The following is a 45520-nucleotide window of genomic DNA, read 5'->3' on the forward strand; positions in this document are numbered from 1 at the left end:
TTTCTGCCTTTCCGACGGTGCTTCTGGCCTCGCTGATGCTGCGGCTGTCGCTGAACGTCACCTCGACCAAGCTGATCGTCGGCCAAGGTCATACCGGCACCGGCGCGGCGGGCGAGGTGATCGAAGGCTTTGCCAATTTCATCATGGGTGGCTCGGTGATGATCGGGCTGGTCGTCTTTACGGTTATCTTGATCGTCAACTTCATCGTGATCACCAAAGGCGCGGGCCGGATGGCCGAAGTGGGCGCGCGCTTTGCCCTGGACGCGATGCCGGGCAAACAGCTTGCCATCGACAGCGATATGAATGCGGGCGCCATCGATCATGCCGAGGCCCGGGCGCGGCGCGAAAAGGAACAGGCGGAAACGACCTTCTTCGGCTCACTCGATGGTGCATCGAAGTTTGTTAAGGGCGATGCCATTGCCGGACTTTTGATCACGCTTCTGAACCTGATCGTCGGGCTGATCATCGGTTCTGTCGTGCATGGAATGCCACTTGATCGCGCCTTGGAAACCTATGCGATCCTGACCGTTGGCGACGGCCTTGTAAGCCAGATCCCCGCCGTGATCATTTCCATCGGGTCGGCGATCTTGCTGTCGCGCGGTGGGGCGAAAGGCTCCACCGATGCGGCGCTGTTTGAGCAGCTTTCGCGCTATCCCTCGGCGCTGATGACCGTTGGCATCTTGATGGCGCTTTTCGCGCTGGTGCCGGGCCTGCCCTTCCTGCCCTTCATGTTCGGCGCCAGCGTCTTGATTGGCACATCCATCATGGTGCAGCGAAGCACCGCCAAGAAGGCCGCACGCGAGGCGATGAAAATGCCCGCCCCGGCCGAGGAAAAGAAAAAGAAATCGATCGGCGATGTGCTGGATATCGACGATATCCATGTCGAGTTTTCGCCCGACCTTGTGGCGATGGCGCTTGATCCGGCGACCGGGCTGGATGCGCGCATTTCCAACATGCGCAACCATGTGGCGGCAAGCTACGGGCTGATTTTGCCCGAAATCCGCCTGACCGATGATTCCACGCTGGAGCCGGGGTGCTACCGCATCCGCATTCAGGGTGTGGAACAGGCCAAAGACCGGCTGTTCCCCGAACAGGTGCTGGCGCTGATTTCGGACAACCGCGATTTCCTGCCCGAAGGCAAAGATGTGCGCGAACCGGTCTATGGCGCGCCCGCGCGCTGGCTTCCCGCTTCGCAACAAGAAGATGCCGCGCTGGCGGGATCGACCGTGGTCAGCCCGACCGAGGTTCTGGCCACCCACCTTTTGGAGGTGATCAAACGCAACTTTGGCCGCTTGATGACCCTACGCGCGCTGCGCCGCCTGCTGGAAGAGGTGTGCAACCTGTCCGATCCGGTGCGCGCCGATGCCAACCGGCGCCTGCTGGACGAATTGATCCCCGACAAAGTGCCGACCGATCTGTTGCTGGCGGTGCTGCGGCTGCTACTAGAGGAGCGGGTGTCGATCCGCAACCTGATGGTGATTGTCGAGGCGATTGCCGAGGTGCGCGGCATGAACTCGCCCGAAGCGATCTGCGAACATGTGCGCCAACGTCTCGGCTTCCAACTGGTCGCCGAATTCCGCCGCGAAGATGGCACCTTGCCGCTTTTGCAACTGGCACCGGAATGGGAAGATACTTTCTCTTCCTATCAGATCGCGGGCGAGCGCGGCCAAACCGATGTTGCCCTGCCGCCCGATAAGTTCAACCGGCTGGCCAATAACGTGGCCGAACGGGTGGCCCGCGCCGGGGAATCGGGGATTTTCCCCGCCATCGTTACCTCGACCCGGCGGCGGCGGTTCCTCAAGACCGTGCTGGGGGCCAAGGGGATCGCGGCGCCGGTGCTCAGCTTTGAAGAAATCGGGCTGGATGCGAAACCCTCGATGGTGGGGGTGGTGCCCGCATGAACCCGCTTTATGCAGAGCTGCTTCAATCGGTTCAGGGGCTTCTCTGGACCGGTTTCATCGTTTTCCTGCGTGTTGGCGGGGCGATGCTGGTGCTGCCTGCCTTTGGTGAAATGCTGGTGCCGGTGCGGGTGAAACTGGTGCTGACGCTGGCCTTCACGCTGATCGTTCTGCCCGGCGCAATGCCCTATATCACCCGCCCCGAGCCGGGCCTGCCCACCCCGGTCTGGCTGTTTGCCGAAACCTTGATCGGCTTGGCAATTGGCATGTCGATGCGGCTGTTCGTTTTGTGCCTGCAAATCGCTGGCATGATGGCGGCGCAGTCTGTTTCTTTGTCACAACTGTTCGGCGGCACAACCGGTGAGCCGCAGCCGGCGGTGGGTCAGCTTTTGGTGCTGGCCGGGCTCGCTGTGGCGGTGAATATGGGTCTGCATATCCGCGTGACCGAGATTTTCATCGGCTCTTATCAAGCTTTTCCACCCGGTGTCTTTCCCGATGCCAATCTGATCCGACAATGGGAGCTTAGTGGCGTCGCCCGGGCCTTTTCTTTGGGCTTTTCGATTGCCGCGCCTTTGGTGATTGGCGGGCTGATCTATAACATCGCGCTGGGGGCTATCAACAAAGCCATGCCGCAATTGATGGTGGCCTTTGTCGGTGCCCCCGCGCTGACGCTTGGCGGGCTTGCGCTTTTGATGATCGCCATGCCCAGCGGGCTGATTGTGTGGCATGATGCCTTTGTCACCTTCCTGTCCAACCCGTTTGAGGTGCGCCTATGAGCGAAGACAGCGACGAATCAAAGGAATTCGACCCAACACCCCACAAGATCGAAGAAGCCCGACGAAAGGGTGACATCGTCAAATCGACCGAGGTCACGGTGGCTGCGGTCTATGCGGGGTTTGTGGTCACCGCGCTGGCCTTTGGGGTCTATTCGCTCACGAGCTTCGGCACTTGGGCCAGTGTCTTGCTAGATCAGGCAGACACGATTTCAGCGCAAATCCTGGGCGGCGGACCCACGGTCGCGGGCGGGATTTTCTTTCAATTGCTGCTATCGGTCGGACCTTGGGTCGTTTTGCCGGCTGCAGCGGTGATTGTTGCGCTGGTGGCGCAGCGCGCGATCGTTGTGGCACCCGACAAACTGATGCCGAAACTCAACCGCATCGACCCGATCCACAACGCCAAGCAGAAATTCGGCCGCTCAGGCCTGTTCGAATTTGCCAAAAGCTTCGTCAAGCTTTTGATCATCTCGGTCATTCTGGGCTATTTCATGCTGCGCGAATTACCGATCATGCTGATGACGCAGCAATTCGAAGCCCCGCTTGTTGCCGGGGAATTCTTGCAGATGATCGTCGAATTTCTGCTGCTGATGCTGCTTTTGGCGGGCGTGATCGGCGCCATCGACTACCTGTGGCAACGCGCCGAATTCATGCGCCGCAACCGGATGAGCCGCAAAGAACTCACCGATGAGATGAAGCAATCCGAAGGGGACCCTCATATCAAGGCGCAGCGTCGGCAAAAGGCCATTGAAATTGCCACCAGCCAGATGGTGTCCGACGCTGCGAACGCCGATGTCGTGATCGTCAACCCGACCCACTATGCGGTCGCGCTGAAATGGGAACGTGGCGCGAAACGCGCGCCGGTCTGCGTGGCCAAGGGTGTCGATGAAATTGCTGCGCGTATCCGCGAAGTGGCCGCTGAAAACGCGGTGCCGATCCATTCGGACCCGCCAACGGCGCGCGCACTGCATGCCAGCGTTGAAGTGGGCGAGGAAATCCGGCCCGAGCATTACCGCCCGGTTGCCGCCGCAATCCGCTTTGCCGAAAACATGCGCCGCCGCGCCAAGGAAAGAGGGGGCCGTAGATGAGCCACAAACGGCTGACCGCGCTGACCGATCTGGCATCGATGGTCCGCGACCGCGAAATGGCAGAATTGGCCAAGCTGACCCATGCGCGCCAGCGGCTTGAAGCCGAACGCACGCGGCTGGGCGAACAGGCCAAAGCCGCGCGGCTGGAAGGTCAGGAAAACTTGATGCTGGCGCGATCGGCCGAGCAGTTTAGCGCCTGGAGCCGCGGACGCGAGAAACAGATCACCGATCTGATCGCGGAAATGCAGGCCCCGATTGATGCGCAAAAGGCTCGTACCGCCAAAGCGGTGGGCCGACATGACAACCTTGGCAAGATTGCCAGCACGCTGAAAGCCGCGGCGGTGAAGAAGGCCAATAACAAAATATGACTATTATTGGCCATTTATACACTAAATAAAGTGTTTTATCCCGCTTGGCTTAGTGCCTGGCAAAGCCGATCCAGATCATCCAGCGTGCTATAGGCGATGCTAACCCGTCCGCCTTCTTGCCCGTCATGATCAATGCTGACTTTCATGCCAAGGGTCGCGGAAAGATCCGCCTCCAGCGCGCGAGTGTCGGCATCTTTTTCCGCGCCCCCTGCCCCGGGCCTGCGCGCACCGCCTTTTTGGCCGACGGGGCCAGTGCCCTTGACCAGCTTTTCAACCTCGCGCACCGACAGGCCCCGGTCGATCACCTCGCGTGCCAAGCGCACCGGATCATCGGCCGTGATCAGCGCGCGGGCATGCCCGGCGCTCAGCTTGCCTTCGCGCAACGCGCCCTGCACCTCTTCGGGTAGGGTCAGCAAACGCAGCAAGTTCGCAATATGGCTACGGCTTTTCGACAGCGCCTCGGCCACCTTTTCTTGCGTATGGCCAAAGCGATCCATCAATTGACGATAGCCCATCGCCTCTTCCAACGGGTTCAGATCGGCCCGCTGGATGTTTTCGATGATTGCGACTTCCAGCACCTCGGTATCGGTGAACTCCCGAACGATCACCGGAAGTTCGTGCAATTTTGCCAATTGCGCGGCGCGCCAGCGGCGTTCCCCCGCCACAATCTCGTAATGATCGGCTTTCTGGGTGTGCCGGCGCACAATCAGCGGCTGGATCACGCCCTTTTCCGCGATCGAGGCGCGCAATTCCTCCAGTGCCTCTTCGGAAAAGCTGCGCCGCGGCTGGTCCGGATTGGGCACAATATGTTCGATCGGGATCAGCATATCGCGCCGCACTGGCGTATCGTCGGTGTCCTCGACCGCCGATTGCACATCTGCCATCAGGGCCGAGAGTCCACGCCCCAGCCCACGCCGTTCTGGCTTTTTGCTCATCCTGCCACCTTTGTTTTTGTGCCCATATGCCGCGCCAACAATTCCCGCGCCAGATGACGATAGGCCACCGCCCCTTTGGACGAACCGTCATAGCTTAGCACCGGCAACGCAAAGGAAGGCGCCTCGGAAATCCGCACATTGCGCGGGATCATCGTGCGGAACACCAATTCGCCCAGCGTCGCCCGCGCATCCGATTCCACCTGCTGCGACAGGTTATTGCGCACATCATACATAGTCAGCACGATGCCCTCGATCCGCAGATCCTTGTTCGCATTCTGGCGCACTTCGCGGATCGTCAGCATCAATTGCGACAAACCTTCCAGCGCGAAAAACTCTGCCTGCAAGGGCACCAACACCGATTGCGCCGCGACCATCGCATTTACCGTTAGCAAGTTCAGCGACGGCGGGCAGTCGATCAAAACATAATCGAAGCCCCAAGCATCGATATCGACCTGCCGCAGCGCGTCATACAGCAGGTAGCTGCGCTTTTCCGCCGACACCAGCTCCATATCCGCAGAGGAAAGATCGGTCGTCGCCGGTGAAATCCAAAGCCCGTCAAAATCGGTTTTGCGGATCACATCCGACAGCGGCGCCTCGCCGAAGATCAGATCATAAGTCGAATAGCGCCGTGCATTGGTTTCCACGCCCAAACCGGTGGAGGCATTGCCCTGCGGGTCCAGATCGACCAGCAGGATGCGCTGGCCCTGTTCGGCCAAGGCCGCAGCAAGGTTGATGGTGGTCGTCGTTTTTCCGACCCCGCCCTTTTGGTTTGCGACTGCGATGATTCTCGGCCCCGGCGGCCGCGTCGGATCAGACACGTTCCAAACCCCTGATTTTCAAGACAACCGCCTGCGGATCGGTGAGGCTTGTCCGCGGCTCACAGCTAAAGGACCATGAAGCCTGCGCCAAAGCAACCTCCTCTTTCCAGCGCTCCCCTTTTGGAAACAGCGCTGTGCCATCGGGGCCTAGATGTTGCGCGGCAAACTCCAAAAGTTTCGGCAAAGCGGCCAGCGCGCGCGCCGAAACCACATCGGCCTGGAGGGGCGTGACCTTTTCGATCCGCTCGGCCTTCACCTTTAGACCCAAGCCGAGTTCACGCGCCGCATTGATTAAAAATGCCGATTTGCGCTTATCGCTTTCGACCAAGGTCAGCGCCATCTCGGGCCATTTTTCTTTGGCCAGAATACCGATCACAAGACCCGGAAAACCGCCGCCACTGCCCAGATCGGCCCAGCTTACCGGCGGAGCGTCGATACATTGAAAAATCTGCGCCGAATCGAGGAAATGGCGTCCCCAGACATCGTAGAGCGTTTGCGCCGACACAAGGTTGATCGCCGGATTCCATTTTTTTAACAGCGTTTCCAGCGTGCGAAGCCGCTCCAATGTTTCACGTGAAACATCGATCTGCGCGGTGAAGCGTTCCGCCCCACTCATTTCGCCGCTGCCCGCTTTTGTTGCCGCAGATGCGCCAAGATCAACGCCAAGGCCGCCGGCGTCGCGCCATCGACGCGCCCGGCTTGCGCCAAGGTTTGCGGCCGCGCCCGGGTGAATTTTCCGCGGAGTTCTTTTGACAGCCCCGGAAGCGCATCATAATCGAAATCGGTCGGAATCTCCCAATGCTCGTCGCGGCGCATCGCTTCGACATCTTGTCGCTGCCGTTCGATGTAATTCGCGTAAAGCGCATCACGCGAAAGCTGTTCGGCCACCGCTGTCGGAACCGCCGCCAATTCCGGCATCACCGCCGCCAAGGTTGCAAAATCAATCTCGGGGAAAGACAGCAATTCGAAGGCCGAACGCTTGGTGCCATCTTGGTTCACCCGCAGACCACGTTCTTTGGCTTGCTTTGGCGTCAACACCAAAGATTGCAAAACATCTCGCCCGGCGCAAAGCGCCTCCATCTTCGCCTCAAAGGCCGTGCGACGCGCCTGCCCGACGCAGCCCGCGGCAATCCCCAGCGGCGTCAGCCGTTGATCGGCATTATCCGCGCGCAAAGCCAAACGGAATTCAGCGCGCGAGGTGAACATACGATAGGGTTCCGAAACACCGCGTGTCACCAGATCGTCGATCATCACGCCGATATAGCTATCGGTCCGACTAAAAATAACCGGATCACGCCCCAAAACTTGGTTGGCCGCATTCAGCCCAGCCACCAAGCCTTGTGCTGCTGCCTCCTCATAGCCCGTTGTGCCATTGATCTGCCCGGCAAGGAACAGACCCGGCTGCGCCTGCACCTCTAACCGCGGCGTCAACGCGCGCGGATCGACGAAATCATATTCGATCGCGTAGCCGGGCTGCAGGATTTGCACCGCCTCTAACCCGCGAATCGACCGGACATAGGCTTCCTGCACCTCTTGCGGCAAGGAGGTGGAGATCCCGTTTGGATAGACGGTGTGATCGTCCAGCCCTTCGGGTTCCAAAAACACCTGATGTGCGGTCTTCTCTGCGAAACGCACCACCTTATCTTCGATTGAGGGGCAGTATCGAGGCCCGACCCCTTCGATATGGCCGCCATACATCGCAGAGCGTTGCAGGTTGGCCCGAATCACCTCATGCGTCGCTTCATTGGTATGGGTAATGCCACAGGCGATCTGGCGCACAAAGGGCGCATGATTGAGGAAACTGAACAAAGCCGGATCGTCATCCCCCGGCTGCATCTCCAAAATATCCCAGTTGATCGTGCGGCCATCCAAACGCGGCGGGGTGCCGGTTTTCAGACGCGCGATCCGAGGTTCCAGATCGCGCAACCGCTGCGCCAACCGGATCGAGGGGGCATCGCCCACCCGCCCCCCTTCGGAGCGCTGGTCACCAATATGCATAATGCCGTTGAGAAATGTCCCGGTGGTCAGGATGACGGCACCGGCCATCACCTCGGCCCCGTCTCCTAAAACGACCCCAGCGATCTTGCCATTGTCCAAGCGCAGATCCGTGACCTCGCCCTCGATCACGGTCAAATTGCCTTGGGCCTCGGTCAGCGATGCCATCGCCTCCCGGTAAAGCTTGCGGTCGGCTTGCGCGCGCGGCCCCTGCACCGCCGGACCTTTGCGGCGATTAAGCAGCCGAAACTGAATCCCCGCGCGATCGGCCGCCTGCCCCATTACACCATCCAGCGCATCGATTTCGCGCACAAGATGGCCTTTGCCCAAACCGCCAATCGCCGGATTGCATGACATCACGCCCAGATCGGTGCGGCGCATTGTGATCAACGCCGTTTTTGCCCCGACACGGGCGCTGGCATGCGCCGCCTCGGTGCCCGCATGGCCACCTCCGACCACGATCACATCAAAATGTTTCACGTGAAACACTCCTCACTTGCCGATGCAGAAGCTCGAGAAAATCTCATCGAGCAACGCCTCGACATCGACCCGACCCAGCAAAGATTCCAGCGCCCGCGCTGCGTCGCGCAGATGTTCCGCCGCCAATTCCAGCCGGTCGGCCCCAAGCGCCACCTCGGCTTGTGCCGCATCTAGCGCATTTTGGGCGCGGAGCAAACAATGGCGATGCCGTTCGCGCGTCATCACCCCCGCGCCTGCCGCGTGATCGGCGAGCCGTGCGGTCAGAAGGCGCACCAGCTCGTCCAGCCCTGCCCCGGTTTTGCCGGAGACGCAAAGCCCCTGCCCCGTGGCCAAATCGGCCTTGCCCTGCACAATCAGGTCTTCGGGCTTTGGCACCAGCAAAGGCACATCATCGCCATCAAGCAAAAACACGCGCAGATCCGCGGCTTCGGCCCGCTGCAGCGCACGTTCCACGCCAATCGCTTCGACACGATCTTCGGTTTCGCGCAGACCAGCGGTGTCCAAAAGCGTCACCGCCAGACCGGCAAGATCCATCCGCACTTCGATCACATCGCGGGTGGTGCCGGCAATTTCTGAGGTGATGGCCGCATCGCGCCCTGCCAATGCATTCAAAAGCGTGGATTTTCCCGCGTTCGGGCGGCCGACAATGGCGACCTCAAACCCTTCGCGCACGCGTTCCGAAGCCGAAATCCGCCCCACTTCGCGCGCCAAATCGCGCTGCACCTCGGCCAAAAGCGCGCCAACTTCGGGCCCGACATCCTCGGGCACTTCTTCATCGGCAAAATCGATCGTCGCTTCCAAAAGCGCGGCAGCCCGGACCAGCTTAGCCCGCCAGCCTTCGACCAATTGACCAACCCCGCCCGATAGAACCGCCAAGGCTTGCTTACGCTGCGCCTCGGTCTCGGCCTCGATCAAATCCGAAAGCCCTTCCACTTGTGACAGATCCAGGCGCCCGTTTTCCATCGCGCGGCGGGTAAATTCGCCCGGCTCGGCCAAACGCAGCCCCGGTTGTGCGGCCAATGCCTGCAAAACCGCCTGCACCGTGGCCATCGCCCCATGCACCTGCAATTCGGCGCAATCTTCCCCGGTGAAACTGGCGCCTTTTTCAAAGCACAATACCAAAGCCTCGTCGAGAAAATCACCCGCGTAACTTAGCCGTCGCAGCCCAGCTTGACGCGGCGCGGGCAAACGCCCCGCCAAAGCGGAAACGGCCTCCCAGGCTTGGGGCCCGGAAAGCCGAATAACTGCCACGCCCGCTTTGCCGCGGCCGCTGGCCTGTGCGAAGATCGTCTCCATCGAAAACCCTTTGGGTGCCAGAACGCGGCCCTTGATACCCTAGCCGTTCATCGAATCGAAGAATTCGCCGTTGGTTTTCGTCTGCTTGAGCTTGGAAATCAGGAATTCGATCGCATCTGTGGTGCCCATCGGGTTCAGGATGCGGCGCAGCAGATAGGTTTTTTGCAGGTCTTTTTGTGCCACCAGCAAATCTTCTTTCCGGGTGCCGGATTTGAGAATATCCATCGACGGGAAAACGCGTTTGTCGGCCACTTTGCGGTCCAGCACGATCTCGCTGTTGCCGGTGCCTTTGAATTCCTCAAAGATCACCTCGTCCATCCGCGAACCGGTGTCGATCAGCGCGGTGGCGATGATGGTGAGCGAGCCGCCCTCTTCGATATTCCGCGCCGCGCCAAAGAAACGCTTGGGCCGTTGCAAAGCGTTGGCATCCACACCGCCGGTCAGAACTTTGCCCGAACTGGGCACAACAGTGTTGTAAGCGCGTCCAAGTCTTGTGATCGAGTCAAGCAAGATCACAACATCTCGTTTATGTTCAACCAGACGCTTGGCCTTTTCGATCACCATCTCGGCCACGGCAACGTGGCGGGTGGCCGGTTCGTCGAAGGTCGAGGAAATCACCTCCCCTTTCACCGAGCGCTGCATATCGGTCACCTCTTCGGGGCGTTCGTCGATCAGCAGAACGATCAGATAGCATTCGGGATGGTTCGTCTCGATGCTATGCGCGATATTTTGCAACAGAACGGTTTTCCCGGTGCGCGGCGGCGCCACGATCAGCGACCGCTGCCCCTTCCCGATCGGCGCAACCAGATCGATGATCCGGGCGGAGCGATCCTTGATGGTGGGATCTTCGATCTCCATTTTCAGCCGCTCATCGGGGTAAAGCGGGGTCAGGTTGTCAAAGCTGACCTTGTGACGCGCGCGCTCGGGCTCTTCGAAGTTGATTTTTTCAACGGCGGTCAGCGCGAAATACCGCTCGTTCTCGCCGGGCGCACGGATGATCCCCCAAACGGTATCGCCGGTGCGCAGGCTGTATTGGCGGATCATATCGGGCGAAACATAGATATCATCCGGGCCCGGCAGATAGTTCGCCTCGGGCGAGCGCAGAAAACCAAACCCGTCTTGCAAAACCTCCAGAACGCCATCGCCGCCGATTTCAACGCCATCCTCGGCATGCTCTTTCAGGATCGAGAACATCATCTCGCCCTTGCGCATGGTGGAGGCGTTCTCAATCTCCCATTCCTCGGCCATCGCCAAAAGGTCTTTGGGGCTTTTCGCCTTGAGATCGGAAAGGTTCAAACGTTCGGTCATCTCGCATCCATCCGCGAAAGGCGCCACAGCCCCGAGGGCGCGGCGCAGCATGGGTCATATCTGGGCAAAACCGGTCGGCCGGACGGCCGGGGCTGTGGCGCGGATACGCCCAAAAGGCTCACGAGTCAATGAAACAACGCAGATCGCGCCGACAGATCAGAACTTCAAGATCACGGCAAGGACGATCAGCACCATCAACAGCGTCGGAATTTCGTTCATCATCCGCCATTGGCGGCCCGCCAGATTGTTGGTGCCATCGATGAATTTGAAACGGGCCTTCGCAAGGTAAAGATGGAAAATCGTCATCGCGATGATCCCAAACCCTTTCGCATAGGGCCAGATCGAATCCCACCAGACGATGCCCGGCGTGAACACAAGGCACAGCCCAAAGAACCAGGTCGAAATCGCCGCCGGATGCATGATCGCCTTCATCAGCAAGCGTTCTTGATGCTGAAACAGCAGATCCATGTCGCTGCCGCGGGTCACGCCCTGCTTCTTTAGCCCTTCAACGTGATAGACGTAGAGCCGCGGCAGGTAGAACAGACCTGCCATCCACGCCAGAACCGACATCACATGCAACGACTTGTTCCAAAGATACATGTTGGAAAGGTAGTCGAGCACCAAATCAAGAATATCGGTCACATGGGCCTCCTGTTGTCTGCCCTTCTTCTTTAAGAGAAAATATTAAGAAAAGAAAAGATGATGATTATGATTGCCCTGTGGATAGTGTGGATTATGCCGTTTTCCCCAACTTACAGGTCTTGGGTATAGTCGCCGGTATGTCACGCTGAAATTCTGTGGAAAATCTAATTTTTTCAATTTTTTTCAGTAATTTGTGCTCTTGAACACTGTGGAGGAAAACAGGGGAAGATCGATCTCGGGCCTGTGGGCTGCGGCGCTTTCCCACACCGGCGGGTTTGGGGTCTCCACATGTTAAGAAACCATTTACTTTTCTTGACAAACCCCCGTCAGACCGGGGAGGAAATACCGCCAACACCCCTGCCCACATGCCTGCCCCCGGGCTTTTCCCATCGGTTGTCCACATGCCCCCCGCCCTTGTTCTTGCCTCCGCTTCCGAGATCCGCGCCAATCTGTTGCGTGCCGCGGGTCTTGAGGTGGCTGCCACCGCCGCGCGCATTGACGAAGAGACGATCAAGGCCGCGCTGTTGCTGGATGGGGCCACGCCACGCGATATTGCGGATGCTTTGGCCGAGGCAAAGGCGGCGAAAATCGCGCGTCGCGTGCCCGAAGCGTTGGTTTTGGGTGCCGATCAGGTGTTGGAGTTGAAGGGAGAAATCTTCTCCAAACCCGAAACGCCGCAAGAGGCGGCCGATCATTTGCGCCGCCTTTCGGGGCAAACGCATAAATTGCTGTCGGCTTTGGTGGTCATGCGCGGAACCGAACCACTTTGGCGCCATGTGGCCGAGGTGCGGCTGCGCATGCATCCGCTGACCGAGCCCTTCATCGAAGACTACGTTGCGCGCAATTGGCACAGCATTCGCCACGCTGTGGGCTGCTACAAGCTTGAAGAGGAAGGCGTTCGGCTTTTCTCCTCTGTCGAAGGCGATTACTTTGCCGTTCTGGGCCTGCCCCTGCTTGAATTCCTCAATTGGCTGCGTGCCCGCGGAGAGCTGACCACATGACCGATCATGCGAAAATTCCTCTGGCCGGCGTGATTGGCCATCCGATCGCGCATACCCGTTCGCCCGCATTGCATGGACATTGGCTGAAAACCTATGGGATCAAGGGGCATTACGTGCCCATGGATATTGCCCCCGAGGATTTGGAGCCCACCTTGCGCGCCCTGCCCAAGGCGGGGTTTGTCGGCTGCAATGTCACGATCCCGCATAAGGAAAAGGTTCTGGCGCTGGCCGATGTGATTTCGGATCGCGCGGCGTTGATCGGCGCGGCCAATACGCTGGTATTCCACCCCGATGGCCGCATCTTTGCCGACAATACCGATGGCTATGGGTTCATTGCCAATCTTAAAGATGGCGCGCCAGATTGGCAGGGTGATCAAGGTCCCGCGGCGGTGATCGGCGCAGGTGGCGCGGCACGCGCGATTGTGGCCGCGTTGGTCGAAACCGGCTGTCCCGAAGTGCGGATCGCCAACCGCACAAGACTGCGGGCGGAAAAGCTGCGCGCCGAATTTGGTGCCCGGATCGTGGTCTATGATTGGGCGCAGGCGGCCAATATGATGGATGGCGCGGCGACATTGGTGAACACCTCTTCGCTGGGTATGACCGGCATGCCGGACTTTCGGGTGCCGCTTGATGCGCTGCCGCAAAGCGCGGTGGTGACAGATATCGTCTATACACCGCTTGAAACCCGGCTGCTGAAAGAGGCAGCGCAACATGGCTGCGTTACCGTTGATGGGTTTGGCATGTTGCTGCATCAGGCGGTGCCGGGGTTCGAACGCTGGTTCGGCCACCGCCCCGAAGTGACCGCTGAATTGCGCGAAAAGGTGCTTTGCGCATGACCCACCCCTTTCGCCTCGGCCTGACGGGTTCGATCGGCATGGGGAAATCCACCACCGCGCGGCTTTTTGCCGAAGCGGGCATTCCGGTTTGGGATGCCGATGCAACAGTGCATGCGCTTTATACGCGCGGCGGCGCCGCTGTTGCGCCGATTGCTGCGGCTTTCCCGCAAGCGGTGGTCGATGGCGCTGTCAGCCGCGACGCCCTGAAAGAGGCGGTTTCGGCCCGAAAAGAGGCTCTGTTTGAGCTGGAAACGATCGTTCACCCGCTGGTTCAGGCGGCGCGCCACGCGTTTTTGGCACAGCATGCAAACGCCGATCTGGTCTTGCTCGACATCCCGCTTTTGTTTGAGACCGGCGCTCAGAAAGAGTGCGATGCCGTGCTGGTGGTCACGGCCGATCCTCAGGTGCAACGCGCCCGCGTTCTGGCCCGTGAACAGATGACCGAGGCACAGCTTGATCTGATTTTGTCGCGCCAGATGCCCGATGCGGAAAAACGCGCCCGCGCGGATTATCTCATCGAAACCCGCAGCCTTGATCAAACCCGTGCGGCTGTGCGAGACCTGATTGAAACCATCAGGGCAGCTCATGCGTGAAATCGTTCTAGACACCGAAACCACCGGTTTTGAACCGGCAGAGGGTGATCGTATCGTCGAGATCGGCGCGGTCGAGCTATACAACCACGTTCCGACGGGGCGCACCTATCACCAATATATCAATCCCGAACGCGCGATGCCGCAAGAAGCTTTTGCCGTGCACGGGCTGGGCGATGATTTCCTGCGCGACAAGCCTAGGTTCATTGAGGTGGGGCAAGCTTTTCTGGATTTTGTAGGCGATGATTCGATCCTTGTGATCCACAATGCCGCCTTTGACATGAAATTCCTCAATGCGGAGCTGGGCTGGGCGAAGATGCCGCTTATCCCGATGGAACGCTCGCTTGATACGGTGGCGATGGCGCGGCGCAAGTTTCCGGGCTCGCCCGCCAGCCTTGATGCGCTTTGCCGCCGGTTCAACATCGACAATTCGGCCCGCACCTTGCACGGCGCATTGCTTGACGCCGAAATTCTGGCTGAGGTCTATCTGGAGCTGATCGGCGGTCGCCAGCCCGGTTTTGGCCTCAATATCGCGGAAAACCGCTCCGATAATGCCGATGATCCGGGCGATTGGCGGCCCCGTCCGCGCCCCGTGCCGCTGCCGTCACGGATCACCGAAGAAGAGGCCGCCGCGCATGAAGCCTTTGTCGCGAAACTGGGCGAAGGAGCGATTTGGGCCCGGTAACAGGGGTCTCGGCAGACACAAAAGTTTCACAATTGTCGCGCTTGCGGCAATTTTCCCATTTAACCCCGGGCGCGCAGACCTTACATGCGTTTGCGTTCTCGGTTTTGGGGGAGGGGCCCATGCTGGACTTCACGGCGATCCGCGCAACCTTGGCCGAGGCATATGACCTTGCGCCATCGCTTACGCTGGCACAGGAAATGGCCGATATTCATGCGCGCATGGATCGGGTCGTGCCTTTGCCCGATTTCGCGCTCTACGCGCCCTATATCCGTGCGATCAATCGCCTGAAGGCCGATAAGAACGCGGTGATCTTGGCGCATAACTATATGACGCCGGAAATCTATCACGGGGTTGCCGATGTGGTGGGCGACAGCCTGCAATTGGCGATCGAGGCGACCAAGGTCGAGGCCGAAACCATCGTGCAATGCGGCGTGCATTTCATGGCTGAAACCTCAAAAATCCTGAACCCGTCCAAACGCGTTCTGATCCCCGATGTAACGGCGGGCTGTTCTTTGGCTGAAAGCATCACCGCCGAAGGCATTGCAGAGATGCGGGCCAAATATCCCGGCGCGCCGGTGGTCAGCTATGTCAACACCACGGCCGAGGTGAAAGCCGCATCGGACATTTGCTGCACCTCGTCCAATGCGGCGCAGATCGTGGCGGCTTTGCCCGAAGACACGATCATCATGACGCCGGATCAATATCTAGCGCAGAACGTCGCGCGTGACGTGCCGCAAAAGAACGTGGTTTGGTGGGCGGGCTCGTGCATTGTGCATGAACAATATACCGCCGAAGATCTGCGCGGTTTTCGCGCGGGCCACCCCGAAACGCGGATCATCGCGCATCCCGAATGCCCGCCCTCGGTCGTGGCCGAGGCGGATTATTCCGGCTCCACCTCCGGCATCATCGATTATGTCGCGCGCGAAAAGCCCAAGCAGGCGATGCTGGTCACGGAATGCTCGATGGCCTCGAACATTTCCGACGCTTATCCCGAGGTGGAGTTCATGGGGCCGTGCAACATGTGCCCCTATATGAAGAAAATCACGCTCGAAAAGATCCTGTGGTCGCTGCATGCGGGCGAAGAAGAGGTGGTGGTCGATCCGGCTATCGCCGACAAAGCCCGCGTCGCTGTCGAACGGATGATCGAGCTGTCGCGGGTCGCGGCGAAGTGAGCCATCCCATCATCGACACCCGGCGCGTTGTCATCGTGGGCGCGGGGCTGGGCGCGCTTTATGCGGCGCTGAAACTGGCGCCGCATCCGGTTTTGGTGATTTCACCCGAAACTTTGGGGGAGGGGGCTTCTTCTGCCTGGGCGCAAGGCGGCGTGGCCGCAGCGATGGCCGCGCCCGATAGCCCACAATCCCATGCGACAGATACCGAAATCGCCGGCGCTGGCACGGTGGATGCGGCGATTGCGCGGCTGGTGACCGAAGATGCCAAAAGCCGCATACATGACCTGACAACGCTGGGCACGCCCTTTGATCGTGACGGGCAGGGCGGTTACGTCATGTCGCGCGAGGCGGCGCATTCGGTCGCCCGCGTGGTGCGGGTGAAGGGTGATCAAGCCGGGCGCGAAATCATGGAAACCCTGATTGCCGAGGCGCGGCGCTGCCCCTCGGTTCAGGTGGCCGAAGGGGTTTTGGCCTCGGGGCTTGCGGTCGAAGCGGGGGCTGTGACGGGCGTTTGGATCGAACGTGCGGGCGCGCCTTCGGGGCGGGTGCTGATCAGGACCCCGGCGGTCTTGCTGGCGGGCGGTGGCTCGGGCGGGCTGTTTGCAGTGACCACGAACCCGCCGCGCATTCGGGGGCAGGTCATTGGCATGGCGGCGCGGGCAGGGGCCCGGATTGCCGATGCGGAATTCGTGCAATTCCACCCGACCGCGATTGCCACGGGCGAAGATCCCGCGCCGCTCGCAACCGAGGCTTTGCGCGGCGAAGGCGCGGTGCTTTTGAACAACCGGGGTGAGCGGTTCATGCAGGCCATTCACCCCGATGCCGAGCTTGCGCCGCGCGATATCGTGGCCCGCGCGGTTTACACAGAACGCCAAGCGGGCCGGGAGCCGGTTTTGGACACGCGCGACGTGTTGGGCGATGCCCTGACAGAGCGTTTCCCGGCGGTGGCCGAAGCTTGCCTTCAGGCTGGAATAGACCCTGTTTTGCAGCCAATCCCGGTCGCGGCGGCGGCGCATTATCATATGGGGGGCGTGGCGGTCGATGAAACCGGCCGTGCCTCGCTGGAGCGTCTTTGGGTCTGTGGCGAGGCCTCTGCCACCGGGTTACACGGGGCGAACCGTCTTGCCTCCAACGGGCTTTTGGAGGCGCTGGTTTTCGCGCGCATCTGCGCCGACGGCATTGCGGATTTGGTCAAAGACCCCGTTCCAGCCGCCGAAGTGGTTCTGTCCTTCCCCGAAGGCGGCCAAGAGGTGGATGAGGATGCCGTGCAGCGCCTCCGTCAAGCGATGACGAATGGCTGCGGCGTGGTGCGAAGCGCAAAAGGTCTGACCGAAACGTTGCGGATCATCGCCGACATCGAAGCGCAAGCCGGTTGCGAAACTCTGCGCAACATGACCGCGACCGCCACGTTGATTGCCGCTGCCGCATTGGAACGGACCGAAAGCCGGGGTGGCCATTTCCGATCCGATTTCCCCAAAACAGACCCTATTCAGGCCAAAAGGCGGTTTTTGACGCTGACCGAGGCCGTGACCATTCGCACCCGCGCATTGGAGACAAAATGACCCCCTTGCCCGATTTCCTGCTGGAACCCGTTGTCCGCGCCGCCCTGACCGAAGACCTATCGCCGATGGGCGATGTGACCACCCGCGCGGTGGTTCCTGCCGATAAAACCTGTGTTGCGCGGCTAAATGCCCGCGAAGAGGGGGTTGTATCGGGAATGCAGGTGGCGGCGCTTGCCTTTCGCTTGGTGGATGCGGGGCTGTCTGTGCAAATCCATTGTGCCGATGGCCATGCCTGCAGCAAAGGACAGGCTTTGATGACCATCACCGGCTCTGCCGCTTCGATCTTGATGGGGGAGCGGGTGGCGCTGAACTTTGCCGGGCGGATGACCGGGATTGCAAGCCTGACGGCGGCCTTTGTGGCGCAAACGCAGGGCACCCAAACCCGCATTACCTGCACCCGCAAAACCACACCGGGGCTGCGCGTGGTGGAAAAGCTGGCCGTGACGCATGGCGGGGGCCACAATCACCGCTTTGGGCTGTCGGATGCGATCTTGATAAAGGATAACCACATTGCCGCGGCGGGTGGCATTCAGGCGGTGCTAGAGGCCGCGAAGGCCGCGCGCAGCCATATGATGCGCGTGGAGCTAGAGGTCGATACGCTCGATCAGTTGGAAGAGGCGCTGGCCGTGGGCGGGGCCGATGTGATCTTGCTAGATAACATGGACAGCCCGACGCTGCGCCAAGCGGTGGCGCTGGCGGCCGGGCGCGTGGTGCTCGAAGCCTCGGGCAATATGCGGCTCGACCGCATTGCTGAAGTGGCCGCGACCGGGGTGGATTACATCTCTTCGGGGGCGCTGACGCATTCGGCGCGCACCTTTGATCTGGGGCTCGATTTCTAAGCTAGATGAGTTTCCGCGCGCGCAGCGCCGCCATGACGACCTTGCCATAATCGGCGGTGGCATGGTTCGGGTCATCTTTCACGAAGCGCGACGGGAAACCGGGCTCAGCCTCATCGGCGAACAGCTCCACCATTGGGTCAAACACCGTCAGGCCGCCTTTGCGCATCAGCTGGATCAAGATTTCCCGCGCTTTGTGACCATTGACATCAATGCCAATCGGCGGCGGGGGGATGACCAGCACAGCGGCTTCGCGCGCCATGCGTTTCAGCACGCGAATATGCTGGGTCCGGTGATGCTGGACATAGGCCGTCAAAAACGCCTCAGAGGCCACAAGCCCCTCATCGGGAAGGGGCGCATCGTCGCTTACCACCTGATGCCCGGTCCAGCGCAGCCCGCGCACCAGCATGCCCAGATGAAAGCCAATCGTGGTGATCACCGGCACCCCCAACGTCAGGATATTGGTGACCCCTTGCCGTTCGCGAATGCCTTCGATCGCCCGCCGCCCCATGGGCGAGTTTTTCGGCACGATCCCGTCGGCATTGAAGCCGAATTTTCCATCGTGCCAGCCCGCACCGCCACAGCGGAACACCTCGTTGGCGATGCCCAGCTCATTCGCCCCGTCTTCCAGCGCAATCGTGTGGCTGTCGCCGATCAGCAAAACCTCAGGCTTCATTGAACCGCTCCAGGATCATTTCCTCGCAGACAAGCTCTTCTTGCGCTGATTGCTTGTCTGCCGCTTCGCGCGCGGCGCTGTCGGATATGGTGCGCCCATGCGCGGGCAGGCTGAGGTTCAGGCCTTTGAAGAAATGGCCCATCACCAGGTCAACGCCTTGTGGGGCGATGCCGCGCATATTGGGCTCAAAGAAAGCGCCGCGCGTCGGCGGCGTGGCGATAATTTCATAAGAGGGGAAGTAGTCCACCGCCGCATGAGACCGCGCAACATCGCCCGCCACGGCCCGCAGCACCGATTTGGAATACTGCGTCGCCACAAGCACATGATCGCCCGAGGCCGTGGCCACCAGCGGCACCGGCGACACGGTCAGCAGAACCTTCAAATTCGGGTTCAATTGCCACATCAGTTCCAGCGCCAATTCCAGATCGCGCAGGATCTCGGGATAGGTGTAATTCTTGAACACATGCACTTCGGGATCGAAACTGCCGACCCCTGTGCCCGGACAGATCGAATAGCTTTGCCCCGTGCGGGCATTCATCCAGCCTTCGGTCAGGCCAAGGGTAAAGACAAAGACGTCTGCCTCGGTGATGCAGCGTTTAAAGGCGCGTGCGGTCGCGCCAACCGAGGCGCGCGCCTCGGTTTCGCTGACAAAGCCGGTGGGTTCGATCTTCGGGCGCAGCATGTCATGCACGCGGTCTTTTGGGTCGGTCCAAAGCTCCACGCTTTCGGGGCCGGTTTGGCCGCTGGCAAGCCGCGCCCAGATCAGCAATTGCGCGGCGGTGTAAATATTGCCGGTGCGTGCCGAGAAGATCCCGTAATTGAAACTGCGCGCAATCTCGGCCGGGGTGCGCCCGGGGGCCGGTTCGGCATCAAGCCAGTTCATCTTGCGTGCCAAAAGAGCGCGGCTAATGTGCTGGGCAAAGCACGAGCCGAAAGTGGCGAAAATCGCATCTTTGGGCAAAGCCCAAGCGGAATTCCAAAGATCTGAATAGCCAAACAGCCCCGGCTCGGCCACAGCCGTGCGCCAAAACCCGCGCGGGTCGATATGTTTGTAAGGATTGTCGCCGCTTTTCATCTGCTGCCCGATTTGCTGCGTTGCGATAGCGAAAGCATCGCAGGCGCATGCGCGGCTGGCAACAAGTATATCGCTTTAATCCTTTGAGTTTAGCGCCCCATATGCGGTGTGAACAGATCAAACACCCGCTCGTAGACCGCGCGTTTGAAGGGCACGATTTTCTCAATCAGTTCGCCCGGTTCCATCCATTGCCAGACGGAAAATTCCGGGTGTTCGGTCGCGATATTCACATCCGCATCGGTGCCCAGAAAGCGCAACAGAAACCACTTCTGTTTTTGGCCGCGATATTTGCCGCCCCAAATATTGCCGATCAGTTCCTCGGGCAGGTCATAGGTGACCCAATCCTCGGTCTTGGCGATCTTTTCCACCAGATCGGGGCGCACGCCGGTTTCTTCGTGCAATTCGCGCAGCGCGGCTTCCTTGGGGCTTTCGCCCGCATCAATGCCCCCTTGCGGCATCTGCCACGCATGGCCGGGGTTGTCGATGCGCTGGCCTGCAAAAACAAGCCCTTGGGCATTCATCAAGACGATGCCCACATTTTTGCGATAGGGCAGGGCAGAGGCGTCCTTGGCAGACATGGGTCCAACACTCCTGAAAAGGGGGCCTGCGCGGCCCCCTGATATTATTCTTGCGGCGCGTCGGCACTGGTATCCGCTGCAACCGGGGTCAGCGTGGCCCCGGCCACGGCCAGCCCTTTGATGATGTCGATCGCATAGGCCATCTGGAAATCTTCCAGCCGCAGTTTCGCAGCCTCTTCGGCCTCGATCCGCTCTTCCTCGGCTTGCTTCTTTTCATCCTCGGTCATCGAGTCATTGGCGAGCACGCCGCGCAGATCCGCTTCGGACCGGATGCGCTGTGCCTCGGTCTTTTCATCCTCGGTCTCGGGCTGGGCGGGCGGTTGCGGCACCACGATATCGGGGGCAATGCCCAAAGCCTGAATCGACCGGCCCGAAGGCGTGTAATAGCGCGAGGTGGTCAGCCGCATCGCACCCTCGTTTTGCACCGGGATCACGGTCTGGACCGAGCCTTTGCCAAAGCTTTTCGTGCCCACGACAATTGCGCGATGATGATCTTGCAGCGCGCCGGTGACGATTTCCGAGGCCGAGGCGGAGCCGCCGTTGATCAAGACAACAATCGGCTTCCCTTCGGCCAGATCGCCCGGCGTGGCGTTGAACCGTTCGCTGTCTTCGGGGTTGCGGCCCCGGGTCGAGACGATCTCGCCTTTGTCGAGGAAGGCATCCGAGACGGCAATCGCTTGCGTCAGCAAGCCGCCGGGGTTGTTGCGCAAATCCAGAACCACGCCATTGATCTTGTCGATCCCGCCCGCTTCCTCGACCAGCTTGGTCAGGCTGTCTTCAAGGTTGGGGAAGGTCTGATCGTTGAAGGTGGTGATCCGCAAGATCGCTGTATCGGATTCAAGCCGCCCCTTGACCGCCGTCAGTTTGATCGTGTCGCGCGTCATCGTCACGTCGAAGGGCTCGTTGATCCCCTCGCGCACGACGGAAATGGTGATTTCGCTGCCGACCGGGCCGCGCATCTTGTCGACGGCTTGATCCAGCGTCAGCCCCATCAGGCTTTCGCCATTGACCTGGGTGATGAAATCGCCCGATTGCATGCCTGCGGCGGCGGCGGGGGTGCCATCCATCGGCGCGACCACTTTGACCACGCCGTTTTCTTGCGTGACCTCGATGCCAAGGCCGCCGAAAGAGCCGCGTGTTTGCACCTTCATGTCGGCATATTCATCGGCGGGCATAAAGCTTGAATGCGGGTCCAGCGACGACAGCATGCCGTTGATCGCGGCTTCGATCAGTTTCTTTTCATCGACCTTTTCGACGTAATCGCCGCGAATGCGCTCGAACACATCCCCAAACAGGTCCAATTGCTGATAGACCGTACCGGCCCCTTGCGTCTCTTGCGCCAGAAGCGGAGCCACCTGTGCCGAGAACAGAGTTCCCGCGACGGTGCCGCCCAGCGCGGCCATGACGAACTTGTTCATTCTCAACCTTTGTTCCGGCTTTTCGTCTGGGCAAACCACGGTGCGGGGTCGACCGGTTCCTTGCCCTGTCTCAACTCGATATAAAGCGTTTCCGTGCGCCCAGCGCCACTCCCCATCTGTGCATTGCGCACGAAATCTTCGCCAAATTCCTGCGCTGCGGGTTCTTGCCCGCCCATCAGGCCCACTGGCGCGCCAGCGGCCAGCACATCGCCGGTTTCACCATAGACGGCACCAAGCCCGGCCAGAACCAGCAAATACCCCTCGGAGGGCTCAAGGATCATCACATTTCCGTAGTCCAAAAGCGGGCCGCGATAGCGCACCGTCGCGGGCCAAGGCGTGGTCACCAGCGCTGCGGGCGCCGCGGCAATGACCAAACCGGGGCGGCGGATCCCGGCGGCATCGGCTTCATCAAAGGCGCGCAGCACGGTGCCCAGAACCGGCAGCGGCAGGCGGCCCTTGGCGCCTTCAAAATCCTCCATTGGGGGGCCGATGTCACTGTCCAGATCCACGATCCCAGAGGCAAAGCCCTCTAGCGTATCCACGCTTTCAACAAGCTGTCGCAGCTCTTCGGGTTCTTCCAGGTAGAGGGTCGGCAGGCCCTTGCGCTCCGAGATGGCCTTTGACAGCGCGGTGCGCGCCGCCTGCACAGACCCAAGGCCGGTTTGCAGCACCTTGGCGGCATTGGCCTGCACCGCGCGCAGGGCATCGATTTCGGCCAGATCGGCGCGCAAAAGCTCGGCTTGAGCTTGCAGCGCAGGTGTCACCGCGCCCAAAACCATCCCCGACCGCGCCGAGCCCAAGGGGCCAGAGGGATGTAGTAGCAACAGCGGACCTTCGGATTGGCTCATCGTGCTCATCACACCCAACAGGCGGCCAATATCTTCGCGCTTGGCGTTGAAGGTCGCGCGGATTTCGCTTTCGCGGATCGCGGCACGGCGCAGCCCGTCGCGCAACGCACCAAGCCCGGTTTCATAGGCGCTGATCGTTTGGGTCAGCGCCGCAACCCGGTCGCTGCGCGATTGCGCGGCCTCCAGCGCGGAAATCGCCCCGCGCAGGTCATCGGCGGCCTGTTGCGCCACATCGGCTGCGGGGCTGGCAAATGCCGCCCCGACCGAGAGCATCCAAAAGACCGCCGCCGCCCGGATCATGCGGTGATCAGGCTTTCGCCGGTCATTTCGTCGGGCACAGGCAGTTGCATCAGCTGCAACAGCGTCGGGGCCAGATCGGCCAGCCGCCCCGCGCGCAATTTTGCCCCTTCGGGCCCGCCCACCAGCGCCACCGGCACAAGGTTGGTGGTATGCGCCGTGTGCGGACCGCCGGTTTCGGGGTCGATCATGGTTTCGCAATTGCCATGGTCGGCGGTGACGATCATCGCGCCGCCCGCTTTTTCCAGCGCCGCAAGCACCCGACCGAGATCGCGGTCGATTTCCTCGCAGGCCGCAATCGCGGCGGGCAGGCTGCCGGTATGGCCGACCATATCGGGGTTGGCATAGTTCACGACGATCAGATCATAACCCTTTTCAATCGCGGCCACGAATTGATCGGTCACCTCGGGCGCGCTCATTTCGGGCTGCAAATCATAGGTCGCCACTTTGGGCGACTTCGGCATGAACCGGTCTTCGCCGGGCCAGGGTGCCTCTTTCCCGCCATTGAGGAAGAAGGTGACGTGAGGATATTTCTCGGTTTCGGCGAGGTGAAACTGCGTCAGCCCCTGCTTGGAGACCCATTCGCCCAATGTATTGACGATGTCGCGTTTCGGGTAGGCGGTGGTCATATAGGCGTTGTGATCGACCGAATATTCCACCATGCCCAAAAGCGCTGACCATTGCGGACGGGTGGACACGTCCATCTCGGCAAAGCCGGGCTCGGCCAAGGCACGCAAAATTTCGCGCGCGCGGTCGGCGCGGAAATTCAGGCAAAAGAACCCGTCGCCATCCTGTGCGCCTTGGTAATTGCCGATCACCGTCGGTTTGATGAATTCATCCATTTCCGATTTGGCATAGCTTTGCGCCACGGCGTCTGCGGGGGTCGGGGCCGAGAACCCCTCGCCACGAACCATCGCATCATAGGCTAGGCCCACACGTTCCCACCGGTTGTCACGGTCCATCGCCCAATAGCGGCCAATCACCGTGCCGATGCTGCACCCTTCGGGCAGGCGGGCGACCATGTCATCGACAAAGCGCGCGGCGGAATCCGGGGCTACGTCGCGGCCATCGGTGATTGCATGCAGCACCACCGGCACGCCGGCCTGTGCCACCATTTTGCACGCGGCCAGCACATGTTCGATATGGCCATGCACCCCGCCATCGGACATCACGCCCATCAAATGGGCGCGCCCGTCGGCGGCTTTCACCTTGGCGATGAAATCCAAAATCGCAGTGTTTTGGAAAAAGCTGCCATCTTCGATCGCCAGATCGATTTGGCCCAGATCCATCGCTACCACGCGGCCCGCGCCGATATTCGTGTGCCCCACCTCGGAATTGCCCATTTGCCCGGTCGGCAAGCCCACATCGGGGCCAAAGGTGATCAGCGTCGATTTCGGACAAGTGCTAAAAACCCGGTCGAGATTGGGTGTCTGCGCCTGCGCCGGGGCATTGCCCTCGGTCTCGGCACGTTCCCCCCAACCATCGAGAATGCACAGAACAACGGGTTTCGGACGGGTCATGGGCGCCTCCAGAGCATTTGTTCCCCGTTTACGCCTGCAACCGTCTGTGGGCAACCTTTCGGTTCAGCCGTGGAAAATCAGCCGGTGTGCTTTGTGCTCGGTGCTTTCGATCATCTTTTGCTTGCTTTCAAACAGAAGCTTTTGCAGTGCGGCATCGGGGTTGCGATGGTATCGGCGGCGGATATCCAGCACGACAAGCCCACCCGCATTCACCGTATTCAGAAACAGATCGACGTAATCGCCGATCGGATAGTGAAAGCCACAAGAAATCAGGCTGGTGACCAAATCGGCCGATGCCAGCGCTGTCATCTTTTCCGGGCTTTTGAGCGGATTGATCGATGTGACCTGTTGCGCCCCGTTCGCCTTTAGGAACGCCTCTGCCTCGGCCAGCGAGGCGTAACCGGAGCCCGAGGCGTTCCAGTTATGATATTGGCTTGGCGTTTCCTCGATATCGACCAAGGTCACCGCACAGCCGAAATCTTTTACCAAAAGCGCATCGTTAAGGGCTTGCCCGCAGCCAATATCGATCACGGTTTTCGGGCTGCGCCCCATGTCCGCCAGCGCGGCCCGCAGCGGCACGTAATCGTCATAGACCTCTTGCAAGGTGCCGGTGAAAATCTCATCGCGGCGCGCGATCACCTCGGCTTCAAGCGTCTCGGGCTGACCGGCCTCCCAGGCTTTGCGCGCGGCGGGGCTGACCTGCTTGGTGCGTTGGTAGCCCATCAGCATCATCCCGCGCGTCGAGAGTGACGCGCCTGAAATCTGCATCTCTTCCAAGGTTTTCATCTGCCGCCCCCGCCTATGCTTTTGGCAGACCATATCAGCGGCAACGGTTCAGACAAGCCTGCGCAGGCTAGACCCGATGATAGGGCGTGCCCGCCAAAATCTGCCCCGCGCGGTAAAGCTGTTCAGACAGCATCACCCGCACCATCATATGCGGCCAGACCATTTTCCCAAAACTGAGCGACCAATCGGCCCGCGCACGCAAGGCAGGCGCGATCCCGTCTGCGCCGCCGATCACAAAGGCGAGATCGCGGGCATTATCGCGCCACTGGCCCAGTTTCGCCGCGAATTCCGGGGAAGAAACAAGATCGCCGCGCTCATCGAGCGTGATCAGCACCGCGCCGGCGGGAAGCGCGCGCTCCAACAATGCGGCCTCGGCCTCCATGCCCAGATTGCGCTTGTCTTCGACCTCAACGACCGAAGCCGGGCCAAGCCCAATGGCCCGCCCGGCTTTGCCGAACCTGTCAAGGTAATCGGAAATCAGCGCAAGCTCGGGCCCTTTGCGCAGTTTGCCCACTGCGCAGATGGTCACTTTCATGCGCTTGCGTCAGACTTGGCTGCCCGCAGGCATCCACATCTTTTCAAGCTGGTAGAATTCGCGCACCTCGGGGCGGAACACATGGACGATCACATCGGATGCATCGATCAGCACCCAATCGCCTTGATCCTTGCCTTCGATCTTGCAGGGGCGACCGAATTCTTCCTTCAGCCGTTCCACCAGCTTCTCGGCGATGGCGCCCACTTGCCGCGACGACCGGCCCGAGCAGATCACCATGTGATCGGCAATCGAGGACCGACCGCGCAGGTCGATCTGCACGATATCCTCGGCCTTATCATCATCGAGGGATTCGAGAACGCGCGCCAGAACCTGGTCGCTCGTGGGTTCGGCAGATGCCGCAGCGTTTGCGGTCATGGCTGCCACCGATGCGCCCAAAGTGTCAGGCGCGACAGAGAGTTGAGACAGGACATTGTCCTCCAAGGGCTCACGCGCCGCAAAGGCCCCGGCGCCGGGCTGATCAAAGAGTAACATCCGATGTGTTAAATCTCAACTGATGGCAATGGGCTTCGGCGCCGCAGTGCCCAATGCAGCGCGCAAGGGCCCAATGCGCTGCGCAAAGCCACCGTGACATTGCCTTGCGTGGAATCGGGCGATGCCCTATATCGCGCGCCATGATCCGCATTTTCGACATGGATGATCGCGCCCGCCTGCGCGAGCGCTTTTACGGCGAAAGCCGCTCTGTCCTCGCCCGACTGTGACGTTGGCGCGGGGCCATGCCCCATTGTCTGAACGGCTGTAGCCGATTGATCTTCCTATCATCGAAAGAGAGAGCCATGTCCGCTCCGAAGACCCTCTATGACAAGATTTGGGATGCCCACGTCGTTTCCGAAGACGCCGATGGCACCTGCCTGCTTTATATCGACCGCCACCTCGTGCACGAGGTGACCTCGCCGCAAGCCTTTGAAGGGCTGCGGATGGCGGGGCGCCAAGTGCGCTGCCCGGAAAAGACCATTGCCGTGCCGGATCACAACGTGCCCACCACCGAGGGCCGTGAAACCCATATCGACAATGAAGAAAGCCGGATCCAAGTCGACGCGCTGGACAAAAACGCCCGCGACTTCGGCATCAACTACTACCCGGTGACCGACATCCGCCAAGGCATCGTGCATATCGTCGGCCCCGAGCAAGGCTGGACCCTGCCGGGCATGACCGTTGTGTGCGGTGACAGCCACACCGCGACGCATGGCGCCTTTGGGGCTCTGGCGCATGGCATCGGCACCTCGGAGGTGGAGCACGTTCTGGCGACGCAAACGCTGATCCAGAAGAAATCGAAGAACATGAAGGTGGAAATCACCGGCCAATTGAAGCCGGGTGTGACCGCCAAAGACATCACCCTTGCGGTGATTGGCAAAACCGGCACCGGCGGCGGCACCGGCCATGTGATCGAATATTGCGGCGAAGCGATCCGCTCGCTGTCGATGGAAGGCCGCATGACCGTGTGCAACATGGCGATTGAAGGCGGCGCGCGCGCGGGTCTGATTGCGCCCGATGAAACCACCTTTGCCTATGTGATGGGCCGCCCCCATGCGCCCAAAGGCGCGCAATGGGAAGCCGCGCTGGCATGGTGGAAAACCCTTTTCACCGATGAAGGCGCGCATTTCGACAAGGTCATCACCATCCGTGGCGAAGATATTGAGCCGGTGGTGACTTGGGGCACCAGCCCCGAAGACGTGCTGCCGATCTCGGCCGTGGTGCCCGCCCCCGAAGATTTCGAAGGCGGCAAAGTCGAAGCGGCGAAACGCGCGCTTGATTACATGGGTCTGACGCCCGGTCAGAAACTGACCGATATTGCCATCGACACGGTTTTCATCGGCTCGTGCACCAATGGCCGGATCGAAGATTTGCGCGCCGCGGCGGAAATCGTGAAAGGCAAGAAGATCAAGGAAGGCATGCGGGCCATGGTCGTGCCGGGCTCTGGCCTTGTGCGCGCGCAGGCGGAAGAAGAGGGGATTGCCCAGATCTTCGTCGATGCGGGCTTTGAATGGCGTCTGGCCGGCTGCTCGATGTGCTTGGCCATGAACCCCGATCAGCTTGGCGAATATGAGCGTTGCGCCTCTACCTCGAACCGCAACTTCGAAGGCCGTCAGGGCTATAAGGGCCGCACCCATTTGGTGAGCCCGGCGATGGCGGCTGCGGCGGCCCTGACCGGTCACCTGACCGATGTCCGCGAGATGATGTAAGGAGCGACAGCAATGGAAAAATTCACCAAGGTCACCGGCATCGCCGCGCCCATGCCGCTCGTCAACATCGACACGGACATGATCATCCCGAAAGGGTTTTTGAAAACCATCAAGCGCACCGGGCTGGGCGTGCATGCCTTTGACGAAATGCGCTATGACCGCCAAGGCAACGAAATCCCCGATTTCGTGCTGAACAAGCCGCAATATCGCAAGGCGGAAATCCTTGTGGCGGGCGATAACTTCGGCTGCGGTTCGTCGCGCGAACACGCGCCTTGGGCGCTGGCCGATTTCGGCATCAAGGTGATCATCTCGACCTCGTTCGCGGACATCTTCTTCAACAACTCGTTCAAGAACGGAATGCTGCCGATCGTGCTGCCGCAAGAGCAGGTCGATATCTTGATGCAAGATGCCGAGCGCGGCGCAAATGCCCGGATGACGGTCGATCTGGAAAACCAAGAGATCACCACCTCGGATGGGCATGTGATCCCCTTCGATGTCGATCCGTTCAAAAAACACTGTCTGCTGAACGGGCTGGACGATATCGGGCTCACGCTGGAAAAAGCCACGTCGATTGACAGCTTTGAAAGCCAAGCTGCGCAAAGCCGTCCTTGGGTCTAACCCCATTTAGTGGGTGCCAACCCATTGAAACACCAGATGAAGGGCCGCCCACTGGGCGGCCTTATTTTTGCACCGAAATTGATGCATTCTCGCACCAGTTACACCCTCAAATGGCCCTAAAGGTAACCACAACCTATACCAATGGTTGCCAGACAGAGCGAATTTGGGCAGGATCATGGCAGAAATAAGGCAGTTCGCCGCAATAGGCGAAAAGATATGGCACGGGTTCGGCAATGTATCGGATCTGGCAGAGGTAAAGGGCAACACCGTGGTCGGACGTTACGTCGGCGCGTTGATAAGGGCGATTTTGGTCGTCGTCGTCATCGCATTACCCTCGATGATCCTCCCGTCGGTCAGTGCAGACACCGGCCAGTTCGTGACACTGATCGCGTTTTTTGCCGCAGCGCTGACCTTCTTCGAATATGCCTCGGTTTATCCGGGGCTTGTCGAATTTCGTGACGCGCCGCCCTTTAACCGCATCCGCTATGTGTCCTTGTTGGTGACGGTGGCGTTGTTGTCGGTGGTGGTTTTGGCGCGCACCGAGCCTTCGACTTTCGCGCAATTCATCAATGTTTTGGGCGCGGCGATGGCGCGCTCGATCGATCTGCCCTATAGCCCCGTGCGGCTTTTGGTGCTGATGCTGCCCGCCAATGCCCCGCCCGAGCAGGTGGAATTGATCCGCACCGCTGGCGGTCTGGCATATATGACATCGCTGGTGACCTTGGGCTATTTTGTGGTTTTGATCCGCGCTTTGGGCTGGCCCTCGCGCGGCAAGGGCTTCAACGTCTGGGTCAATCTACCGACCTTTGACCCCACTGCCGGCGGCGATGTGGTCGAACGTTTGCGCCGCGATGCGTGGTTCAACATTGCGCTGGGCTTCCTTTTGCCGTTCCTTATTCCGGCGGTGATTAAGGCGGTATCGAACGGGTTTGTGCCCGTCACGCTGGAATCGACGCATACGATGATCTGGACGGTGACGGCATGGGCCTTCCTTCCTGCCAGCCTCTTCATGCGTGGCATCGCCATGGGGCGGGTGGCCAATATGATCGAAGAAAAGCGTCGCACCTCGGACGCGGATGGCTGGCAGCCAGCCTAATCGCGGCGCTTTGCGCGCTGCCCGCCGGGGCCGAGGGTCTGCGGCTGGCGGTCTATGGGGCGGATTTTTCAGCCAAAGGGCCGGGGCTAGCGCTGGATGCGATTGCCAAGCGCAAAGAAGATCGCATTGAAGCGGCGCTTGAGGTCATTGCTTCGGCGCGCGCCGATATTCTGCTGCTGACAAATATCGATTGGGATTTTCGCGGCGAAACGCTTGGCGCTTTGCAAAAGCGCTTGGCGGGGCAGGGGCTCGACTATCCGTTTTCTTATGCGCCGCAGCCCAATACTGGGATCGAGACCGGGTTCGATATCGATGGCAATGGCCGTTTGGGCACGGCGCGCGACGCCCAAGGCTATGGCTGGTTCACCGGCCAGCATGGCATGGCGCTTCTGTCGCAATTTCCGATAAAGGCGCAGTCGGCACGCGATTTCTCGGCTTTGCTCTGGCGCGATCTGCCGGGAAACCAATCTGCCAAGGCCGACTTGCCTGCGGGCGCGGATCAGGTGCTGCGTTTGTCCAGCACCGCGCATTGGGATGTGCCGGTGCAAACGCCTGCCGGGCCGCTGCATATCTGGGCCTATGCCGCCACGCCGCCGGTCTTTGACGGGCCCGAAGATCGCAATGGCCGCCGTAATGCCGACGAGACGCGCTTTTGGCTGCGCTATCTTGATGGGAATTTGCCGCAAAGACCCGCCGCAGCGCCTTTTGTGCTGATGGGGCTGGTGAACCTTGATCCAGACCGTGGGGAGGGACAGCGCGCGGCGGTCCAGACGCTGCTTTTGGACCCGCGCTTGCAAGACCCCGCCCCCACCGGGCCGGGCGCGCCGGTTGCCCACCCCACCGCCACCGCAGACTTCGGCGGCACGATCGGCCCGCTGCGTGTGGATTACATTCTGCCTGCGGCGGAACTGACGGTTTCGGGGGCCGGTGTGATCTGGTCCAAGGGCGCGCAAAACGCCGGGAAACATCGTCTGGTCTGGGTTGATCTGGCCTTGCCCTGAGCGGCCCGCTTGACCGCGCGCCCCCCAAAGGCTAGGCCGCTTGCAACCCTTTTTCCGTTGGAGACGATCATGGCAAATCCTTCCATTCTCATCCTCGCTGGCGACGGCATCGGCCCCGAAGTTATGGCCGAGGTGAAGCGGATCATCAGCTGGTATGGCGATAAGCGTGATCTGGCCTTTGACGTGAGCGAAGATCTTGTGGGCGGGGCGGCCTATGACGTGCATGGCGTGCCGCTGGCCGATGAAACCATGGCCAAGGCACAAGAGGTGGACGCGGTGCTGCTGGGCGCCGTGGGCGGGCCGAAATACGACGTGCTCGACTTTTCGGTGAAACCCGAGCGTGGCCTGTTGCGCCTGCGCAAGGAAATGGACCTTTATGCCAACCTGCGCCCGGCACAGTGCTTTGACGCGCTGGCCGATTTCTCGTCTTTGAAAAAAGACGTGGTCGCGGGGCTCGACATCATGATCGTGCGCGAACTGACCTCGGGCGTTTATTTCGGGCAACCGCGCGGCATCACCACGCTGGAAGATGGTTCGCGCGTCGGCATCAACACGCAGCACTACACCACCGAAGAAATCCGCCGCGTGGCGCGTTCGGCCTTTGAATTGGCGAAACGTCGCGGCAACAAAGTTTGCTCGATGGAAAAGGCCAACGTCATGGAATCGGGCATCCTGTGGCGCGAAGAAGTGCAATGGGTGCACGACAACGAATACCCCGAAGTCGAACTGAGCCATATGTTCGCCGACAACGGCGCGATGCAGCTTGTGCGTTGGCCCAAGCAGTTCGACGTGATCCTGACCGACAACCTGTTTGGCGATATTTTGTCTGACTGTGCCGCGATGCTGACCGGCTCGCTTGGCATGCTGCCCTCGGCCAGCCTTGGCGCGCCGATGGAAAATGGACGCCCGAAAGCGATGTATGAGCCCGTGCACGGCTCCGCCCCCGATATCGCGGGCCAAGGCAAGGCGAACCCGATCGCCTGTATCCTGAGCTTTGCCATGGCGCTGCGTTACAGCTTCGACCAAGGCGATGAGGCGACCCGGCTGGAAAAAGCGATCGAGAAGGTGCTGGCCGATGGCGTGCGCACCGCCGATCTGATGGGCCCCGAAGGCGGCACCCCGGTCTCGACCGCGCAAATGGGCGACAAAATCCTCGAAGCGCTGGATGCCAGCCTGTAAGCAGGGCGCTGAAATTTCGAACAAAGCGTATTGGCGCGGGGCAAAAGCCTCGCGCCTTTTGTTTTCGCGCTTGCCGGGGCGGCGGATTGCCGCATATGGCAAGCAAAGGAGGCGCGCATGGAAGATAGTAGCAAAAGCAATGCAAAAGGCGCCCTGCTGGGGCTGGCCTCAATGGCGGTTTACGCCACCCATGATGCGGTGGCGAAGCTACTGGGTGGGCATTACGCGGCAGTGCAGATCATCTTCTTTTCCGCGCTGCTCAGCTTTCCGGTGCTGACGGTGATTTTGCTGCGCGACAAGCGCGAGGCCAGCCTGCGACCCGTGCGGCCCGGTTGGGTGCTGGCACGCGCGGCGGCCACGGTCGCCACCGGGGTTTGCGCCTTTTACGCCTTTTCGCATCTGCCGCTTGCGCAGGTTTACCCGATCTTGTTTGCCATGCCGCTTCTCATCACCATTTTCGCGATCCCGATCTTGGGGGAAAAGGTCGGTCTGCATCGCTGGGCTGCGGTCATCATCGGTCTGATCGGCGTCTTGATCGTGGTGCGGCCCGGCCAGGCAGAGCTTGGCATGGGGCATCTGGCCGCGCTGGCCGCAGCAATTTGCGGCGCCACGGCCTCGGTGATCGTGCGCAAGATTGGCAAAGAGGAACGCTCTGTCGTGCTGTTGCTGTCGCCGCTGTTGGGCAATTTTGTTGCCATGGGGCTGGCGCTGCCCTTTGTCTGGGTGCCGCTTGAACTGCCCGCGCTGGGCCTGATGGGGGTGATTGCGCTGTTCGGTTTGACCGGAGCCTTTTTGTCCATTCTTGCCTATCGCACTGGCGAGGCGGCGATTGTCGCGCCGATGCAATATTCGCAGATCGTCTGGGCGGTGCTGTTTGGCTGGGTGTTCTTCAGCGAAAGCGTCGACGCGATGACCCTTCTGGGCGCGGCGGTGGTGATTGGCTCCGGCCTTTACATCGTCTGGCGCGAAAGCACGGCGCATACGTCGCAATATACCCCGGTGCTGCGCACCCGCGGACGGACCGAATTTGTCACCGCGCCGCGCGCGTCAATCTTGCAGCGCGCGCTTTATCGCGGCGCGCGGGCGGGCCGTTGAAAAGGTCGCAGCGCAAAACCGCAAGAATCCCCCTTGCAAATACCTGCGGGGTTCGGTAACTCGCCCCACACGGTCGGAGCGTAGCGCAGCCTGGTAGCGCACCTGCTTCGGGAGCAGGGGGTCGGAGGTTCGAATCCTCTCGCTCCGACCATTTCCCGAAAATCCAATCATCGGATCAAGTGCTTTCAAGGCCTTGGCCTGTGCGGCGCCATCGCTGGATGCGGTTGTGGCGAATTGTGGAGATGCGCCACAATTTCGCCATGGTTTGTTCCGCTTTCGGACCCGTGTATCGCGCAGCTTTGCCCCAGGTGTCATGGGGGCAATCATGTTTATCGAGTTTTCTGGCCGGGTGGTTTCCGGCTCTGCGCTGTTGGATACCGATATCAGGCAGCTTGAAGTGGTCGCCGGGGCGAGGGGCACGTTTCTTTATACGGCAACCGGGGCGAATGGCGGGCTGGCCTGCTATGACATTAGCACGGGCACGCCGGTTTTAACCGACAGCGTCTATTTCTACGGTTCCATGATCTCTATGGGGCTGTTGGGGCTGGAATGGATGCCCACTGGCACGACCGAGCGGCTGATCTTCGGCGTTACGCAAAGGGGCGATCTGCTTGCCGCAAATGTGGCGCAGCCGGGCGATCTGGGCAGCCTGACGACAATCTATCTGAACGATACGCATTCGCCTTGGCTGCAAAGCGGGCTGCAGGTGCTAACACGCGCGGACGGCACCACAATGGCTTTTGTCGTCGATGCGCTGAGCGGAGATTTCGAGGGCTACGCCCTGTCCGAGCGGGGGGCCGCGACCCATGTCACGGGGGCTGAGGGCACGGCGGATACAGAAACGGTGGGCCCGGTGCTGCTTGAAAGCCTGCGCTGTGGTGGAACCGACTATCTTTTGCGCGCCGATACGGGCCTGCAGGGCGTTGCAGCCTATGCGGTCGGTGCCGATGGTGCGCTGCGCTACACGTCCCAATTGGGGGCGGGAAACGGGTTGGGGGTGAACACGCCCACCGCGCTGGAAACCGTTACGGCTTGGGGCCAAAGTTTCGTGCTTTTGGCTGCGGCGGAAAGCGGCACGCTTTCGGTAATGCGGCTAAGCGCAGATGGCCGCCTTTGGCCCACCGATCACCTGCTGGACACGCGCGACACGCGCTTTGGTGGTGTAACGGCGCTAGAGGTGGTGACGGTGGGCGAAAGGGTTTTGGTGATCGCGGGCGGCGCGGATGACGGGGTGAGCCTGTTCACGCTTCTTTCGGATGGGCGGCTGGTGCATCTGCAAACGCTTGTTCATCAGGCGGGCGATGGGCTGGAGAATATCACCGCCATTGCCGGTGCTGTGGTGGGCGACAGTTTGCGGCTGCATGTCACCTCGGGCACCGATCGGGGGCTGAGTCTGCTGGAGATGGACCTGTCGCATCTTGGGCTGACGCGGGATGGCGAGGCCAGCGGCGATACGTTGATCGAGGGCAGCGGAGCGGCGGATCTTTTGGTGTCCAACAGCAGCGGCGCCGATACGCTGCGCGGGGGGGCTGGGGCGGATGTCTTGGTTTCCGGTCCCGGGGCGACGCGGCTGTTGGGCGGGGCGGGTGCGGATACATTCGTGATCCGTGCGGCCGAACACCGGCAGTTCATCTTGGATTACGAAGCCGGGGACCGGATCGACCTGACCGGCCTGCCGATGCTGCGGTCCACCGCGCAACTGGAGGCCACGCCCACCGCCGTGGGGCTGATGCTGCGTTATATCGGCTATGAAATCGAGATCATCGCGCGCGACGGGCGCCCGCTTGCGCTGACGGATATCTGGCCCGGGCTCAGTTTTGCGCAACCCGATCGGGTGATGGTTTTGGCGGATATGCCGGGGCTGCAAATGACCGGAACGGATCGGTCCGAGCAGATCAGCGGCTCTGATTTCGATGACAGCCTGTTCGGGGCGGGCGGTGATGACCGGATTGCAGGCGGTGCGGGGCACGATACTTTGTCGGGGGATGACGGGCAGGATACGCTTGTCGGTGACGTAGGCGACGACCTTTTAAAGGGCGGCGCGGCACAGGATTGGCTTGACGGTGGCAGTGGTGACGACAGCCTTCTGGGCGAAGGCGGAAATGACGTGATCCGCGATGTGTCGGGCGCGAACACGGTCCATGGTGGCGCGGGTGCCGATACCATCACCACCGGCGCGGGAAATGATCTGATTGTGGGCGGGGCCAATACGCAAAGCAGCGGTGATCTGGGCGACAGTATCGACGCGGGCGCTGGCGATGATGTGGTCTGGTCCGGGTTTGGGAACGATACCGTTTTGGGCGGTGCGGGCGCCGATACTCTGGGCGGCGAGGACGGCGATGACGCGATCGAGGCTGGCTTGGGCGACGACCGGGTTTTTGCGGGGGCAGGGTCTGATACCGTTGAGGGCGGTGCCGGGACCGACACGATCTATGGCCAAACTGGCAATGACATGATCCGCGATCTTTTGGGGTCGAATGTAATCGATGCGGGCGCGGGGGCCGATACCGTGTTTTGTGGGGCAGGCAACGACTTGATCGTGGGCGGCACGGATGCCGCCTCGGCGGGGGATCTTGCGGATTCACTGGTCGCAGGCGCTGGGGATGACACCCTCTGGTCCGGCTATGGCAATGATACGCTTTTCGGCGATGCCGGGGATGATTTGCTGGGCGGTGGCCTTGGGGATGATTTCATCTTTGGCGGTGCCGGAGCGGACCGGCTCTTGGGGCAGGGCGGTGCCGACACGTTGACGGGCGGGGCCGGTGCAGATGAGTTCATCCACGATGGGACCCGCGGCGCGGGTGCCGATGTAATTACCGATTTTGACGGCACGATGGATCGCCTGCTGTTTTTGAACACTGCCGCAGGAGGCGCGGATTTCACCGTCGAACGTGTCAATTTGAGCGGCGAGGCAGGGATACAAGATCTTCGGATCATTTTCGCCGAGACTGGGATACCCGTCTGGACCCTGATCGACGCTGCGGATCAAACGCATATCTGGCTTCAGATTGAGCATAAACAATATGATCTTGCACTGTGAGACCCCATAACGTCGTGACAAATGGGCGCGTCCTTGCTAGAGCGCGGGCAATTCTTAACATGTTGGATAATGCGATGATCGTCGAAGAAACGCCACTTGCCGGGGTGAAACTGATCACCCCACGCCGTTTTGGCGACAACCGCGGTTTCTTTTCCGAAAGCTACAGCGCACGAGCGCTGGCTGAACATGGGATCGATACCGTGTTCGTGCAAGACAATCATTCGCTGTCCATGACACCGGGCACGATCCGGGGGCTGCACTTTCAAAACCCGCCGCATGCGCAAGACAAGCTGGTGCGCTGCGGGCGCGGCTGCCTGTTTGATGTCGCGGTCGATATCCGCAAGGGCAGCCCGACCTATGGCCAATGGTTCGGGGCAGAGCTTAGCTTTGAAAAAGGGCGGCAATTGCTGGTGCCCAAAGGGTTCGCCCATGGGTTCGTGACCCGCGCGCCCGAAACCGAGATCATCTATAAATGCTCTGATTACTACGCCCCCGAAACCGAGGGCGCGGTGATCTGGAACGACCCAGACATTGGCATCGACTGGGGCTTGGGCGATCTGGAGCCGGTGCTGTCGGCCAAGGATGCCGTGGCCGCGCCGCTTTCATCACTCGACAGCGCGTTTCACTGGGCGGGATGACCTGCCGGCGCTTTGACGGATTTATCTTTTCGGCTGCGGCACCTATTGCCAATGCACGGGACAGGGACAGGATTTTGCGATGAAGATCTTGGTGACGGGCGGGGCCGGGTTCATTGGATCGGCGGTGGTGCGGCTGGCGATTGCGCGCGGTCATCAGGTGGTCAATGTCGATGCGCTGACCTATGCGGCCTGTCTTGAAAATCTGGCCTCTGTGGCCGAGGCGCCGGGCTATGCGTTCGAACAGGCCGATATTCGCGACGGGGCGGCTTTGGCGCAGGTTTTTGCTCGCCACAAGCCCGATTGGGTGATGCATCTGGCTGCCGAAAGCCATGTGGATCGTTCCATCGACGGGCCGGGCGTGTTCATTGAAACCAATGTGATGGGCACCTATCAAATGCTTTCCGCCGCGCGGCACTATTGGGAAGAAGAAGGGCGGCCCGAACACTTCCGCTTCCATCATATTTCGACCGATGAAGTGTTTGGCTCGCTGCCTGCCGACCCGTCGGTGAAGTTCACCGAAGACACGGCCTATGATCCGCGCAGCCCCTATTCGGCCTCCAAGGCGGGGTCGGATCATCTGGTTCGCGCGTGGCATGAAACCTATGGCTTACCGGTCGTGCTGACGAATTGTTCCAACAATTACGGGCCGTTCCATTTTCCGGAAAAGCTCATTCCGGTGATTATTCTGAATGCGCTGGCGGGCAAGCCTTTGCCGATTTACGGCGATGGGTCGAACATTCGCGATTGGCTTTATGTCGAAGACCACGCTGATGCGCTTTTGCTTGTGGTGGAAAAGGGCCAGCTTGGCCGCAGCTACAACATCGGCGGCGAGAACGAGCGCACCAACCTGGAACTGGTCAAAACGCTTTGCGCGATCTTGGACCAAAAGCGCCCGAAGGAAAGCGGATCTTACGCCGATCAGATCACCTTTGTGACCGACCGGCCCGGCCATGATGCGCGCTATGCGATTGATCCTAGCCGCATCCGCACCGAACTGGGCTGGCGGCCCAGCGTTACGGTGGAAGAGGGGCTGGAAAAGACCGTGCAATGGTATCTGGACAATGAGCCATGGTGGCGCGCGCTGCAAAACCGCGCCGGTGTCGGCCAGCGTCTGGGCAAGGGGTAGATGATGCGGATTTTGGTTTTTGGCGAAAGCGGGCAGGTGGCGACCGAATTGCGCCGTCAGGCCGAAGTCACCGCGCTGGGCCGCGATTTGGCCGATCTCAATGACCCCGAATCTTGCGCCGCGCGGGTCACCGCGATGGATGCCGATGTGGTGATCAACGCGGCGGCTTATACGGCGGTCGATAAGGCCGAAGGCGAAGAAGAGCTGGCGCATGTGGTCAATGCTTTGGCCCCGGCAGCGATGGCGCGGGCGGCGGCGGCGCGCGGTATCCCGTTTTTGCATATCTCGACCGATTATGTCTTTGCGGGGCATGGCACGGCCCCTTGGGTCGAGACCGATCCGGTCGATCCGCCCAATGCTTATGGGCGCTCTAAACTGGCGGGCGAGGAAGGTGTGCGCGCCGCCGGCGGGCCCCATGCGATTTTGCGCACTTCTTGGGTTTTTTCCGCGCATGGGGCGAATTTCGTCAAAACCATGCTGCGCCTAAGCGAAAGCCGTGATGCGCTGAATGTGGTGGACGATCAAATCGGCGGCCCGACCCCTGCGGCGGATATTGCGGCGGCCTTGCTGGTCATGGCGAAGGCGATGCACGAGGGTCATGCGGGCGGCACCTATCATTTTGGTGGCACGCCTTGTGTAAGTTGGGCAGATTTTGCGCGCGCGATTTTTGCCCAGGCCGGGCGGAATATGACCGTCAGTGGAATTCCGACCACGGAATATCCGACCCCGGCCCCGCGTCCGCTGAATTCGCGGCTTGATTGCAGCGCGATCACCCGTGATTTCGGTATTCCTGCGCCCGATTGGCGGGCTGGGCTTGGCAAGGTCTTGCAAGAGCTGGGGGCATGAAGATGCAGCGTAAAGGGATCATTCTGGCCGGTGGCTCCGGCACCCGGCTTTACCCGATCACCATCGGTGTCTCGAAACAGCTTTTGCCGATCTATGACAAGCCGATGATCTATTATCCGTTGTCGGTGCTGATGCTGGCGGGCATCCGCGACATCGCGATCATCACCACGCCGATTGATCAAGACCAGTTCAAGCGCACCTTGGGCGATGGCAGTCAATGGGGGCTGCACCTGACCTATATCACGCAGCCGTCGCCCGATGGGCTGGCGCAAGCCTATCTGCTGGCAGAGGAGTTTCTGGCCGGCGCGCCCTCGGCCATGATCTTGGGCGACAATATCTTTTTTGGTCACGGTCTGCCCGAGCTTTTGGCGGAAGCCGATGCCCAGACCGAGGGCGGCACGGTCTTTGGCTACCATGTGGCCGACCCCGAACGCTATGGCGTGGTCGATTTCGATGCCGAGGGCCGGGTGGGCGCGATCATTGAAAAACCGCCTGAACCGCCGTCGAATTATGCGGTCACTGGGCTTTACTTCCTTGATGGCACGGCGCCCGAACGCGCACGCAAGGTGACCCCCTCGGCGCGGGGGGAATTGGAAATCGTGACGCTTTTGGAAATGTATCTGGCCGAGGACAAGCTGCGCGTGTGCCGCATGGGGCGCGGGTATGCTTGGCTTGATACCGGCACCCATGGCAGCCTGCTGGATGCCGGGAATTTTGTGCGCACGCTTTACAAACGGCAAGGCACGCAGATCGGCTGTCCCGATGAGATTGCCCATCAAAAAGGTTGGATCGACAATGATGCCCTTGCGGCCCGCGCCAAGCTTTTCGGCAAGAACGACTATGGGAACTATCTCAAAAAACTCCTAGACGAGTAATCCATGGTGTCTGCGGGGTCGGTTTGCATCGTGATGGCCACGTATAACGGGGCCGCGCTGCTGCCGGTGCAATTGCAAAGCTTTGCCGGGCAAAGCCTGCCGCCCACGCGGCTGGTGGTCAGCGATGATGGGTCGCGCGATGCGACGCGGCAGGTGATCGCGGATTGGGCGGCGGCGCATCCAACGATCAAAGTCGACATCCACGACGGTCCGCAACGCGGCGCGGGGCAGAATTTCCTGTCTTTGCTGCGCCGCCCGGTTGATGAGGATTTCCTGTCGATCTCCGACCAAGACGATATCTGGCTTGAAAGCAAACTTGCCGCCGCCACAGCAGCCTTGACCGCGCTGCCGCGTGATGTGCCGGCGCTGTATTGTGGCCGGACATGGGAGGTGAAAGACGCATTGCATCGGCGGCGTCTGTCGCGGGGGGCGCCGCGTGGCCCTGCCTTTGCCCATGCGCTGGTGCAAAACATTGCGGGCGGCAATACGATGGTGCTGAACCGCGCCGGGGCAGAAGCGGTGCGCGCCGCCGCGCAACAGACCGGCGCAATCGTGATCCATGATTGGTGGATTTATCAGGTGATCACCGGCATTGGCGGGCGGGTGCTGTTCGATGAGGTGCCGCATGTGCTGTATCGTCAGCACGGCGGCAATGAGATCGGCGCGAACCGGGGCGTGCGCGCCACTTTGATGCGGGCGCATGCGCTGGCCTCGGGGCGATTTTCCGAATGGTGCGCTTGCAATGTCGCCGCGTTGCGCGCTATCGCGCCAATGCTGACGCCGCAAAACCGCGCCTTGCTGGAAAGCTTTGCCGCCGCGCGCAGTCTGCCGCCGCTGCAAAGCCTTGCCGCGATCCGGCGCGCGGGGCTTTACCGACAGGGGCTGCGCGGGCAGCTTTCGCTTTATGCCGGGGCGCTTTTGGGGCGGCTTTAGTCAAAACCAGCGTCCGCAGGCGATCAGGTCCACATCAAAACTATCAGCTTCCGGCGCGGCACTGATCCGAGTGACCTGCACCCCCGCGGCTGCCGTGGCGCTGATATCGCCCAAGCCCGCAATGGCGCGGCGGCGTCCGGGCGCAAGCCCCGTCGGTGCCACAGCGCGGGCTGTGACAACCGGCGCGGCCACGAAAGCGGCGGGGAAACTCCACCCGGTTTCAGCGCTGCTGTAAGGATCGGCCCATGTGCCGCTGCCGCCGGCGATGACAGAGCCCACAGACAGGCTGTGCCAGCACAATTGCGTGCCATCGGCCAGCCGCAAATAGTAGCCATCGGTGTTGCTGCCCTGCTCTAGCACTGCGCCGGTGGGCTCCCCGGCCAGTTCCGACACCGGGCCCAGCAAATTGCCCGGCCCATAGCCAAAATCCGCCCGCATCAGACGCCCGGCGGTCGTGTCGCTTGGGCTTTGTTGCACGGCGGCGCCAGTCGCCAGCCCGGTGGCCGCGGCAAAGCGAAGCGCGGTGGTCCAAGCGCTGCCATCGGCGCTGACCTTGATCGCAAAATCATCGCTGCCCGTCGTGCCCATTTCGGCGCGCCCCGACCACGAGGTTTGAAACAAAAGGCTTGCCGTGTCGGACGACAGCGCCTTGTTCACCTTGACCTGATGCCCGGTCCCGTCATGGCTGAACAAGCTGGCTTCGGCAAAGACGGTAAGCCGGTTGGTGGTGTCGGCAGTGGCATTGATGCCAAGCTTGGCCAGGTTGTCATAGTTTTGCGCGGGCAAAACCCAGCCACTGCCATCATAAACAACGACCCTGTCATCAGACAGATCCCGCGCGCTCCACCCCGGTTGCGGGAGGGCAAAGATCCAGCCGTTTTCGGTATAAAGCGCCACCTCGGCGCTATGGCCAGCCCAAGCTGAGGTGGGAGCAGCCCCGACGATATACCGTGCGCCCACCGCAGGCGTGACAGGCGGGGTGTTCACCCCCCGGTCCAGCACCGCAAGCTGCACCACCGCATCCAAAAGCGCGAGCGCCTCGTTATGGGTGACATGTTTTTGCGCCTGAGAGGGTTGCAACAGAGGCAGCCCCAAAAGCGGGGTTTGATCGGCCATGAAAGCGCTCCGCAAATTGTGGATGTGCGCCAGCTTTCCGGGCCAAGCCTAAAGATTGGGCAAGGTCTGCGCGCGGCGCGGGGCACTTATGCGCAACGGTTTAGGGCCAATTTGTGTGCCTGTGCCGAGACCGTAAGATAATTTGCCGAAAAATACTGAAAGTTCTGTAGCACTCGAACCTGTTATCGCGTGGCGGGCTCTGCCAGAACGGCGTTGAATTCCCGCAGCAGCGCGGCATGCAGCCGGTTCAATTCCCGGTGCAGCGGGCCGGGATCGCTGAACAGGCGCGCAAGGCGGGCCTGCTGCGCCGCATAGGCTTCAAAACCTTCTGTCTTCATGGTCGTGGCAGTTTGGGTCATGATATGCGGTATATCCGCCGGGGCCATGCCATCAGTGTTCAGCCAACTTCCGGGCCGGGCCAGATCATGAACGCGGTGTCCGGGCCGGGCCTCGTAAAGGGGGATCGCGCCAACCGCCCAGGCGTCGAAAATCTTTTCAGAAATGTAGTGGGTCTGATGCGTGTTCTCAATCGCGCCCAGAAAGCGACACCGTCGGTTCAGATGCAGGAATTTATCGAGGTGCCAGTCCGGCAAGCTTTGCCGTGGCGGGGTATCGCCCCATCCTGTGCCTTCGCGCAGCATGCCCGGTCCATGACAGGCCCGCGCGATCTCGGTCCGGCGATTGTTCAGCGAAAAGACGGTATCTTCGGCAAAGGTTGCATCATAAAACGGATCTAATCGGTAACGCATCAGGAAGGCCGCCTGAAGCGGAACGGTGTGGAAATGCGCCGCCCAGTCCGCCGCGCTGCGCGTGGCATTGCGCCGAAACCAAAGCCCGTAGCGGGTCGAAAAGTGATGATTGGTCAGCAGGAAATAGGGGATCTCATCGAACTCATAAAGCGTCGAGGTGCAGTGGTTCAAAACGGTGACCGGAACCGGGCCGTCCGGTGTTTGCAGAAGCTGATGGCGCCGCAGCGGATCGCGCCCCCAGACCGTATCCCAGAACGGCTCTTCGGACAGCAGCACCAATTTCTGCCCCGGGGCGAGCGTGATCGGCAGGATCTGCGGGATCTGGTCCAGCTCTTTGGGATGAGAGATAAACAGAATATCGGCCTGTTCTGGCCTGTCTGTCAGGCGCAGGCCGCGCATGCAATGCGCCCGGATCTGCGGATAGGCGAAGGGCTGCCGATGGCTATAGTTTCCGATTGGGCAAAGCGTAATCATATGAATCGGGCCTTTGAGAGAACTGCACAATACAAGCGGGGCGGGAAAGGACCAGCCTCTGGACCCGTATTCCCCCTAGAAGGTCCGGCCGCTCCGGGGTTAAATGATTTGATGATCTGAAAGGAATTGCCGGTGCAGGACAGGCGCAGCATCGCCGCACAGCAGTGCAGTATTCTGAGCGCATCGCCGTATTTCGATGCGCAGTGGTACATGGCCCACTATCCCGATGTTGCGCAGACCGGTCTGGACCCGGCGCTGCATTACCTCAAATACGGGGCCATGCTGGGCCGGGACCCTTCCGCAGCCTTTGAGACCAAATTTTATCTGGAGACCTATCCCGATATTGCGGCCAGCGGGGTCAATCCTCTTGTGCATTATCTGACACAGGGGCACGCCGAAAGCCGCCATCCCCGGCGCGAAGATCATCAGCGGCACCAAGGGCTCGTTCAGCTTGAACGGTTACGCGATAACCTGCTCAATCTGGGCTTTGACGCAGCGCCGCTTGACGATCTGACGCGGCTCGCGGACACAGCCGCAACGGCGGATGTCCGCGCCCTCGCGGTGCTGGAACTGGCGCTTTACGATCTGCGCCACGGCGGCGCGGCCGAGGCAGAGCGCGCGCTGGCCAGATTAAGCGCTGTGCGCGAAGACCTGCCGGATCAGGCCCAGCTCACATCTGTGATGCTGCTGGCCATGGACCGGCTGCAACAGGCAACACGGGCGCGGGCCTTTTTCGATTATGCGCGTCAGCGCGGCCATGCCGGGCCTGATGCCGGGCTGGTCATGGCCAATTTCGAACCCTCACCCGAGGCACGGCTGGCTTGCATCAATGCGGTTTTGGAAGCCGCTGACATTGCGCCGCTGGCGCTGCAGCCTGGGGCAGACAGCGCCTATGATCGGCTGTCTGTGCCCGGAATTGCCGTGAAGCCGCAGGATGCCGGGCCTTTGGTCAGTGTTCTTGTCGCCGCGTTCAATGCGGCGGCGACCCTGCCCACCTGCCTGCGCGCACTTCAGGCCCAAAGCTGGGGCAATCTTGAGATACTGGTGATTGATGATGCCAGCACGGATGACACCGCGGCTGTTGCAGACGTATTCGCGGCAGCCGATCCACGGATCAAGGTTTTGCGCAGCCCGGTTAATGCCGGGGCCTATCCCGCGCGCAATCTGGGCTTGGCGGTGGCCACGGGGGAATTTGTCACCCTTCATGATGCCGATGACTGGTCCCACCCGCTGCGTATTGAAAGCCAATTGCGCCAGTTGCAGGCGCAGCCGGATTTGATCGCCTGCACATCGCAGCAGGCGCGGATGACGCCGGACTTGTATTTCAGGCGCTGGACCGGATGCGGCAACCTGATCATCGCCAATACATCCTCTTTGATGTTCCGTCGGGAACCGGTTCTTGACCGTTTGGGGGGCTGGGATGCCGTTCGGGTTTCCGCTGACAGCGAAATGATCCGGCGCATGCAGCGGGTCTTCGGCGCCGAAGCGGTGGCGCATCTGCCCACCGGCCCGCTTGCATTGCAACGCGACACCGCCGGCTCTGCGGTGCGAAACCCGGTTACAGGGATTCAGGGGTATCTGTTTGGCGCGCGCCGGGAATATCATGATGCGCAGCGCCGCTATCATGCCGGTGCGGACAGTCTGAGATATGATGTGCAGCAGAAGATACGCCCGTTCCCGGCCCCGGCGGCCCTGCTGCCAGAGCGGCCCAAAGCCGCTACGCTGCCGCTGATCCTCGCGGGCGACTTCCGTTCTCCGGGCCCAGCGGCGGAAAGCGCTTGTGCCCTGTGTGAGGCCGGGCGTTTGCCGGGGATTGTTGAGTTGTTCCGCTATGACCCGGGTCTGGGAGATTGTGGCCTGACGCCGGAATTGCGGCAGCGCGTAAATGCCGGTCAGGCGCGCGTTTTGTGTTTTGGAGAAGAGCTTCGTTGCGACCGGCTGGTGATTTGCGATCCTCGGGTGCTGGAATGGCCGCAGCGGTATCAGCCCGCGCTGCAGGCAGGGCAGTTGATTGTATTTGTTCCCGCGCCAGAGGCGATCTGCGATCCCTGCCCGGACGAGGCCGCGTTACAGGCGCGCTTTGGCGTCCGGCCGCTTTGGTGGGCCGCCGATCCAGCCACGGCGGCTGCCCTAACACGGCACGACATCAACGTCGCGCAAACCGGACCATTGACGGACCGGATCTGATCGCCGCGTCCCCCGCATCGGGGGTTTGCCCCGTCAGTCCGAGCCGAACAGATCACGGGTGAAGATTTTCTCTGCTACATCGGCCAGATCGGCCGCTTTGCGGTTGGCAATGATGACATCGGCTTCCTGCTTGAAGAGGTCGAGATCACGGATCACCCGAGAGCCGAAGAAACTGTCTTCGGTCATCGTCGGTTCATAGACCATGACCTGCCCCCCGGTCGTCCCTCAGTCATAACGAGAGTCCTTGGGGTTGATAGTGGTCGGGTTCAGGTTGGGCAAGCGCGCCGAGCGCGGAGCCCTCAGATTGCTCAAGCGCTCGGCGCGCTTCTG

43 protein-coding genes and 1 tRNA gene (1 of these 44 only partly in view) are annotated in these 45520 nt (G+C 60.9%); 25 read left to right on the forward strand and 19 right to left on the reverse strand.

Annotated features, from left to right (window positions below):
• The 4 genes in view from flhA to CKO11_RS06490 are tightly spaced (each overlapping or abutting the next) and all read left to right on the forward strand, a layout consistent with a single transcriptional unit that may run on beyond the window.
• A protein-coding gene (gene flhA / locus CKO11_RS06475; RefSeq protein ID WP_223634742.1) for a flagellar biosynthesis protein FlhA crosses the window boundary here: on the forward strand, positions 1-1901 show its 3' portion. 187 nt of this gene lie to the left of the window's left edge; only the last 1901 of its 2088 coding nucleotides appear in the window; its start codon lies beyond the left edge, outside the window; it ends in the stop codon at positions 1899-1901.
• A complete protein-coding gene (locus CKO11_RS06480) occupies positions 1898-2674 on the forward strand; it encodes a flagellar biosynthetic protein FliR (RefSeq protein WP_223634745.1) in 777 nt (258 codons plus the stop codon). Before flhA ends, CKO11_RS06480 begins: the two co-directional genes overlap by 4 nt.
• On the forward strand, positions 2671-3759 hold the full coding sequence (gene flhB / locus CKO11_RS06485; protein ID WP_223634748.1) for a flagellar type III secretion system protein FlhB: 1089 nt from the start codon (positions 2671-2673) through the stop codon (positions 3757-3759). The genes CKO11_RS06480 and flhB overlap by 4 nt, the downstream gene beginning before the upstream one ends.
• Positions 3756-4127 (forward strand): hypothetical protein, encoded by a 372-nt coding sequence (locus tag CKO11_RS06490; RefSeq protein ID WP_223634752.1) that lies wholly within the window; start codon positions 3756-3758, stop codon positions 4125-4127. The genes flhB and CKO11_RS06490 overlap by 4 nt, the downstream gene beginning before the upstream one ends.
• A 35-nt stretch (positions 4128-4162) precedes the next feature.
• Here CKO11_RS06490 and CKO11_RS06495 read toward each other — a convergent pair whose 3' ends face one another.
• From CKO11_RS06495 to CKO11_RS06525, 7 genes are all read right to left on the reverse strand, one after another.
• Entirely contained in the window at positions 4163-5062 is a 900-nt protein-coding gene (locus tag CKO11_RS06495) for a ParB/RepB/Spo0J family partition protein (protein WP_223634756.1), read from the reverse strand.
• Positions 5059-5880, reverse strand: a complete 822-nt coding sequence (locus CKO11_RS06500) for a ParA family protein (RefSeq protein WP_223634760.1) — start codon at positions 5878-5880, stop codon at positions 5059-5061. Before CKO11_RS06500 ends, CKO11_RS06495 begins: the two co-directional genes overlap by 4 nt.
• Positions 5873-6496, reverse strand: a complete 624-nt coding sequence (gene rsmG, locus CKO11_RS06505; protein WP_223634763.1) for a 16S rRNA (guanine(527)-N(7))-methyltransferase RsmG — start codon at positions 6494-6496, stop codon at positions 5873-5875. Before rsmG ends, CKO11_RS06500 begins: the two co-directional genes overlap by 8 nt.
• The gene (gene mnmG / locus CKO11_RS06510; RefSeq protein ID WP_223634766.1) at positions 6493-8364 is read right to left on the reverse strand and encodes a tRNA uridine-5-carboxymethylaminomethyl(34) synthesis enzyme MnmG; all 1872 of its coding nucleotides are present in this window, start codon (positions 8362-8364) and stop codon (positions 6493-6495) included. The genes rsmG and mnmG overlap by 4 nt, the downstream gene beginning before the upstream one ends.
• Before the next feature lie 3 nt (positions 8365-8367).
• Complete coding sequence (gene mnmE, locus CKO11_RS06515; RefSeq protein WP_223634769.1) at positions 8368-9651, reverse strand: tRNA uridine-5-carboxymethylaminomethyl(34) synthesis GTPase MnmE; 1284 nt, start codon at positions 9649-9651, stop codon at positions 8368-8370.
• 39 nt (positions 9652-9690) lie between these two features.
• Entirely contained in the window at positions 9691-10959 is a 1269-nt protein-coding gene (gene rho / locus CKO11_RS06520; protein WP_223634786.1) for a transcription termination factor Rho, read from the reverse strand.
• Between the two features lie 156 nt (positions 10960-11115).
• Complete coding sequence (locus CKO11_RS06525) at positions 11116-11559, reverse strand: CopD family protein (RefSeq protein ID WP_223634946.1); 444 nt, start codon at positions 11557-11559, stop codon at positions 11116-11118.
• A gap of 443 nt (positions 11560-12002) precedes the next feature.
• Between CKO11_RS06525 and CKO11_RS06530 the strand changes: the two genes are divergently transcribed.
• The 7 genes from CKO11_RS06530 to nadC all read left to right on the forward strand — a co-directional run bounded on the left by CKO11_RS06530 (position 12003) and on the right by nadC (position 18286).
• Positions 12003-12602: a Maf family protein gene (locus tag CKO11_RS06530; RefSeq protein WP_223634788.1), complete on the forward strand. Its 600-nt coding sequence runs from the start codon at positions 12003-12005 to the stop codon at positions 12600-12602.
• On the forward strand, positions 12599-13438 hold the full coding sequence (locus tag CKO11_RS06535) for a shikimate dehydrogenase (protein ID WP_223634791.1): 840 nt from the start codon (positions 12599-12601) through the stop codon (positions 13436-13438). The genes CKO11_RS06530 and CKO11_RS06535 overlap by 4 nt, the downstream gene beginning before the upstream one ends.
• Positions 13435-14031: a dephospho-CoA kinase gene (gene coaE, locus CKO11_RS06540; protein WP_223634794.1), complete on the forward strand. Its 597-nt coding sequence runs from the start codon at positions 13435-13437 to the stop codon at positions 14029-14031. Before CKO11_RS06535 ends, coaE begins: the two co-directional genes overlap by 4 nt.
• The gene (gene dnaQ, locus CKO11_RS06545) at positions 14024-14713 is read left to right on the forward strand and encodes a DNA polymerase III subunit epsilon (RefSeq protein WP_223634797.1); all 690 of its coding nucleotides are present in this window, start codon (positions 14024-14026) and stop codon (positions 14711-14713) included. Before coaE ends, dnaQ begins: the two co-directional genes overlap by 8 nt.
• Before the next feature lie 119 nt (positions 14714-14832).
• Entirely contained in the window at positions 14833-15885 is a 1053-nt protein-coding gene (gene nadA / locus CKO11_RS06550) for a quinolinate synthase NadA (RefSeq protein ID WP_223634800.1), read from the forward strand.
• Positions 15882-17447: an L-aspartate oxidase gene (locus CKO11_RS06555; protein WP_223634803.1), complete on the forward strand. Its 1566-nt coding sequence runs from the start codon at positions 15882-15884 to the stop codon at positions 17445-17447. Before nadA ends, CKO11_RS06555 begins: the two co-directional genes overlap by 4 nt.
• Complete coding sequence (gene nadC / locus CKO11_RS06560) at positions 17444-18286, forward strand: carboxylating nicotinate-nucleotide diphosphorylase (RefSeq protein ID WP_223634806.1); 843 nt, start codon at positions 17444-17446, stop codon at positions 18284-18286. The genes CKO11_RS06555 and nadC overlap by 4 nt, the downstream gene beginning before the upstream one ends.
• A gap of 1 nt (position 18287) precedes the next feature.
• Here nadC and CKO11_RS06565 read toward each other — a convergent pair whose 3' ends face one another.
• From CKO11_RS06565 to rsfS, 9 genes are all read right to left on the reverse strand, one after another.
• Entirely contained in the window at positions 18288-18959 is a 672-nt protein-coding gene (locus CKO11_RS06565) for a hypothetical protein (protein WP_223634821.1), read from the reverse strand.
• Entirely contained in the window at positions 18949-20034 is a 1086-nt protein-coding gene (locus CKO11_RS06570; RefSeq protein ID WP_223634824.1) for a GSCFA domain-containing protein, read from the reverse strand. The genes CKO11_RS06565 and CKO11_RS06570 overlap by 11 nt, the downstream gene beginning before the upstream one ends.
• A gap of 89 nt (positions 20035-20123) precedes the next feature.
• The gene (locus CKO11_RS06575) at positions 20124-20612 is read right to left on the reverse strand and encodes an RNA pyrophosphohydrolase (RefSeq protein ID WP_223634827.1); all 489 of its coding nucleotides are present in this window, start codon (positions 20610-20612) and stop codon (positions 20124-20126) included.
• A 44-nt stretch (positions 20613-20656) separates the two neighbouring features.
• Positions 20657-22030: a S41 family peptidase gene (locus CKO11_RS06580; protein WP_223634830.1), complete on the reverse strand. Its 1374-nt coding sequence runs from the start codon at positions 22028-22030 to the stop codon at positions 20657-20659.
• 2 nt (positions 22031-22032) lie between these two features.
• Positions 22033-23178 (reverse strand): murein hydrolase activator EnvC family protein, encoded by a 1146-nt coding sequence (locus CKO11_RS06585; protein WP_411741994.1) that lies wholly within the window; start codon positions 23176-23178, stop codon positions 22033-22035.
• On the reverse strand, positions 23175-24695 hold the full coding sequence (gene gpmI, locus CKO11_RS06590; RefSeq protein WP_223634839.1) for a 2,3-bisphosphoglycerate-independent phosphoglycerate mutase: 1521 nt from the start codon (positions 24693-24695) through the stop codon (positions 23175-23177). The genes CKO11_RS06585 and gpmI overlap by 4 nt, the downstream gene beginning before the upstream one ends.
• 63 nt (positions 24696-24758) lie before the next feature.
• On the reverse strand, positions 24759-25481 hold the full coding sequence (locus CKO11_RS06595; RefSeq protein WP_223634841.1) for a class I SAM-dependent methyltransferase: 723 nt from the start codon (positions 25479-25481) through the stop codon (positions 24759-24761).
• Positions 25482-25548: 67 nt separating this feature from the next.
• On the reverse strand, positions 25549-26016 hold the full coding sequence (gene rlmH, locus CKO11_RS06600; RefSeq protein WP_223634855.1) for a 23S rRNA (pseudouridine(1915)-N(3))-methyltransferase RlmH: 468 nt from the start codon (positions 26014-26016) through the stop codon (positions 25549-25551).
• A gap of 9 nt (positions 26017-26025) precedes the next feature.
• Positions 26026-26391: a ribosome silencing factor gene (gene rsfS / locus CKO11_RS06605; RefSeq protein WP_223634858.1), complete on the reverse strand. Its 366-nt coding sequence runs from the start codon at positions 26389-26391 to the stop codon at positions 26026-26028.
• A 419-nt stretch (positions 26392-26810) separates the two neighbouring features.
• Between rsfS and leuC the strand changes: the two genes are divergently transcribed.
• From leuC to CKO11_RS06670, 13 genes are all read left to right on the forward strand, one after another.
• Positions 26811-28217: a 3-isopropylmalate dehydratase large subunit gene (gene leuC / locus CKO11_RS06610; RefSeq protein WP_223634861.1), complete on the forward strand. Its 1407-nt coding sequence runs from the start codon at positions 26811-26813 to the stop codon at positions 28215-28217.
• A gap of 12 nt (positions 28218-28229) precedes the next feature.
• Positions 28230-28835 (forward strand): 3-isopropylmalate dehydratase small subunit, encoded by a 606-nt coding sequence (gene leuD / locus CKO11_RS06615; protein ID WP_223634864.1) that lies wholly within the window; start codon positions 28230-28232, stop codon positions 28833-28835.
• Positions 28836-29010: 175 nt separating this feature from the next.
• Entirely contained in the window at positions 29011-29931 is a 921-nt protein-coding gene (locus CKO11_RS06620) for a hypothetical protein (protein ID WP_263298409.1), read from the forward strand.
• Positions 29817-30932: an endonuclease/exonuclease/phosphatase family protein gene (locus tag CKO11_RS06625; RefSeq protein WP_223634867.1), complete on the forward strand. Its 1116-nt coding sequence runs from the start codon at positions 29817-29819 to the stop codon at positions 30930-30932. The genes CKO11_RS06620 and CKO11_RS06625 overlap by 115 nt, the downstream gene beginning before the upstream one ends.
• A gap of 69 nt (positions 30933-31001) precedes the next feature.
• Positions 31002-32111, forward strand: coding sequence for a 3-isopropylmalate dehydrogenase (gene leuB, locus CKO11_RS06630; RefSeq protein WP_223634870.1), 1110 nt, complete (start codon positions 31002-31004; stop codon positions 32109-32111).
• A 117-nt stretch (positions 32112-32228) separates the two neighbouring features.
• Positions 32229-33206 (forward strand): DMT family transporter, encoded by a 978-nt coding sequence (locus CKO11_RS06635; RefSeq protein WP_223634874.1) that lies wholly within the window; start codon positions 32229-32231, stop codon positions 33204-33206.
• Between the two features lie 74 nt (positions 33207-33280).
• Positions 33281-33357, forward strand: a tRNA-Pro gene (locus CKO11_RS06640).
• Between the two features lie 174 nt (positions 33358-33531).
• Positions 33532-36246, forward strand: a complete 2715-nt coding sequence (locus CKO11_RS06645) for a calcium-binding protein (RefSeq protein WP_223634890.1) — start codon at positions 33532-33534, stop codon at positions 36244-36246.
• Between the two features lie 74 nt (positions 36247-36320).
• Positions 36321-36884, forward strand: a complete 564-nt coding sequence (rfbC, locus tag CKO11_RS06650; protein WP_223634904.1) for a dTDP-4-dehydrorhamnose 3,5-epimerase — start codon at positions 36321-36323, stop codon at positions 36882-36884.
• Between the two features lie 79 nt (positions 36885-36963).
• Positions 36964-38010 (forward strand): dTDP-glucose 4,6-dehydratase, encoded by a 1047-nt coding sequence (gene rfbB / locus CKO11_RS06655; RefSeq protein WP_223634906.1) that lies wholly within the window; start codon positions 36964-36966, stop codon positions 38008-38010.
• Between the two features lie 3 nt (positions 38011-38013).
• Complete coding sequence (gene rfbD / locus CKO11_RS06660; protein WP_223634908.1) at positions 38014-38856, forward strand: dTDP-4-dehydrorhamnose reductase; 843 nt, start codon at positions 38014-38016, stop codon at positions 38854-38856.
• Positions 38853-39731, forward strand: a complete 879-nt coding sequence (rfbA, locus tag CKO11_RS06665) for a glucose-1-phosphate thymidylyltransferase RfbA (protein ID WP_223634910.1) — start codon at positions 38853-38855, stop codon at positions 39729-39731. The genes rfbD and rfbA overlap by 4 nt, the downstream gene beginning before the upstream one ends.
• A 3-nt stretch (positions 39732-39734) precedes the next feature.
• On the forward strand, positions 39735-40664 hold the full coding sequence (locus CKO11_RS06670; RefSeq protein ID WP_223634912.1) for a glycosyltransferase: 930 nt from the start codon (positions 39735-39737) through the stop codon (positions 40662-40664).
• On the opposite strand, the gene CKO11_RS06675 is transcribed toward CKO11_RS06670, so the two are convergent.
• A complete protein-coding gene (locus CKO11_RS06675) occupies positions 40665-41780 on the reverse strand; it encodes a DUF2793 domain-containing protein (RefSeq protein WP_223634915.1) in 1116 nt (371 codons plus the stop codon). It lies immediately after the preceding gene.
• Between the two features lie 182 nt (positions 41781-41962).
• Positions 41963-42928, reverse strand: coding sequence for a glycosyltransferase family 10 domain-containing protein (locus CKO11_RS06680; protein ID WP_223634917.1), 966 nt, complete (start codon positions 42926-42928; stop codon positions 41963-41965).
• Between the two features lie 285 nt (positions 42929-43213).
• Between CKO11_RS06680 and CKO11_RS06685 the strand changes: the two genes are divergently transcribed.
• Positions 43214-45190 (forward strand): glycosyltransferase family 2 protein, encoded by a 1977-nt coding sequence (locus CKO11_RS06685; protein ID WP_223634937.1) that lies wholly within the window; start codon positions 43214-43216, stop codon positions 45188-45190.
• Between the two features lie 33 nt (positions 45191-45223).
• Here the strand turns inward: CKO11_RS06685 and CKO11_RS06690 are convergent, their stop codons facing one another.
• Positions 45224-45394, reverse strand: a complete 171-nt coding sequence (locus CKO11_RS06690) for a hypothetical protein (RefSeq protein WP_411741995.1) — start codon at positions 45392-45394, stop codon at positions 45224-45226.
• Positions 45395-45520: the final 126 nt, after the last annotated feature.

This window comes from Rhodobacter sp. TJ_12 (assembly GCF_020023995.1).
Lineage (GTDB): Bacteria > Pseudomonadota > Alphaproteobacteria > Rhodobacterales > Rhodobacteraceae > Rhodobacter.

Coding starts and splice junctions, on each gene's coding strand:
- CKO11_RS06480 (WP_223634745.1), top strand. CDS start 1,898: ATGAACCCGCTTTATGCAGAGCTGCTTCAATCGGTTCAGGGGCTTCTC.
- flhB (WP_223634748.1), top strand. CDS start 2,671: ATGAGCGAAGACAGCGACGAATCAAAGGAATTCGACCCAACACCCCAC.
- CKO11_RS06490 (WP_223634752.1), top strand. CDS start 3,756: ATGAGCCACAAACGGCTGACCGCGCTGACCGATCTGGCATCGATGGTC.
- CKO11_RS06495 (WP_223634756.1), bottom strand. CDS start 5,062: ATGAGCAAAAAGCCAGAACGGCGTGGGCTGGGGCGTGGACTCTCGGCC.
- rsmG (WP_223634763.1), bottom strand. CDS start 6,496: ATGAGTGGGGCGGAACGCTTCACCGCGCAGATCGATGTTTCACGTGAA.
- mnmE (WP_223634769.1), bottom strand. CDS start 9,651: ATGGAGACGATCTTCGCACAGGCCAGCGGCCGCGGCAAAGCGGGCGTG.
- rho (WP_223634786.1), bottom strand. CDS start 10,959: ATGACCGAACGTTTGAACCTTTCCGATCTCAAGGCGAAAAGCCCCAAA.
- CKO11_RS06525 (WP_223634946.1), bottom strand. CDS start 11,559: ATGTATCTTTGGAACAAGTCGTTGCATGTGATGTCGGTTCTGGCGTGG.
- CKO11_RS06530 (WP_223634788.1), top strand. CDS start 12,003: ATGCCCCCCGCCCTTGTTCTTGCCTCCGCTTCCGAGATCCGCGCCAAT.
- CKO11_RS06535 (WP_223634791.1), top strand. CDS start 12,599: ATGACCGATCATGCGAAAATTCCTCTGGCCGGCGTGATTGGCCATCCG.
- coaE (WP_223634794.1), top strand. CDS start 13,435: ATGACCCACCCCTTTCGCCTCGGCCTGACGGGTTCGATCGGCATGGGG.
- dnaQ (WP_223634797.1), top strand. CDS start 14,024: ATGCGTGAAATCGTTCTAGACACCGAAACCACCGGTTTTGAACCGGCA.
- nadA (WP_223634800.1), top strand. CDS start 14,833: ATGCTGGACTTCACGGCGATCCGCGCAACCTTGGCCGAGGCATATGAC.
- nadC (WP_223634806.1), top strand. CDS start 17,444: ATGACCCCCTTGCCCGATTTCCTGCTGGAACCCGTTGTCCGCGCCGCC.
- CKO11_RS06565 (WP_223634821.1), bottom strand. CDS start 18,959: ATGAAGCCTGAGGTTTTGCTGATCGGCGACAGCCACACGATTGCGCTG.
- CKO11_RS06570 (WP_223634824.1), bottom strand. CDS start 20,034: ATGAAAAGCGGCGACAATCCTTACAAACATATCGACCCGCGCGGGTTT.
- CKO11_RS06575 (WP_223634827.1), bottom strand. CDS start 20,612: ATGTCTGCCAAGGACGCCTCTGCCCTGCCCTATCGCAAAAATGTGGGC.
- CKO11_RS06580 (WP_223634830.1), bottom strand. CDS start 22,030: ATGAACAAGTTCGTCATGGCCGCGCTGGGCGGCACCGTCGCGGGAACT.
- CKO11_RS06585 (WP_411741994.1), bottom strand. CDS start 23,178: ATGATCCGGGCGGCGGCGGTCTTTTGGATGCTCTCGGTCGGGGCGGCA.
- gpmI (WP_223634839.1), bottom strand. CDS start 24,695: ATGACCCGTCCGAAACCCGTTGTTCTGTGCATTCTCGATGGTTGGGGG.
- CKO11_RS06595 (WP_223634841.1), bottom strand. CDS start 25,481: ATGAAAACCTTGGAAGAGATGCAGATTTCAGGCGCGTCACTCTCGACG.
- rlmH (WP_223634855.1), bottom strand. CDS start 26,016: ATGAAAGTGACCATCTGCGCAGTGGGCAAACTGCGCAAAGGGCCCGAG.
- rsfS (WP_223634858.1), bottom strand. CDS start 26,391: ATGACCGCAAACGCTGCGGCATCTGCCGAACCCACGAGCGACCAGGTT.
- leuC (WP_223634861.1), top strand. CDS start 26,811: ATGTCCGCTCCGAAGACCCTCTATGACAAGATTTGGGATGCCCACGTC.
- leuD (WP_223634864.1), top strand. CDS start 28,230: ATGGAAAAATTCACCAAGGTCACCGGCATCGCCGCGCCCATGCCGCTC.
- CKO11_RS06620 (WP_263298409.1), top strand. CDS start 29,011: ATGGCAGAAATAAGGCAGTTCGCCGCAATAGGCGAAAAGATATGGCAC.
- CKO11_RS06625 (WP_223634867.1), top strand. CDS start 29,817: ATGGGCCTTCCTTCCTGCCAGCCTCTTCATGCGTGGCATCGCCATGGG.
- leuB (WP_223634870.1), top strand. CDS start 31,002: ATGGCAAATCCTTCCATTCTCATCCTCGCTGGCGACGGCATCGGCCCC.
- CKO11_RS06635 (WP_223634874.1), top strand. CDS start 32,229: ATGGAAGATAGTAGCAAAAGCAATGCAAAAGGCGCCCTGCTGGGGCTG.
- CKO11_RS06645 (WP_223634890.1), top strand. CDS start 33,532: ATGTTTATCGAGTTTTCTGGCCGGGTGGTTTCCGGCTCTGCGCTGTTG.
- rfbC (WP_223634904.1), top strand. CDS start 36,321: ATGATCGTCGAAGAAACGCCACTTGCCGGGGTGAAACTGATCACCCCA.
- rfbB (WP_223634906.1), top strand. CDS start 36,964: ATGAAGATCTTGGTGACGGGCGGGGCCGGGTTCATTGGATCGGCGGTG.
- rfbD (WP_223634908.1), top strand. CDS start 38,014: ATGCGGATTTTGGTTTTTGGCGAAAGCGGGCAGGTGGCGACCGAATTG.
- rfbA (WP_223634910.1), top strand. CDS start 38,853: ATGAAGATGCAGCGTAAAGGGATCATTCTGGCCGGTGGCTCCGGCACC.
- CKO11_RS06670 (WP_223634912.1), top strand. CDS start 39,735: ATGGTGTCTGCGGGGTCGGTTTGCATCGTGATGGCCACGTATAACGGG.
- CKO11_RS06675 (WP_223634915.1), bottom strand. CDS start 41,780: ATGGCCGATCAAACCCCGCTTTTGGGGCTGCCTCTGTTGCAACCCTCT.
- CKO11_RS06680 (WP_223634917.1), bottom strand. CDS start 42,928: ATGCGCGGCCTGCGCCTGACAGACAGGCCAGAACAGGCCGATATTCTG.
- CKO11_RS06685 (WP_223634937.1), top strand. CDS start 43,214: ATGGCCCACTATCCCGATGTTGCGCAGACCGGTCTGGACCCGGCGCTG.
- CKO11_RS06690 (WP_411741995.1), bottom strand. CDS start 45,394: ATGGTCTATGAACCGACGATGACCGAAGACAGTTTCTTCGGCTCTCGG.